The organism is Microbulbifer maximicatervae (SeqCode) (genome assembly GCF_052467305.1).
Genome location: NZ_CP174306.1, coordinates 5,351,520 through 5,406,342, shown reverse-complemented (window position 1 = coordinate 5,406,342; position 54,823 = coordinate 5,351,520). Strand labels below are relative to the sequence as shown.

46 protein-coding genes (1 of these 46 running past the window's edge) are annotated in these 54,823 nt (G+C 50.6%); 14 read left to right on the top strand and 32 right to left on the bottom strand.

From position 1 onward, the window contains the following. Nucleotides 1-285: 285 nt before the first annotated feature. The 4 genes from pssA to ACJJI4_RS23620 all read right to left on the bottom strand — a co-directional run bounded on the left by pssA (nucleotide 286) and on the right by ACJJI4_RS23620 (nucleotide 4,561). Complete coding sequence (gene pssA, locus ACJJI4_RS23635) at nucleotides 286-1,161, bottom strand: CDP-diacylglycerol--serine O-phosphatidyltransferase (RefSeq protein WP_282934338.1); 876 nt, start codon at nucleotides 1,159-1,161, stop codon at nucleotides 286-288. Nucleotides 1,162-1,273: 112 nt separating this feature from the next. Further along, nucleotides 1,274-2,299 carry a ketol-acid reductoisomerase gene (gene ilvC, locus ACJJI4_RS23630; RefSeq protein ID WP_282934339.1) on the bottom strand — a complete coding sequence of 342 codons (1,026 nt, stop codon included), beginning with the start codon at nucleotides 2,297-2,299 and terminating at the stop codon, nucleotides 1,274-1,276. Nucleotides 2,300-2,321: 22 nt separating this feature from the next. Next, a complete protein-coding gene (ilvN, locus tag ACJJI4_RS23625; RefSeq protein ID WP_282934340.1) occupies nucleotides 2,322-2,813 on the bottom strand; it encodes an acetolactate synthase small subunit in 492 nt (163 codons plus the stop codon). An 11-nt stretch (nucleotides 2,814-2,824) separates the two neighbouring features. Then, entirely contained in the window at nucleotides 2,825-4,561 is a 1,737-nt protein-coding gene (locus tag ACJJI4_RS23620) for an acetolactate synthase 3 large subunit (RefSeq protein ID WP_444926627.1), read from the bottom strand. A 451-nt stretch (nucleotides 4,562-5,012) separates the two neighbouring features. On the opposite strand from ACJJI4_RS23620, the gene ACJJI4_RS23615 reads away from it, so the two are divergent. After that, nucleotides 5,013-5,486 (top strand): DUF4124 domain-containing protein, encoded by a 474-nt coding sequence (locus tag ACJJI4_RS23615; RefSeq protein ID WP_444926626.1) that lies wholly within the window; start codon nucleotides 5,013-5,015, stop codon nucleotides 5,484-5,486. Nucleotides 5,487-5,510: 24 nt separating this feature from the next. On the opposite strand, the gene ACJJI4_RS23610 is transcribed toward ACJJI4_RS23615, so the two are convergent. Continuing rightward, nucleotides 5,511-6,590 carry a DUF4785 family immunoglobulin-like domain-containing protein gene (locus ACJJI4_RS23610; protein WP_444926625.1) on the bottom strand — a complete coding sequence of 360 codons (1,080 nt, stop codon included), beginning with the start codon at nucleotides 6,588-6,590 and terminating at the stop codon, nucleotides 5,511-5,513. A gap of 30 nt (nucleotides 6,591-6,620) precedes the next feature. Continuing rightward, nucleotides 6,621-7,838, bottom strand: a complete 1,218-nt coding sequence (locus tag ACJJI4_RS23605; RefSeq protein WP_444926624.1) for a hypothetical protein — start codon at nucleotides 7,836-7,838, stop codon at nucleotides 6,621-6,623. A gap of 255 nt (nucleotides 7,839-8,093) precedes the next feature. On the opposite strand from ACJJI4_RS23605, the gene ACJJI4_RS23600 reads away from it, so the two are divergent. After that, nucleotides 8,094-9,158 carry a helix-turn-helix domain-containing protein gene (locus tag ACJJI4_RS23600; protein ID WP_444895245.1) on the top strand — a complete coding sequence of 355 codons (1,065 nt, stop codon included), beginning with the start codon at nucleotides 8,094-8,096 and terminating at the stop codon, nucleotides 9,156-9,158. A 16-nt stretch (nucleotides 9,159-9,174) separates the two neighbouring features. Here the strand turns inward: ACJJI4_RS23600 and ACJJI4_RS23595 are convergent, their stop codons facing one another. From ACJJI4_RS23595 to rluD, 5 genes are all read right to left on the bottom strand, one after another. Further along, entirely contained in the window at nucleotides 9,175-12,240 is a 3,066-nt protein-coding gene (locus tag ACJJI4_RS23595; protein ID WP_444926623.1) for an efflux RND transporter permease subunit, read from the bottom strand. A gap of 18 nt (nucleotides 12,241-12,258) precedes the next feature. Further along, nucleotides 12,259-13,365, bottom strand: a complete 1,107-nt coding sequence (locus tag ACJJI4_RS23590) for an efflux RND transporter periplasmic adaptor subunit (protein ID WP_444926622.1) — start codon at nucleotides 13,363-13,365, stop codon at nucleotides 12,259-12,261. 207 nt (nucleotides 13,366-13,572) lie between these two features. Further along, nucleotides 13,573-16,176 (bottom strand): ATP-dependent chaperone ClpB, encoded by a 2,604-nt coding sequence (gene clpB / locus ACJJI4_RS23585; RefSeq protein WP_444926621.1) that lies wholly within the window; start codon nucleotides 16,174-16,176, stop codon nucleotides 13,573-13,575. A gap of 282 nt (nucleotides 16,177-16,458) precedes the next feature. After that, complete coding sequence (gene pgeF, locus ACJJI4_RS23580) at nucleotides 16,459-17,226, bottom strand: peptidoglycan editing factor PgeF (protein WP_444926620.1); 768 nt, start codon at nucleotides 17,224-17,226, stop codon at nucleotides 16,459-16,461. 75 nt (nucleotides 17,227-17,301) lie between these two features. After that, a complete protein-coding gene (rluD, locus tag ACJJI4_RS23575; protein WP_413664317.1) occupies nucleotides 17,302-18,255 on the bottom strand; it encodes a 23S rRNA pseudouridine(1911/1915/1917) synthase RluD in 954 nt (317 codons plus the stop codon). Nucleotides 18,256-18,355: 100 nt separating this feature from the next. Here rluD and ACJJI4_RS23570 point away from each other — a divergent pair, with 100 nt between their 5' ends. Continuing rightward, the gene (locus ACJJI4_RS23570) at nucleotides 18,356-19,306 is read left to right on the top strand and encodes an outer membrane protein assembly factor BamD (RefSeq protein WP_444906458.1); all 951 of its coding nucleotides are present in this window, start codon (nucleotides 18,356-18,358) and stop codon (nucleotides 19,304-19,306) included. A gap of 57 nt (nucleotides 19,307-19,363) precedes the next feature. Here the strand turns inward: ACJJI4_RS23570 and ACJJI4_RS23565 are convergent, their stop codons facing one another. After that, nucleotides 19,364-20,992, bottom strand: a complete 1,629-nt coding sequence (locus tag ACJJI4_RS23565) for an NAD+ synthase (protein WP_444914802.1) — start codon at nucleotides 20,990-20,992, stop codon at nucleotides 19,364-19,366. Between the two features lie 92 nt (nucleotides 20,993-21,084). Between ACJJI4_RS23565 and ACJJI4_RS23560 the strand changes: the two genes are divergently transcribed. Together ACJJI4_RS23560 and ACJJI4_RS23555 are read left to right on the top strand one after the other, a co-directional pair. Beyond that, entirely contained in the window at nucleotides 21,085-22,665 is a 1,581-nt protein-coding gene (locus tag ACJJI4_RS23560) for a sensor histidine kinase (protein WP_444926619.1), read from the top strand. Between the two features lie 114 nt (nucleotides 22,666-22,779). Beyond that, nucleotides 22,780-24,171 (top strand): sigma-54-dependent transcriptional regulator, encoded by a 1,392-nt coding sequence (locus ACJJI4_RS23555; protein WP_444926618.1) that lies wholly within the window; start codon nucleotides 22,780-22,782, stop codon nucleotides 24,169-24,171. Nucleotides 24,172-24,259: 88 nt separating this feature from the next. Here ACJJI4_RS23555 and ACJJI4_RS23550 read toward each other — a convergent pair whose 3' ends face one another. From ACJJI4_RS23550 to ACJJI4_RS23525, 6 genes are read right to left on the bottom strand one after another with little or no spacing between them, the layout of a single operon-like run. Continuing rightward, the gene (locus tag ACJJI4_RS23550; protein WP_444926617.1) at nucleotides 24,260-24,691 is read right to left on the bottom strand and encodes a type IV pilin protein; all 432 of its coding nucleotides are present in this window, start codon (nucleotides 24,689-24,691) and stop codon (nucleotides 24,260-24,262) included. A 5-nt stretch (nucleotides 24,692-24,696) separates the two neighbouring features. Continuing rightward, nucleotides 24,697-28,182, bottom strand: a complete 3,486-nt coding sequence (locus ACJJI4_RS23545) for a pilus assembly protein (RefSeq protein ID WP_444926616.1) — start codon at nucleotides 28,180-28,182, stop codon at nucleotides 24,697-24,699. Nucleotides 28,183-28,206: 24 nt separating this feature from the next. Then, the gene (locus ACJJI4_RS23540; protein WP_444926615.1) at nucleotides 28,207-28,764 is read right to left on the bottom strand and encodes a pilus assembly PilX family protein; all 558 of its coding nucleotides are present in this window, start codon (nucleotides 28,762-28,764) and stop codon (nucleotides 28,207-28,209) included. A gap of 14 nt (nucleotides 28,765-28,778) precedes the next feature. After that, on the bottom strand, nucleotides 28,779-29,849 hold the full coding sequence (locus tag ACJJI4_RS23535; protein WP_444926614.1) for a PilW family protein: 1,071 nt from the start codon (nucleotides 29,847-29,849) through the stop codon (nucleotides 28,779-28,781). 11 nt (nucleotides 29,850-29,860) lie between these two features. Then, nucleotides 29,861-30,298: a type IV pilus modification protein PilV gene (gene pilV / locus ACJJI4_RS23530; RefSeq protein ID WP_444926613.1), complete on the bottom strand. Its 438-nt coding sequence runs from the start codon at nucleotides 30,296-30,298 to the stop codon at nucleotides 29,861-29,863. Nucleotides 30,299-30,308: 10 nt separating this feature from the next. Continuing rightward, on the bottom strand, nucleotides 30,309-30,869 hold the full coding sequence (locus ACJJI4_RS23525) for a GspH/FimT family pseudopilin (RefSeq protein ID WP_444926612.1): 561 nt from the start codon (nucleotides 30,867-30,869) through the stop codon (nucleotides 30,309-30,311). A gap of 198 nt (nucleotides 30,870-31,067) precedes the next feature. On the opposite strand from ACJJI4_RS23525, the gene ACJJI4_RS23520 reads away from it, so the two are divergent. After that, nucleotides 31,068-31,580, top strand: a complete 513-nt coding sequence (locus ACJJI4_RS23520) for a GspH/FimT family pseudopilin (RefSeq protein WP_444926611.1) — start codon at nucleotides 31,068-31,070, stop codon at nucleotides 31,578-31,580. A 27-nt stretch (nucleotides 31,581-31,607) separates the two neighbouring features. On the opposite strand, the gene ispH is transcribed toward ACJJI4_RS23520, so the two are convergent. From ispH to murJ, 6 genes are all read right to left on the bottom strand, one after another. Next, entirely contained in the window at nucleotides 31,608-32,540 is a 933-nt protein-coding gene (gene ispH / locus ACJJI4_RS23515) for a 4-hydroxy-3-methylbut-2-enyl diphosphate reductase (protein ID WP_444926610.1), read from the bottom strand. A 43-nt stretch (nucleotides 32,541-32,583) separates the two neighbouring features. Continuing rightward, the gene (locus tag ACJJI4_RS23510) at nucleotides 32,584-33,024 is read right to left on the bottom strand and encodes an FKBP-type peptidyl-prolyl cis-trans isomerase (RefSeq protein WP_282934364.1); all 441 of its coding nucleotides are present in this window, start codon (nucleotides 33,022-33,024) and stop codon (nucleotides 32,584-32,586) included. Nucleotides 33,025-33,030: 6 nt separating this feature from the next. Further along, nucleotides 33,031-33,558, bottom strand: coding sequence for a signal peptidase II (lspA, locus tag ACJJI4_RS23505; protein WP_444892732.1), 528 nt, complete (start codon nucleotides 33,556-33,558; stop codon nucleotides 33,031-33,033). Then, nucleotides 33,551-36,355, bottom strand: a complete 2,805-nt coding sequence (gene ileS, locus ACJJI4_RS23500; RefSeq protein WP_444926609.1) for an isoleucine--tRNA ligase — start codon at nucleotides 36,353-36,355, stop codon at nucleotides 33,551-33,553. The genes lspA and ileS overlap by 8 nt, the downstream gene beginning before the upstream one ends. A 51-nt stretch (nucleotides 36,356-36,406) precedes the next feature. Beyond that, nucleotides 36,407-37,387 carry a bifunctional riboflavin kinase/FAD synthetase gene (gene ribF / locus ACJJI4_RS23495; protein WP_413664303.1) on the bottom strand — a complete coding sequence of 327 codons (981 nt, stop codon included), beginning with the start codon at nucleotides 37,385-37,387 and terminating at the stop codon, nucleotides 36,407-36,409. A 99-nt stretch (nucleotides 37,388-37,486) separates the two neighbouring features. Then, the gene (gene murJ, locus ACJJI4_RS23490) at nucleotides 37,487-39,097 is read right to left on the bottom strand and encodes a murein biosynthesis integral membrane protein MurJ (protein WP_108731696.1); all 1,611 of its coding nucleotides are present in this window, start codon (nucleotides 39,095-39,097) and stop codon (nucleotides 37,487-37,489) included. Between the two features lie 468 nt (nucleotides 39,098-39,565). Here murJ and ACJJI4_RS23485 point away from each other — a divergent pair, with 468 nt between their 5' ends. From ACJJI4_RS23485 to rpsT, 4 genes are all read left to right on the top strand, one after another. After that, nucleotides 39,566-40,252: an OmpA family protein gene (locus tag ACJJI4_RS23485; RefSeq protein WP_108731695.1), complete on the top strand. Its 687-nt coding sequence runs from the start codon at nucleotides 39,566-39,568 to the stop codon at nucleotides 40,250-40,252. A 211-nt stretch (nucleotides 40,253-40,463) separates the two neighbouring features. Further along, a complete protein-coding gene (pdsR, locus tag ACJJI4_RS23480; protein ID WP_108735148.1) occupies nucleotides 40,464-41,153 on the top strand; it encodes a proteobacterial dedicated sortase system response regulator in 690 nt (229 codons plus the stop codon). Between the two features lie 35 nt (nucleotides 41,154-41,188). Then, nucleotides 41,189-43,213 carry an ATP-binding protein gene (locus ACJJI4_RS23475; RefSeq protein WP_444926608.1) on the top strand — a complete coding sequence of 675 codons (2,025 nt, stop codon included), beginning with the start codon at nucleotides 41,189-41,191 and terminating at the stop codon, nucleotides 43,211-43,213. A 143-nt stretch (nucleotides 43,214-43,356) separates the two neighbouring features. Then, complete coding sequence (gene rpsT, locus ACJJI4_RS23470) at nucleotides 43,357-43,623, top strand: 30S ribosomal protein S20 (protein WP_108731693.1); 267 nt, start codon at nucleotides 43,357-43,359, stop codon at nucleotides 43,621-43,623. Between the two features lie 67 nt (nucleotides 43,624-43,690). On the opposite strand, the gene proB is transcribed toward rpsT, so the two are convergent. From proB to rplU, 4 genes are all read right to left on the bottom strand, one after another. Further along, entirely contained in the window at nucleotides 43,691-44,827 is a 1,137-nt protein-coding gene (gene proB / locus ACJJI4_RS23465) for a glutamate 5-kinase (protein WP_444926607.1), read from the bottom strand. A gap of 70 nt (nucleotides 44,828-44,897) precedes the next feature. After that, complete coding sequence (gene cgtA, locus ACJJI4_RS23460; RefSeq protein WP_444926606.1) at nucleotides 44,898-46,106, bottom strand: Obg family GTPase CgtA; 1,209 nt, start codon at nucleotides 46,104-46,106, stop codon at nucleotides 44,898-44,900. A 189-nt stretch (nucleotides 46,107-46,295) separates the two neighbouring features. Next, nucleotides 46,296-46,553, bottom strand: coding sequence for a 50S ribosomal protein L27 (gene rpmA, locus ACJJI4_RS23455; protein ID WP_073277572.1), 258 nt, complete (start codon nucleotides 46,551-46,553; stop codon nucleotides 46,296-46,298). Nucleotides 46,554-46,570: 17 nt separating this feature from the next. Then, nucleotides 46,571-46,882, bottom strand: a complete 312-nt coding sequence (gene rplU, locus ACJJI4_RS23450) for a 50S ribosomal protein L21 (protein WP_444926605.1) — start codon at nucleotides 46,880-46,882, stop codon at nucleotides 46,571-46,573. A 249-nt stretch (nucleotides 46,883-47,131) separates the two neighbouring features. Here rplU and ispB point away from each other — a divergent pair, with 249 nt between their 5' ends. Together ispB and ACJJI4_RS23440 are read left to right on the top strand one after the other, a co-directional pair. Continuing rightward, a complete protein-coding gene (gene ispB / locus ACJJI4_RS23445) occupies nucleotides 47,132-48,094 on the top strand; it encodes an octaprenyl diphosphate synthase (protein WP_444914818.1) in 963 nt (320 codons plus the stop codon). A gap of 250 nt (nucleotides 48,095-48,344) precedes the next feature. Next, nucleotides 48,345-48,974 carry a hypothetical protein gene (locus ACJJI4_RS23440; RefSeq protein WP_444895269.1) on the top strand — a complete coding sequence of 210 codons (630 nt, stop codon included), beginning with the start codon at nucleotides 48,345-48,347 and terminating at the stop codon, nucleotides 48,972-48,974. Nucleotides 48,975-49,062: 88 nt separating this feature from the next. Here the strand turns inward: ACJJI4_RS23440 and ACJJI4_RS23435 are convergent, their stop codons facing one another. Continuing rightward, complete coding sequence (locus tag ACJJI4_RS23435; protein WP_444926604.1) at nucleotides 49,063-50,409, bottom strand: phosphohexomutase domain-containing protein; 1,347 nt, start codon at nucleotides 50,407-50,409, stop codon at nucleotides 49,063-49,065. Beyond that, on the bottom strand, nucleotides 50,406-51,257 hold the full coding sequence (galU, locus tag ACJJI4_RS23430) for a UTP--glucose-1-phosphate uridylyltransferase GalU (protein WP_444926603.1): 852 nt from the start codon (nucleotides 51,255-51,257) through the stop codon (nucleotides 50,406-50,408). Before galU ends, ACJJI4_RS23435 begins: the two co-directional genes overlap by 4 nt. A 317-nt stretch (nucleotides 51,258-51,574) precedes the next feature. Between galU and fabA the strand changes: the two genes are divergently transcribed. Next, entirely contained in the window at nucleotides 51,575-52,099 is a 525-nt protein-coding gene (gene fabA, locus ACJJI4_RS23425) for a 3-hydroxyacyl-[acyl-carrier-protein] dehydratase FabA (protein ID WP_444928265.1), read from the top strand. Nucleotides 52,100-52,166: 67 nt separating this feature from the next. After that, nucleotides 52,167-53,390: a beta-ketoacyl-ACP synthase I gene (gene fabB, locus ACJJI4_RS23420; protein WP_413664294.1), complete on the top strand. Its 1,224-nt coding sequence runs from the start codon at nucleotides 52,167-52,169 to the stop codon at nucleotides 53,388-53,390. A 59-nt stretch (nucleotides 53,391-53,449) separates the two neighbouring features. Here the strand turns inward: fabB and ACJJI4_RS23415 are convergent, their stop codons facing one another. Then, nucleotides 53,450-54,298: a sugar nucleotide-binding protein gene (locus ACJJI4_RS23415; protein ID WP_444926602.1), complete on the bottom strand. Its 849-nt coding sequence runs from the start codon at nucleotides 54,296-54,298 to the stop codon at nucleotides 53,450-53,452. A gap of 15 nt (nucleotides 54,299-54,313) precedes the next feature. Continuing rightward, nucleotides 54,314-54,823: the 3' portion of a single-stranded DNA-binding protein gene (ssb, locus tag ACJJI4_RS23410; protein ID WP_282934376.1), read on the bottom strand. The gene runs 114 nt beyond the window's last position; 510 of the gene's 624 nt are visible here — the last part of the coding sequence; its start codon lies beyond the right edge, outside the window; it ends in the stop codon at nucleotides 54,314-54,316.

The following is a 54,823-nucleotide window of genomic DNA, read 5'->3' as shown; positions in this document are numbered from 1 at the left end:
CGACCTCTCCGTGCTTGGCAAGCTCTTTTTTGAAGAAATTTTCTGAGGAAAATCAATCGCTTGGAGTTGCCTCTCGCCACCGTCTCAGGCAGCGAGGGCGCGAACTATACGGATTACTGTGCTTCTGTGCAAGACTTTTTTCAGTAACTGCACAGCCCTCTTATTTTGAGGGGAGTATTGAGGCCGCATCCGACCTCCCGACGATCACTTTCCGTGTTAGTTCGCACTCCCGCTACTCAATATTAGAGTCGGCCAGCAGAATTCCAAAAGAGATATCAATAAAGACTAGTGCTGATCTTTGTAATCCGCCTTTACCTTGTCATCCTCTACCGCATCAGTTTCCGAGCTGCGGTGGAAATGATTCCAAAGCCACATAGCCGGACCCGAAAGCGTGTATAGAACAGCCAGGGTTAAGAGCACACCTGCCGGATCAATCGCTATTAAGCTAAAGACCAATATAACCGCAAGCATCATTACGAAGGGCACGCGACCTTTAAAGTCGAGCCCTTTGAAACTGGAGTAGCGGAAATTCGATACCATCAGGAGACCCGAAACCGCAGTAACCAGTGCCGCCACTATAGCCAAGCCTGGTCCTACTTCAGCATTGTGGCCTGCCCACACCATGCTCGCGACGATCGCAGCAGCTGTTGGGCTCGCTAATCCAATAAAGACCCCTTTATCAACGGTATCTACCTGTGTATTGAAGCGCGCAAGCCTCAATGCCGCACAAGCCGCATATAAAAATGCTATAGCCCAACCAAATTTACCCAGGTTTCCCAGCGCCCAGCTGAAAACGACCAAGGCAGGAGCCAGGCCGAATGAAACCATGTCTGAAAGCGAGTCATATTGAACACCAAAGGCACTTTGGGTATCTGTCAGGCGAGCGACGCGCCCATCCAATCCATCCAGTACCATCGCGACAAAAATCGCTATCGCAGCCGATTCAAAATGCCCACTCATGCCTGCGACAATGGCATAAAAGCCGCTAAACAGTGCGCCTGTTGTCACAAGATTGGGCAGCAGGTAGATACCTCGTGCGCGCACCCTTTTACCACTGGAAGAAACCTCTTCCTCAACATGCTCATCGACAGGCAAACGAATTTCCTCAGTAGCCTCACTACTTGAGTCTATGGGCTGTTTTTCGCCCCCTTGACCGCTCATATACTCTCCATTGATGCATTGTGCAGTCAGCGAGTTTAACGCCAATTTACCACCCGAGCCCAGAGCAAAAAAAAACGGCAGGGTCGCCCCTGCCGCTTTTGCCAACCTTAAGTCAGCTATTACCTTCGGTGCGATCAATAATTTTATTCGCTTTGATCCACGGCATCATGGCACGGAGTTTTGCCCCCACTTGCTCAATCTCGTGTTCGCTGCCAATGCGACGCTCAGCTTTCAGGCGCGGCTGCCCCGCCAGGGACTCGAGCATAAAGTCTTTGGCAAACTTACCGGTTTGAATATCTTTAAGAACCCGTTTCATTTCTGCCTTAGTTTCTTCCGTAACAATACGCGGGCCTGTTACGTAGTCACCATATTCTGCGGTATTGGAGATAGAGTAGCGCATATCGGCAATACCCCCCTGGTACATCAGGTCGACAATCAGCTTCAACTCATGCAGACATTCAAAATACGCCATTTCCGGAGCATAGCCGGCTTCTACCAGAGTCTCAAAACCAGCCGTTACAAGCGCGGAAACACCCCCACACAGAACAGCCTGCTCACCGAAGAGATCTGTTTCAGTCTCTTCGCGGAAATTGGTTTCAATAATACCTGAGCGGCCACCACCATTAGCTGAGGCATAAGACAGCGCCAAGTCTTTTGCTTTACCTGTCGCATCCTGATAAACCGCAATCAAGGTAGGGACACCGCCTCCCTCAAGGTAGGTCGATCGAACGGTATGGCCGGGCCCCTTGGGAGCAACCATAATGACATCGACATCCGCTGGAGGCTCAATCAATTCAAAGTGCACATTAAAACCATGCGCGAAAGCCAGTGCTGCACCAGACTTTAAATTTGGAGCAACTTGCTCTTTGTAAATATTCGCCTGGTATTCATCCGGAGCGAGAATCATAACCACGTCGGCATCTTTCACCGCATCGACAACTTCAGCTACCTTCAAGCCCGCGCCTTCAGCCTTTTTCCAGGAAGCAGACCCCTCGCGCAACCCAACAACAACATTCGCTACACCAGAGTCTTTCAGGTTATTGGCATGGGCATGACCTTGAGATCCATAACCAATAATGGCTACTGTTTTTCCCTGAATTAAAGAAAGGTCACAATCTTTGTCGTAATAAACTTGCATCGCTCAATTCCTGCTTTTTGCTCTATACACTTAATACTTTTTCACCGCGGGCAATCCCAGAAACTCCGGATCGCACCACTTCCATAATTGTGTGCTCCCCCAACGCCTGGAGGAACGCATCGAGTTTTTCGCCAGTTCCTGCCACCTGTACCGTGTACATACTGCTGGTGACATCGACGATCTGCCCGCGAAAAATATCGACACTGCGCTTCACCTCATCGCGCTGGGCACCATTGGCTCGCACTTTCACCAATAGCAGCTCCCGCTCGATATGAGAGCCTTCAGTGAGGTCCACCAATTTCACAACATCAATAAGCTTGTTTAGGTTCTTGGTAATTTGCTCAATCTTGTGATCGTCACCAATCGTCACCAAAGTGAGACGCGATAAAGTCGCATCTTCAGTAGGCGCCACGGTGAGGCTTTCAATGTTGTAGCCACGCTGGGAAAACAAGCCAACAACACGGGACAATGCCCCAGGTTCATTCTCCATCAGAACCGAAATTATTCTACGCATCGCCCTACCCTTTAAGTTCTCTCAGTTTTGCTCAGCCACATGTCACGCATGGAGCCATTTGGTAGCACTTGCATGGGATAGACATGCTCAGATGGGTCGACGTACACGTCGATAAATACAGTGCGATCCTTAATTGCAAAAGCTTCTTGCAACTTGTTGTGTAGGTCTTCACGACGCTCCACTTTCACCCCGACGTGACCGTATGCCTCGGCGAGTTTCACAAAGTCAGGCAGCGATTCCTCGTAAACACTATTGGAAAGCCTTCCTTCATATTGCATCTCCTGCCACTGCTTCACCATCCCAAGAGCCTGGTTGTTAAGGCAGAGGATTTTTACTGGCAGATGATATTGGGTAGCCGTAGAAAGCTCCTGAATACACATCTGGATACTTCCCTCGCCAGTTACGCACACAACCTCTTTATCCGGGTGGGCTATTTTCACTCCCAAGGCTGCCGGTAAGCCGAAACCCATAGTCCCCAACCCACCGGAGTTAATCCAGCGGCGCGGCTTATCAAACAGGTAATATTGCGCAGCAAACATCTGGTGTTGCCCTACATCGGATGTCACAAAAGCATCACCCTCAGTAATGTCATATACCGCCTTGATCACATCCTGCGGCATTATCAGAGCACCATTAGTCTGATAACGAGGAGCCGTGTAGAGTCCGTGACGCTCACGCCAATCATCAATTTGGCGCCACCAGTCAACTATCGCGGAATGATCCGGCTGCTCATCACTGGCTTTCAACGCTTCGAGCATCTCTCGAAGGACAGCCTGGACCGTGCCAACAATCGGGATATCGGCAACAATCGTTTTAGAGATCGAAGCCGGATCTACGTCGATATGAATAATTTTGGCACCCGGGCAGAATTTGCCTGGAGTATTAGTCACCCGGTCATCAAAGCGTGCACCTACAGCCAGGATAACGTCGGCGTGATGCATGGCTGTATTTGCCTCGAAAGTGCCGTGCATACCGAGCATTCCCAAGAAACGTCTATCACTTCCAGGAAATGCTCCGAGCCCCATCAAGGTATTAGTCACCGGATAGTTCAACTTTCTAGCCAGCTCAGTAAGAAGCTCGGCGCCGCCACCCTGCACCACTCCCCCGCCGGAATAAATCACCGGGCGGCGAGCTGACAGCAACATAGCAATCGCTTTGCGAATCTGGCCGCTATGCCCCTTACCGGCTGGGGTATAGGAGCGCATCCGCAATTTTTCAGGGTAGTGGTAGGGGAATCTCTCCGCCGGGTTGGTTACATCCTTTGGAACATCGATCACTACGGGACCGGGACGGCCAGTATTGGCGATAAAAAATGCCTTTTTGACAATCGTAGGAATATCTTCAGCATTTTTAACCAAAAAGCTGTGCTTCACGATCGGCCGCGAGCAACCGACCATGTCTGTTTCCTGAAACGCATCCTCACCGATCTTATCCCTGGGTACCTGGCCGGATATCACCACCATAGGGATAGAATCCATATAGGCCGTTGCGATGCCAGTAATCGCGTTCGTAGCGCCGGGACCAGACGTCACCAGTACCACGCCCGCCTTACCAGTAGACCGCGCATAGCCATCGGCAGCATGGGTCGCACCCTGCTCGTGGCGCACGAGAATATGCTTAATCGACTTCTGCCGAAAAATAGCATCATAGATATGTAACGCTGAGCCGCCCGGGTATCCAAAAATCAGATCCACCCCTTCATCCTGCAGCGCGCGAACCAACATATCGCCGCCGGAAAGTAATTCCACTTGAGTCTCCTCAATTTTCCTGTTTTATAGGATAGCCATCACCGAAAACGTATAAAACGCCTACTAGCAAGAATGCCAGGCAGCAATTATAGGGGAAAATGGTGACAAATATCAGCCTGTTGCGTGTTTAGCTGCCGATTTTTAGGATGAACTGATCGCGCATAAACACCCAACCCCAAGTAAATCTACATAGGTTCACTACGGGGCTAGCAGGCCTCCAGGGGTGGGGAGGGCCACTCAGTGGAATTTCGATGGAGGGTGTTCCACCAGGGTTAGACTCAAAACCACGGGTTTGCGGTGAAATCTAGTCACTGAGTAAACCCCCGATTTTGCCAATTGAGTCCTAGCTGTCAATAGGTGTCTGCGAAAGTGTTAAGACAGTTACAGGAAAACCCGCCAGTACCGGTACAATAAGGGGACGGAAGGAACATCAACACAAGGGGTAAGCACCATGCGCATCTTACTGGCGCTATTGATTGCAGTAACAGCTACGACCACTCAAGCCGACGGCATCTATAAATGGGTAGATGAGAATGGTGTTGTCCACTTCGGTGAGCAACCTCCAGGAGGCACTCAAGTGGACGTGATCAAAAAGCCCAAGTCAGAGCGCTATAAGAAATGGGAAGCTGAACAAAATGCGATAGCCGCACGTGAAGCACAGAAAAATGCACCTCAAGTGCCTCAACAGTCAAAGGAAGAACAGCTGCCCGACGCTGAGCAACAGAGACAACTGGAGGCCAGAGCTAAAGAAGAGGCAGCAAAACGAGCAGAGCTCTGTGTCGCGTACCAAAAGAACCTTAAGAGCCTGACCACACACGCGAGAGTGCGCGAAAAAGATAAAGATGGAAACTATCGCAGGCTCGGAGAAGATGAGCGGCAAGAACGCATTACCAAAGCCCGCGAGCAAATCAAGAAAAACTGCTAGTCGCCCTTCTAGCGATACCGATCCCTAAGGCTCACGGTAGGGACTATCAGTAAATTGATCCAGGCTATAGCGTTCAGTGTAATAGCCTGGTTCAAAAGCACTATCCCTGGCCATAGGTACCGTCACCCTGGCAATACTCAATTGCTTCACCAGGTAGGGGCCGTCCTGCCCGGCATCGCGAATTAAGAGCCCGTAAAACTCCAGGGGAACCCAGTGCCGCCCCGCCGTTAACTCAAGAGCATTTTGCGTTGTGCCTATCGGGGATTGCTCATCGTTATACAGGGAGCCCTGAAAATAGTAGCGCCCCTCTCTGCTGATATCGACTTCCGCCTCAATTAATAAATTGCCATCGGCGGTAACGGAATCCCGCAACGAGCCCGTATAACTTCCCGTATCCTCAGATAGGGTGAATGCTGCCGCATCTCGAAGACCATCAATATCCGTATCCACAATGACCTTAAAAATGCCCGCCTCCAGCACCTGGCTATTAAAGGAGCCCGCCTCCATCAATACTTCGTAGACTAAGTCTCCATCCGAATCACTGAAAGCCAAGGTACCCACGACTTCTTGGTCTTCGTAAACCAACAGCGCAGTCAAGTCAGCACTGACCCGATCTCCATCACTATCGGCCTGATAGGCAAAAACCCGAATAGTATCCCCACGCAAATAAAACTTTTCATCTGTCCATATAGTCAGAGAATCCCCTTCCTCACTGTGAGTGGTTCTTTCATCCACCGCGAATGTCTGAGTAATCGGGTCTTGCTCAGGAGTTTTAATTGCTCGGTTTTCTGGCGGATAGCGATGAAAGCGGGCTAGATCCGAGAGAAGGGATTCGTGTAACTCAGTCTTGTTGGGCAGGGACTGAATTCCCTTCCATAGTTTTACAGACTGATCCTCTTCCTCTTGCTCCAGTTCCGCCGGCTTAACGTTATCAGGCTTGCGGCTTCGGATAGATTGCTCTTCAGCTTTTGCTTTAGCTACAACAGAGGGCGTCGCCTCTTCACTACCAGCCAGGGCCCAGTAACCCACCAATCCAGTAACTACGGTCAGTACACCCCAGCCTGCCAGCCGGGCCTTTGAGCGATCTTTGCTTGATGTGGACATCAATACCTCCGAAGCCTTTTATTTTTTTAGTTAATTTGTGCAGGCTGAGATTCTACCCGCGCTGTTCTTTCCTGAGCCACAGTCCAGTCCATCGGGAATAGAATCATAATCAGGGGATAGAATACCACCGTTACGCTGCGCATCATGATCTGTATAGATACTGGCCAAATTGTAAGATCGAGCAGTGCCTTTACTGTCGTTATCACAAGAGAAAATCGCGCTGCCGTAAGCTACGCCAAACAGGGTTTCATATTCTTTGAGATTCGACCACAGGTTGCGCTTGGCAGATCCGGAACAGTTCATTTGCGAAGCCAAATTAATGTAACCGTCATCCTCACCATTCAGCAGCATGGAGGTAGCACTTTCCACACCAGGGAAGCCCGCATAACCCCCAATGGTGTACACCGGCGCACCGAGATTAGTCCCTACATAATTTCTCACAGTGTAAACATCATTAGTCTGCATATAGCGAACCGCCGAACACTCACGCCCAAGAAATAGTGCATTGACCAAATCGTCATACCAGCTTCCATTACATATCCGATCAACGCCTTCAGTACCGGTAATTGCACCTCCTGTGGTGAATATTGCAGCAACACCGCTGATAGCCGCATCAAAATCAACGCTCACTGCGTAGCTCTCGTTAAGCCCGGCAACTCGAACTTCTTCTTCAACCGTTTTACAGGATTTACTGCCATACCAAGTCGTGGAACATTTTTTTACTTCTTGAATTTCTGTATTGCTATCGAACTGGTTGTAGGCGCGATTGTAGTATGGGGATCCTTCAACAGCGTTACCCGCGATATACACCATTTGAGCGGCACCCTGGCTGTGGGAAATAATCCAGAAAGTGTCCTCTGCTGAGCACTGGTTTTCGTGTTCAAACCGATCTCCCTGGCCAGAGCGGATCTCTATAATTTGACGAGCAATTTCACCCGCAGTCTCATCATGCCAGTAGGGAAATTCACCTTCATCAGTTGAGTTATAACCGACAACGCCGTAATTGCCGCCATCAACTAACAATTGCTCAATAAAATCACTGCTAGAATATTCGTCGAAAACCGCCTCACTCCAATAGTCCAGTGCTGGCTGCACTAAACTCCCATCATTACTTTCACTTGTAGTGTGTCCTTCGACTCCGTGTCCATGAACCAGGATATAGCAGTTTTCCGCTACCGCTGATGAAGCTCCAATTATCGCCGAGAAAAAAATAGACAGGCTTGTACCCAGCCTTTTAGACAGTGCCATTGTTATTTTCCTTTATTGTTTTAGTAAGTGGTAACTCTCGTGACTGAAGAGTTTTAAAAAATCTGAATAACGCAATGTACAGCAGACGACTAAAACTTATCCTTAACGCTCTATTTCGGAATAGGATTAAAGGCGCCAGAGGGGGGTCGAATCCGCCACGCGAAGCGACCAATTCGTCATATTCCTCAATTTATACTCGTGCTTTGAGGCGCCTTTGCTATGATGCCGGCAACGCCACCCGGACGGCAGTAAGTCATGAGAGACCAAAATAAAAATATGTCCGGCCATGCCGGCGTGCCCAAGATATTTGCGCCTTACTTTGTGGTTGCAGCCGCCAGGCTCGGCATCCCCACCGAGACGCTAATTGAACGATTGCCATTCTCATTTAGCTGGAATCCAGGAGAGAGTGAATGGCTCAATTACAGTGAATTCAATGCTCTAATTGAAAGCATACTTGCGCTATCCCCTGTTACCTCACCAGGTCTCAGCTTTAGTCGCTTCCCAATTATGCTTTGGCTTGAAGAAACTATTATCGAAGCTCAGCCCTCCTTGAGACGGCCGAGGGAGATCTTTCGCCCTGCAGAAATTGTACTCTCACAAACTCTGGCCCCCCTCCTGCGGTTCCAGACTTACCAGGAAGCCGATGCGGAAGTACTCACACTCAACTGGCAGCAGGAACTCTTTAGCGCTCCGGTCAATCATTTTATTGCTGAAATGCTGATGAGTCGTGGAGTAGACCTATTGCGCACTCTTAACCCCAGGTTTCCCGAGGTCCGGGGATTAAAGTTACGCAGTGAAAAGCCAGAAGATGACTCTATCCACAAGAGGATTTTCCAGTGCCCGATTGAATTTTCCGCTGATGAAAATGCGATTATCCTGGGATCCCAGATACTGGACTTCCCTATACCCAGTTACCATAAAATCATTCGCAGCCAGAGCAGAAATATTTTAAAGGCAGTTTTGCACAATACTTTGACCAGCTATAACCTGGCAGCCAGTTTGCGAGCCTGGCTCGAAAAGCACTTGCTCAGTGAAGAAATTACTATCAAACAAGCCGCAGCCCACTTCCGCACCAGCGGCCGTACTTTACAGCGCAGACTGAGAGAACAGGGAGTAACATTCCAGCAGCTTAAAGACAGTGTTACGCTATCTCTGACCAAGAAACTCCTTCTCTCAACCAATGATTCCGTAGAAAGTATTGCGGTACAACTTCATTTTGCCGAACGAGCAGTATTTACTCGCTTCTTTAAAAAACATGAGGGAGTCACCCCTTCTGAGTTCCGTCGCAGCAATGTCGACAGAGATATTTTCGAAGCGTAAATAAGTGTAAAGAAACTCAGGAGGCCGCTACAGCCTCCGCCTCAAAATTCCGCCCAAGATACATATACATCGCCGGCACGACAAATAAAGTAAATAACGTTCCAATTGTCATACCGGTCGCCACTACCAAGCCCATTGCAAACCTTGCTCCTCCTCCTGGCCCCGACGCTATTAACAATGGAACCATCGCCAAAACCAGAGATGCGGTAGTCATTAAAATCGGTCGCAAACGGATTGAAGTGGCCTGCTCAATCGCTGATCGCTTATCAAGCCCTGAGAGCTGTAACTTATTGGCAAACTCCACTATCAGAATGCCGTGTTTGGAAATAACCCCAATCAGGGTAACCAGGCCCACTTGTGTGTAAACATTGAGAGTCGTCAATCCTAGACTGACAAAAATCATCGCTCCGCAAACACTCATCGGTACGGTGACCAACATAATCAAGGGATCGCGCCATGATTCAAATTGAGCAGCCAGCACCAAATAAATTACTATCAAGGCAAAGAAAAAGGTAACCACCAAATCTGATCCTTCAGTTTTGAACTGTCTGGACTGCCCCGAGTAGTCCACAGAATACTCGACCGGTAAGATTTCTTTTGCCGCATTATCCAACACCATCAGTGCTTCACCCAACGTAATTCCAGGGCGTGGCACACCCGAAATAGTGACGGCATTTAACTGTTGAAATCGCTTTAGTTGCTGTGGTTCAACAGTTTCCGTGAGCCTTATCAAAGTACTCACAGGAACCAACTTGTCGTTTACCGCCCGAATATAATATTGCTCCAACTGATCAGGGGTTAGGCGGTCAACTCTCTCGACTTGAGGGATAACTTTATAACTGCGATTATCCAGGGAAAAACGGTTAACATAAGCTCCGGATAACATCGCACCTAAGTCACGACTCAAGTCCACCATTTCCACACCCATACTGGCCGCTTTATCACGATCAATTTCTATTACAATTTTTGGCTTATCAATTTTCAGATCAGAATCTAGAAAAATAAACTTTCGACTCTCCAAAGCTCGGGTCATAATATCGCTTGCCACCGATGCCAGATTCTCCATGGGCTCTGTAGAACCGATAACAAATTCAACCGGAAGCTGCCCTCCCGCAGTTGGCAGACTTGGTGGCACCACAACGGCTATTTTTAACCCGGCTATTTGCTGTACATCACTGCTAATCAACTCCTGCATCTTTTCCGTATCGCGGTCTCTCCCTTCCCAAGGAGCCAAAACAAACCCGGCCACCGCATTATTAACACCACTACTGAAGGTGCCCGCCCCATTAAGCAGAAAAAGATTTTCAACCTCAGTAAATCTCTCAGCAATGACATTAAGTTCACCACTGTACTGTTCAACATAATCTAAAGTTGCGTAAGCATCGGCAGTAGAAATTGTAAGAACAAGCCCCCTATCCTCTGTAGGTTCAAGCTCTTGAGGGGACGTCACAAATAAGAAGTAACAACTTATCAATACAATTAAGCCGAAAACCAAAATAACTCGGCGCTCATCAAGAGAAGAATGGAGCGATTTTTCAAATCTCGTCTGAAGTCGATTAAATTGGCGTTCCAGCCAAATTTCAAACCGGGTACCTCCACCATCGCGAGGCTTTAATATTTTCGAGGCCATCATGGGAGATAAAGTAAGAGCGACCACTCCAGACAGTAATACGGCGCCAGCTAGGGAGAATGCAAACTCTATGAATAGGGTCCCGGTTAAACCACCAAGAAAACCAATAGGAATATATACTGCAATTAGCGTTGTAGTCATAGCCACTACAGGCCATGCCAACTCTCGAGCCCCTACGATCGCAGCCTCTTTTGGAGGCAAGCCCTCCTCTATATGTCGATGGACATTTTCCAGAACAATAATGGCATCATCAACAACAATCCCGATTGCCAGAACCATGCTTAGCAATGTGAGCAAGTTGATGGAAAATCCCATTAAAAACATTAAAAAGAATGCACCAACAAGAGAAAGCGGTAGTGCAATTGCTGGAATTAATACGCTTCGAACTGATCCCAGAAACAAATAAATCACCAAAATTACTATAAACACTGCTTCAACAATTGTTTTGACGACCTCTTCAATGGAGTCCTGAATATATTCAGTACTATCGTAAGGAATCTCGCCTAGCATACCCTCTGGCAACTGTGGAAAAATTTTCTGCTCCAACTCCTCGCGTACTTTTTTAATAACATCAAGGGAGTTCGCATCGGGTGCCACCTCAATAGCAATAAAAGTGGCCGATTGTCCGTTAAAAGTCACAGAGCTGTCATAGGATTCAGCTCCTAACTCTATCTCCGCCACTTCACCTAGACGAACCAACTTATCCCCATCGGCTCTAACCACTAGCTTGCGGAAATCCAATTGACGTGCAATATCTGTATCCGCACGTATTTCCAGTGCCACACGGGTTCCCTTTGTTGAACCAACTGCCGACAGAATATTATTATCCCTAAGCGCATCAGAAATATCCGCAGGTGTGACTTCCAATGCCGCCATCTCTGTCGGTTTTAACCAGACTCTCATTGCAAAGGTACTGTCCCCCAAAAGGCGAGCTCGCTGCACACCAGCTATAGTCGCCAATTTAGGTTGAACAACGCGTGTCAGATAATCCGTAATTTGATTATTAGCGAGAATATTTGAGGAAAAAGAAAGGTACATTGCAGCAGTGGTTTCTCCCTGCTGCATTTCCACGCTGGAATCCTCTGATTCATCAGGCAATTCACTGCGCAGCTTATTTACCTTGGCAACGACCTGAGTTAACACTTCATTTGGATCGTAATCAAAACGTACATAAACGTTTATCGTCGAGAGACCTTGCACGCTGGTGGAGACCATGTAATCGATACCATCTGCAGTAGCAATCTCTTGCTCAAGCGGCGTAGTAATAAACCCCTGCACTAGATCTGAGTCGGCACCAACATAAACGGTGGTTACTGTAATAACTGCATTTTCAAGTTCCGGGTACTGCCTGACATTTAATTCCGTTAGCGACCTTAAACCCAATAGAAAAATAAATAGGCTGACTACGCAGGCCAACACTGGTTTTCGAATGAAAATCTCTGTGAAATTCACAACCTATAAATTCCAGGTTTAACTATTTTCCGGTGTGGGGTCCGCGCTTTCTGGGGGTTGATTCTGATTATTGATAACCGCTTTCTCTCCATTGCGAAGTTTGAGTAATCCGCTGCTAGCCACTATATCCCCCACCAAAAGCCCTTGTGTAATTTCAACTAGATCCCCACGCTCCTCACCAGTTTTCACAAACCGTTTAACTGCGATCATATGCTCGCCATCTTTATCGGGCTCCAACACAAAAACCGCCACCCCATAGGGAGCAAAAGCCAATGCGGTTCTGGGAATAACGAGCACTTTTCGCTGTGCACTTATCTTTACGGATACCTGGGCAAACATCCCAGGACGTAAATCGTGTTGGGGATTTTCCAGAGTAGCTTGAATCAGAAAGTTTCTACTCGCACTATCCACTTGGGGGTCAACAGCGGTAATTCTTCCTTCGTAGGTATTTTTAGGGAAAGCATCTGTTGTCAACTGAATAGCAAGCCCAGCCTTAACCAAGGCATATTTTTGTTCAGGGAGGGAAAAATCAACAAAAATAGGATCAAGTTGCTGTAGAGAAACAACAGACTCCCCCGGGCTTACATTCTGCCCAAGATCGATTTTTCGAATTCCCAGTACTCCACTAAAAGGCGCCACGATAACTCGCTGATCCACCCTGGCCCGCTGCACTTCTATATTGGCAACCACCTGGTCCAAAGTACTGCGAGCGCTATCCAAATCTGCTTCGGTTGTTACACCTCGCCCCAGCAGAGTCTTGATCCGCACGTAATTACGACGGGCCAAGCGAAGCTCTGCATCCAACACCTGCAACTGCGCTTTTTCCGGTTCAGCAAAAATTTCCGCCAATAAATCGCCCTTACTAACATGCTGGCCCGACTTGAAGTGAATAGCGCTGATAACCCCCTGAGCTTCGGTAGTAACCTCTACACCATTAACAGCTCGAATGGTGCCTATTCCTTTCAGGTCTTCCTTCCAATATTGAAACTGGGCGGTTGCTGAAGTCACTGTGGCCGCAGGCAGGGCTAAGTTGTCTATGAACTGATTCACCATATGCCTGCCAATTAATTTATAAGCAAAAATTCCGCCGAAGAGCAAAAGGCATCCCAGCAGCATTAGCAACATACGCTTACTGATATCAGGCCCCCGTAAGGTGTCGTCAATAAAAACTATAAACTGATACTTGCAAGGGAAACTATGCGCTACGGAGGGGTACCCCTCTACGTAAATATCCGAACAAACGGATTAGCGCACCTGTGAGTATAGATATGGAGAGAGTGAGGAATCGGCGGGAGTTTAGGGGTGCACTATATGGCACCCCCAAGTGCTTTTTTATCGGAATACGGCTTTATCGCCTTCAACATCCGCACGGATTGTTGCTCCCGGGGAAAACTTACCGGCGAGAACATCTTGCGCCAGCGGGTTTTCCAGCCATACCTGAATAGCACGCTTTAATGGCCGTGCACCATAAACGGGATCGAACCCAACTTCTGCTAATTTATCCAGCAGGCTTTCAGATACCTCTAATTTCAGGTCTCTCTCTGTCAGTCGGCGGCAAAGTTGTTGCAGCTGAATTTCGGCAATAGAGCGTACTTCTGTCTTATCCAGTGGATGGAAGACAACTACTTCGTCAATGCGATTTATGAACTCCGGTCTGAAATGGTTCCCCACCACTTCCATCACCGCACTTTTCATCTGTCGATAACGAATTTCAGCGTCCAGGTCGTCGCCATTTTCTGCGGTGGCGTATTTTTGAATTAAATCTGAGCCAAGGTTTGAAGTCATTACGACGACGGTATTACGGAAGTCCACCGTCCGCCCCTGGCCGTCGGTCAGGCGGCCATCATCAAGGACCTGTAAAAGAATATTGAATACATCGGGGTGCGCTTTCTCCACTTCGTCTAATAGCACAACAGAATAGGGCTTTCTCCGCACCGCTTCAGTCAGGTATCCCCCTTCTTCATAACCTACATATCCGGGGGGTGCGCCAATCAGTCGGGCCACAGAGTGCTTCTCCATAAATTCCGACATATCGATACGCACCATGGCGTCTTCTGTGTCAAACAAGAACTGAGCCAATGCCTTGCATAATTCCGTCTTACCCACACCGGTTGGGCCGAGGAATAAGAATGAGCCATTGGGTCGGTTGGGGTCAGCTAGTCCCGCCCTCGAGCGGCGTACGGCATTAGCAACCGCTTCCACCGCTTCCCCCTGTCCGATGACCCGCTTGTGCAACTCATCTTCCATTCGCAGTAGCTTTTCACGCTCACCTTCAAGCATCTTAGATACAGGAATACCCGTCCAGCGAGATACCACTTCAGCCACCTCTTCATCGGTCACCCGATTGCGCAGCAGGCGGGGTTCTTCAGAAGCTTCAGCGGTAGCAGCACTTTTAAGCTGTTGTTCAAGTTGTGGTATTACACCGTACTGTAATTCAGACATTCTATTGAGATCACCTGCACGCCGTGCAGACTCCATATCGAGCTTGGCCTGCTCGAGCTTTTCCTTGAGGTCGTGGCTGCCGGCAAGCTGTGCCTTCTCCGCCTTCCAAACCTCTTCAAGGTCGGAGTATTCCCTCTCCAGTTGTAGAATCTCTTCTTCCAGTTTCGACAGGCGTTTTTTAGTCGCCTCATCATCCGTATCCTTTTTAACCGCCTCTCGTTCAATCTTTAATTGAATTAAACGGCGCTCCAATTTATCCATGGATTCCGGTTTGGAATCGATCTCCATGCGTATCCGGCTGGCGGCTTCATCAATAAGATCAATCGCTTTATCTGGTAATTGACGGTCAGTGATATAACGCTGCGATAATTTTGTCGCGGCAATAATTGCAGAGTCGGTAATATCAACACCGTGGTGTACTTCGTAGCGTTCTTTTAATCCGCGCAGAATCGCAACCGTATCCTCTTCAGTTGGTTCATCAACCAGCACTTTTTGGAAACGCCGCTCAAGCGCTGCATCTTTTTCAATATATTGCCGATACTCATCCAGAGTGGTTGCACCGACACAATGTAATTCCCCGCGGGCCAAAGCGGGCTTCAGCATATTTCCCGCATCCATGGCCCCCTCAGCTTTACCGGCACCCACCATCGTGTGGATCTCATCGATAAAGAGAATAATGCGACCTTCCTGTTTGGATAATTCGTTGAGTACCGCTTTTAATCGCTCTTCAAATTCTCCACGAAATTTTGCGCCCGCCAACAATGCCCCCAAATCCAGGGAAAGAAGACGTTTGTCCTTTAACCCTTCCGGCACTTCACCATTGACGATACGTTGAGCGAGCCCTTCAACAATGGCAGTTTTACCAACACCCGGCTCACCAATTAGTACAGGGTTATTCTTGGTACGCCGCTGTAAGACTTGAATCGTCCGCCGTATTTCATCATCGCGGCCGATCACCGGGTCAAGCTTGCCGGCCAGAGCCCTCTCGGTCAGGTCGAGAGTATATTTATCCAGCGCCTGGCGCGCTTCTTCCGCATTGGGGTCATCCACTTTTTCGTCGCCACGCACTTTTTGAATTGCCGCCTCTAATTGTTTAATGTCGCCGTTGGCATTTAGGATTTTGGAAATCTCTCCCGCCGCAGAGTCGAAAGCTGCCAGTAATACAGTTTCACTGGAAATAAAACTGTCACCATTTTGTTGGGCTCGCTTGTCCGTGAGATTCATTAAGCGCATTAATTCCTGGGACATCCCCACATCACCCGTGGGGGAAGTCACCCGCGGCAGGCTATCCAACCGCTTGGCAAGGTCATTGCGCAACCCGTTTAGGTTAAATCCCGCCTGTGACAGGAATGCGGGTACGCTTCCGTTGTTCTGGTTAAGCAGTGCCAGAATCAAGTGCTCGGGATAAATCTGGTTGTGGTCGCGCCCTACCGCCAGGGATTGCGCATCAGCAAATGCCGCCTGTAGCGGGTTTGTCATTCGGTCAATTCGCATGAACGAAACCTCTTTTACTCGATTTTTTCAAAAGCGCTGCAATAGTGGCACTAATTTGCCTTATACATTCGCTATGGTACTGACAAGTAAAATAGGGGCGCAGGAAGGGTTTTCAATGATTTAAATCAATAGCGGCATTTATTCTATGCAAAATGGTTTTGCGGCAAATCTATCTCTTATAATTTTTACAGCTCAGTCAACACCCAGCCTTGTAATTGCCCAAGCTGCCCCAATATTATCGATTGGCTTACACAGAAAAAATAAGCCATCTAGAACTTCAATTCAGTCTTTATCCCGCCATATCAAAGTTGCCATACGACCAGTTTCAGACTCTCTGCGGTAGGAAAAAAACTTCTCAGGTTCTGACATTGTGCAGAGCCCCCCGCCATACACCTCGCCAATCCCCAGCTCTGCCAACTCCGCGCGAGCCAGGGCGTAAATATCTGTTAAAAAGTGCAGTGGTTTCTTAGTGTGTGGGCGGAAACAGCTAGCGATTTTTTCTGTGTGTCGACTGCTAATTGCATTTTCAAAGAATGCCTCGAGGACATCGATTCCGGTTTCAAAGGCCTCCGGACCAATCGCTGGACCCAACCAAACCATCAACTTCTCAGGATCACACTTCATCGCCCGTACGGTGTTGCGCAATATACCACCGGCCAATCCGCGCCACCCGGCATGGGCTGCTGCTACGCGGTTACCACTCTTATCGCTTAGCAAAACAGGCAAACAGTCTGCGGTTAGCACGGCACAGACAACACCTCTTTTCATACTAAAGCAGGCATCTGCGGTTCGAACTAAGGCGTCATCACTTGCCTCGACTACTTTGTCGCTATGGATCTGCTCCAGCCACTGCGGTTCTGAGGGCAACTCAAGCTCCTCCCTCAACTGTTGGCGATTGGCAGTAACAGCTGACTCCTTGTCCCCCACGTGAGCAGCCAGATTAAAGGAGGAGAAATGGCCACAACTTTGGCCCCCAGTGCGTAGCGTCGTCGCCGCCCTCACCCCTGCGGGTGCGGGCCAATCGGGTATCAGGTAGTGGTTACTTGGCATTGAGATATCTTGCTTTGCGAAATTGTCCTTTCGAGAACCGGCGATAGGTGCCCAGGCGAATTTATAACCGGTACTTCAGGGCTCATCAGCGCGCAACTGATCGAGCAGTGCTTGCATGTCAGCAGGCATTGGCGCACACCAATGCATGTCCTGTCCACTGGTGGGATGTACTAGAGCTAGTTCAGCCGCATGCAGAGCCTGCCGAGGGAAGCTCTGGAGAGCTTCAACAAGGTCTGCCGAGGCCTCTGGAGGCAACTTTGGGCGGCCTCCGTAGAGTGGATCTCCCACGAGCGGGTGCCTGATATGGGCCATGTGTACCCGAATCTGATGAGTACGACCGGTTTCCAGCTTGCAGCGTAAGAGCGTGTAAGCGCTGTAACGCTCCTGTACACGATAATGAGTGATCGCCTCTTTGCCGCCAAAGTCCAAAACAGCCATCTTGAGACGATTTTGACGATGCCGACCGATGGGCGCATCAACACGACCCGCAGTGGTGATATATCCTTGGACCAAGGCATCATACTGTCGACTCACCGTTCTCTGCTTTAATTGATCCACGAGATGGGTCTGAGCGGCCAAAGTCTTAGCCACAACCATCAGGCCACTGGTGTCCTTATCCAGCCGGTGAACAATACCGGCTCGGGGTATCAGCTCCTGGGCTGGATTGTGATGAAGCAGGCCATTGAGCAGAGTGCCGTCGGGGTTACCGGCAGCGGGGTGGACTACGAGGCCCGCGGGCTTATTGACCACCATCAGGCAGTCATCTTCGTACATAATATTGAGGTCGAGGTCCTGGGCAGCCCAGCTACCTTGGGGTTCCAGCTCTGCGCGAAGCTGGATAAGCTCGCCGCCAAAGAGCTTTTCCTTGGCCTTAGCTGGGGCTCCGTTTAAGGTGAGCTGGCCGCCTTTGATCCACGATTGGAGGCGCGCGCGCGAAAAATCGGGAATTAATTCGGCTGCGGCCTGGTCTAAGCGTCGACCAGCCATATTGGCAGGAACTTGGATATCTAGTTTTAGGTGTTCAATCATCAATCAATTGCAAATACTTTGGGCAGCTCCGCGACTGTGGTTAAATGTCCGACGCGCCAGGTTAATACTGGTGGGTAGTTTAATAAGGTAGAGTGTAAGAATGATAGAGCGAGGGGCTATGCAGACCTGGAAAATGCTGTGGCTGGCCTTGGTGTCCGCAATATTGGTTGCCTGCGCCAACACAGATGATTCGGAAGTGGGCCTACCCACAGGTTCACGTACAGAGCAGGCATACTACGAGATGGCCCAGCGACAGCTGCGAACCAGCCAGTGGGATCTTGCCATCAGAAACCTGCGAGCCCTGGAAGACAACTTCCCATTCGGCAACTACGCGGAACAGGCTCAGCTTGAGCTGATCTATGCCTACTACCGCAACTATGAAAACGATGCTGCTATCGCCGCTGCAGACCGCTTTATCCGCCTACACCCCCAGCACCGCAATGTCGACTACGCCTACTATATGAAGGGCCTGTCCTCCTTTACTGAGGGCACAGGCCTGTTCGAGCGCTTTATGCCTACCGACTTGACCAGTCGCGACCCAGGATCGGCTCGAGAGTCATTCGCTTATTTCTCCCAGTTAATGGCCCGCTACCCTGAGAGCCGCTACGCTCCAGACGCGCAAAAGCGCATGATCCACTTGCGTAACCTGCTGGCTCGCTATGAAGTTCACGTGGCTAACTACTACTTTAAGCGCGGCGCCTACCTCGCAGCAGCCAATCGCGGCCGCTACATTGTGGAAAACTTCCAGCAAACACCCGCAATCCCCGATGCCCTGGCAGTTATGGTTCAAGGTTATCATTTGATGGAAATGCAAGATCTCGAGGCTAATGCCCTGGATGTACTGCGCAATAACTATCCAAAGCACCCCGCTTTTAACGAAGACGGTACTTTCAACTACGACTTTTACAAAGGTCCGAGCGGCCGCAGTCTGGTGCATAGGGTCACCCTGGGCCTGTTTGAAAAATCTGACCCGCGGGGCTTTGACAGCCGGGAGCTCTATAATCCCGAATACAACCGGGACGAGACTCCCCTGCCTCCAGAGCTTCTGTAACTTATCACTTGAAAATAGAAACGGCGCCGAATGGCGCCGTTTCTATTTTCAGGATGGCTAGTCACCCAGCTTCCAGCCATTGGTGATGGGATAACGACGATCCCTTCCAAATCCGCGTTCAGAAATACGCACCCCGATGGCTGCCTGGCGCCTTTTGTACTCATTGCGTCCCACTAATCTGACCACACGCTCTACATCCTCTCTCTGGAAGCCACGCTGAATGATTTCCTCAGCGCTGTGGTCTTGATCAACATAGAGGTTGAGAATTTGATCCAGGATCTCGTAAGGCGGAAGGCTGTCAGAATCCACTTGGTCTGGGGCCAGCTCAGCACTGGGAGGGCGAGTAATGACCGTTTCAGGAATCACTTCAGAAATTGTGTTGCGGTAACGGGCCAGCTCGAATACCAATACTTTGGGAACATCCTTCAGGGCATTGAATCCGCCTACCATATCCCCGTATAGGGTCGCGTAACCAACGGCCATCTCACTCTTGTTACCGGTGGTCAGGACCATCGCGCCCTTCTTATTGGAGATAGCCATCAAAAGAACACCACGAGAGCGGGCCTGCAGGTTCTCCTCGGTGGTATCCCTCTCACTGCCAGCAAATTCTTCAGCGAGAGCTCCCATAAACGAATCAAAGATGGGCTCGATACTAATTTCCCGATAGTGAACCCCCATTCTTTCCGCCTGATCGGCCGCGTCGCCTTTACTCAGATCTGAGGTATAGCGAAACGGCATCATTACTGCCTCAACACGCTCTTTACCCAGCGCATCGACCGCAACTGCCAATGTCAGAGCAGAGTCGATTCCACCCGACAACCCCAGCACAACGCCATTGAAACCATTCTTATTAACGTAGTCGCGCACCCCGAGTACCAGGGCTTGGTACACAGAAGCCAAATCGCCGCGAGGAGAAGCAATTTCCCCAGGGAGTACCGTCAAATCCTGTCCCTGCAGAGATATGGAAGCTGGCAGCAACTGCTCTGTAAACTCCTCAGCCCTGGCACATACCTCTCCCTCAGCATCAACAACGATTGAGCCGCCGTCAAAAACCAGCTCGTCCTGACCACCGCACCAGTTTACATAGGCAATGGGGACCCCGGCATTCTTTGCCTGCTTGGAAACCAACTCCAGCCTCTGTTGAGCCTTGCCCCGGTGGAAAGGTGATGCATTGATGTTGAGAATCAACTTGGCTCCAGCATCGACTGACTGCTTGATGGGCTCTGGAAACCAAATATCCTCACAAACACTCAGCCCTACAGGAACTCCCTTGATATGCACTACACAGGAAGATTTACCCGGTTTGAAGTAACGCTTTTCATCAAAGACCTGATAGTTAGGCAGCTTCTGTTTGGCATATTCTGCGATTAACTCTCCCTCAACTATTACCCCCGCCATATTGAACATAACGCCATCGAGCAACTTGGGGTAACCCACAACAATGGCACAGGGCAGTTCTGCAGCTTTGAGCTGATCCAATGCCGCATCAATACGAATCTGCATACTGGGTCGTAACAACAGGTCTTCAGGAGAGTAGCCGCACAGGGTCAGCTCCGGAAAAAGTACCAAGTCAGCACCCAGCTCCTGGTGCGCTCGGCGCGCAATTTCTATCACCTGCTTGGTATTCCCTGGAATATCTCCCACCAGGGAATTGATTTGTGCCAGCACTAACTGCAAAGTAGACATCGTTGAACCTCGGACAAGACAGGCCGCTATTGTAACCCCATCGGGATAACAACAGCAGCGGCTCACCACTACAAGAATACCGGGCATCTACAGTGAGCAGTTCCCAGACATCCCCCCAACAACACCATGAGCTTTTACGCATAAGCGCAATTTACCGAGTAGCAATAGCCCTAGTTCTGCTGGGAGTATTCTACTCCGATATAGGTGGAGGCTCGCTTGGCACGTACTTGCCAACACTATTTATATATACAACGTCTTCCTATGCCCTTCTGAATGTGGCGTGGTTACTATTTTTGCGCCAGAAGGCTTACCAGACAAATAGCAGCCAAGTCGGGATCATTTTGGGTTGTGACATTCTGGTTTTCTTGTTGTTGATCGAGGCTAGTGGAGGACTAAACTCTGGCCTCGGTTATTTACTGCTTATCAGTTGTTCAATCGGTGCCATCCTACTTGATAAGCGCCTCAGTGCATTTTTTGCGGCCATTGCTAGCTTGGGTGTTATCGCGCTCCAGCTTTACCATTTACTAACTGAATCGGGTTCTAGCCAGGAGATTGTGTCTGCTGGCGGACTAGGTTTACTACTATTTGTAACCGTAAGTGCCATCCAGTACCTATCGGAACGTATTCGTAAAGCTAATATTCGCGCAGACAAACAAAGCCGCCAGGCTGCACACCTTCAACGCCTGGCTCAAGAAATCATTGAAAGAATGAATACCGGTGTATTAGTTTTAGGCCCTACTTACAAGCCAGAACTGATCAATAAATCAGCAAGAAGATTACTAGAAAACCAAGTCGATGCAGCACATGACTACCATGAAGAGCTGAGACAAAAGGTTAAGGAATGGCGCAGTCATAAGAGTCAAAATAATGTCCTTATCCCCGCAAAAAATGGAGACGAGCTTCATGCAAACTTTTCAGAATTACAGCATGATACTGGCCATAGCACATTAGTTTTTGTGGAGGACAACCGGAAGCTGGCGGAGGCAGCCCAAAAGCTTAAACTCGCCTCCCTGGGCCAACTGACAGCTTCAATTGCTCATGAAATACGCAACCCTTTAGCGGCAATCCAACACGCGGCACAGCTACTATCAGAGTCTCCAGAATTAAAAGAAGAGGACCGCCAATTAACGGACATAATCTGTCGCCAAAGCCAGCGAATTAATGAGATTGTAGAAAATGTGATGCAGCTTTCACGGAAGCGCGCCCGTTCAGCCCAAGAATATGAACTTGGGGCTTGGCTCAAGCAATTCTTAGCAGACTTCAGTGCAGGGAAAGCGGATAACGCCGTCGAATTAGACTCTACAGGGCAAGCACTACCTGTGTATTTTGACTCCGCACAATTGTCACAAGTAGTCACCAATTTAACAGAGAACGCCTTGGAACACTCAAAACTAGCTACAGGAGTGGGCCATGCCTATATTAGTGCTTACTATAATAAGGAGCGCAGGAATACGATTTTAGAGATCAAAGATCTTGGCACAGGTGTACCCGAAGAGCTACTCAATAAAATATTTGAACCATTCTTTACAACAGGAAAAAACGGCAATGGGCTGGGCTTATATATCGCACGCGAGCTATGTGAAGCCAATAACCTTAGCCTTTATCACTGCCGGAGTAGCGACAACAAAAGTTGCTTTAGGATCGAATTTGCCAACTGTGAGGAAATTGCTTGATCTGGCTCAGAGAAATTTTTTGACCTATAAGCCATTATATTAAGAAGATTTCTGACATAATTTCAGCTGATAAACCGCCAAATAATTTCACACAACAAGAAAAGACAAAAAATAATGCGACCTCTGGCACTGGTTGTTGACGACGAACCAGATATTTGTAACTTAATTAGCCTAACACTTAAGCGAATGGATGTGGATTGCCATAGTGCAGGCACACTCGCACAAGCCAAGGAGCTTCTATACAACAATAGCTACCAGTTTTGCCTTACAGATTTGCGCCTTCCCGATGGTGATGGCCTACAACTGGTTGAATATATTCAGCAGGGTATCGAATCGCATCTGCCTATAGCGGTCATCACCGCTCATGGCAATATGGATAGTGCAATTAAAGCACTGAAGCTGGGCGCATTTGACTTTGTCAGTAAACCTGTTGACTTAGAGCGCTTGAGAAACCTTGCTCAACTGGCTCTCCGTTTGAGTCATCACCAAAGCGGTGAGTTAACTCAGAGTGATACAGAGCTGTTGTTGGGTGATGCTGGCAACATGCGAGTTTTAAGGAATCAACTGGCAAAAGTTGCACGCAGTGATGCGCCTATATATATCAGCGGTGAGTCTGGGTCGGGAAAAGAACTGGCAGCTCGGTCTATTCATCAGCAAGGAGCCAGAGCTGATAAGCCTTTTGTCCCTATTAATTGCGGAGCAATTCCAAAAGAGTTAGTAGAAAGTGAATTTTTCGGGCACCGAAAAGGTAGCTTTACTGGCGCTTATAAAGACAAGATCGGCTTACTTCAAAGTGCAGAGGGGGGAACTCTGTTTCTCGATGAAATCGCTGACCTTCCCCTGGATATGCAGGTCAAACTGCTTAGGGCTATACAAGAAAAATCTGTTCGTCCCATAGGCGCAAATCAAGAAATCCCTATTGATATTCGCATTCTCAGCGCGACTCATAAGAATTTGGCTGCTGAAGTGGCAGAAGGGCGCTTTCGTAGCGACCTCTACTATCGAATCAATGTTATAGAGATCTCCATACCACCACTTCGCGAACGTATTGAAGATATTCCTGTTCTTGCACAAGCTATTATGCAAAGAATTGCACGGAAGCCCGGTCTACCCCGACCTAAAATACATCCTCAAGCAATGTTAGCTCTTCAGAAATTTCATTTTCCAGGAAATGTTAGACAACTGGAAAATATTCTCGAGAGAGCTTTCACTTTATGTGAGAAGGGAGAAATTAAAGAGTCAGACCTTAAGCTTGATCAAAATACGTCACCAGCAAAAGAACTCCCTGAGTTTGCCCAACTCCCCGTGACATCAATTCCTTCACAGGGCTTATTTGACTCCTCTCAGCACACAACGATTGATGAATTTTTACAAGAGATCGAAAAAGAAGTTATAGAGAGCGCGTTAAGCAAGACAAAGTGGAATAGAACTGCGGCCGCAGAACGCCTTGGAATCAGTTTTCGCTCACTTCGTTACAGATTGAAAAAGCTAGGACTTGAAACTTAACTTATCCATTTGAGTAGCTCTAAGCTTATCGAGAGCTACTCAAATTCTGTTGGTCTCAATTCACCAGAAACGACTAACGACTTAAAGATCACCAACAATCATCTTTTCTAGCCCCTGTTGCATCCTTAGCACCCGTTTGAGTTAAAGTGAAGCTTGTGCAATCACCATCACCCACCTGATATGATCCCGACTGAGGTGCCGCTGTCAACGTATATGTTGTCGCCGTCAGAACACCTGTAATAGAGTAAAAATTATTCTCCGTTGACAGAGTGTTTCCTTTAGATATATTGCCTGCAATGGAACAGTTAGCATCATCGTAAGCACTAAAAGCCGTAAAGCAGCGCTGTAAACGCTGCGCCACATCATTCAATTCAGTTTTAGCCTCTGCGCGATTACTTTTCCGAACAGACTCCATATAAGAAGGGTAAGCGATTGCCGCGAGTATCCCAATAACCGCTACAGCAATCATTAGCTCTATCAAAGTAAATCCGTAATTTATACTAAACTTATGATTTTTCATAAATGCTATTCTTTTGGTTGCCGCCATGATAATCGAGAATAGGGACTTCCAGTTTCACCAAGTATATTTCCGTACTTGCCTGAAGTATCTGAATAAGGGATAAGCACTTTTTTTCCTGCAATGATAACATCAGAATAACCGGTAGTAGCACTATCCTGTTTCGTGTTGGGCTCTTTCAGAATACCATCATTTGCATATTTGGGGTCACCTAGCCCTCTCACTTCCATAGTCCAGCCTGCCGCACCGTAAGCGCAGGGGTCCTCTGATGGAATTAAAGTCGGGAAAATTAAGTGATCTTGAATTAATAGAGGCTTGCTAATAATTCTCTCGCCTGTTATTCCGCCAGTAGATCCAGAGGCTGTGCCAAAATCTAAATACCATCCTTTTTGAGTGCCCCACCAAGAGGTATCACTATCTTTGTTAATGGTTCTCGAGCCGGCAGACTCTGAGATAGATTTCGCAAACAATTCGGATCTATCGGTAGATGTAATATTATTTTCATTATCAACAATGCCATAGAAGGTATGAATCACCCCCCCCTTACCATCATCAGCTGTCGATAAATAGCTACCCGTACCAAAGTACACCATAATAGCATTTTCCACCTGCCAGTTTGCTCCTAGCGTGGGTGTAGCGGTGATAGGCTGAGGATTGCCATTATAATCCTTTGCAGTAAACAAGGGTTTAACGTCAAATGCAACCTTAAAACTGTTCAAGTCAAACTTCCACATATTACCGAAAAGATCACCAGCATATGCGGCTCTAACCACACCATAAATATCAGGCAATAGCGCGGGACCCGCCAAACCGTTACTGGTTGTGCTGCCGGTCTCTAATACAACTATATCACTGGGATCTGCCAAGTCGACAACAACCAAAGCGGCGGTATCGTCATTAGAGTTGTACCCATTACCAAAAATTAATTTCCAGCCCGCTGGTGTCGGCGCAATTGTCGGTTGCCCAATGATATTGCCAATACTGTCACTATCTGAACTATCCAGTTCAAACATAACTTTTGGAGTCGATGGGTTAGTCACATCAAGAACAAAAAGTCCTTCCGAGCCAGCCCCATAAGTGCCGACTAAAACATTCTTCCATGCGCCATTAAAATAAGCATCGCTTACATACAAGGGGCCATCCACAATATACTCATGGGGGTTAGATTCAGTACCGTAGTCAGTCTTCGTCAGATCAGCCAGCTTTTCATAGGCACCCGATGGAATATATGCAAATTCTTCAATACCAGTGGAAGTATTTAATCCGTGCAACATTCCATCGTTAGCGCTCACATAGAGAATTTCTTTTGAGCGACTTTGTTTAGCCGATAAGTAAGTCTGGTATTCGTCTCCTCCAAGAGCTCCAGGAAGGCGCGAATAATTCATATCTCTATTATCCGCTAATGCTGGACTACTATTAACAACATCACCCAACAGATGTGTACGGCTACGCATTCCAGTGATCGACTTGCCCCACAGCCATTCCAAACGTTCCTTACCAACGGATTCATCATCCACTCCAATTAAGGCCGATTTTTGTGCGGCGGTAAGATTATTCCAAGTAAAGCTAACGGTGTCGGAGCCATCAAAGGTGAGCATCGTTCGACCTGACGTGGGTATTTTCCCTGAAGTAGATGTACTCCACTTAGCAGTATCACTCATGCTTCCATCGGTATCCATTTCAATGGCTTTGACTTCGCCACTCCAATCATTTGAATCAAATAGCGCTTGGAAAACCAACGTATCAGTTCCGAGACGAGTAGAGTTGGCAGCTACCGACGATGCCGATCCAGATCGCCCGCTAATATCACTTAACACCGCTTTCAATTGATTAGCGAAAGTAGTGGAGTCGGCAGCACTATAGAAACCTCCACGGCTATTGAGTGAGGCATGCAATAGATCATCTAATTTATTCGGATCACTGGCGTCTGGGTCCCCCCAAGAAATAGTAGTACCGGTATCAATAGCATTAAACGCCGTTTCCGGGTCGATGTTGCCAGTTACTCCAAGTGCAACCCCAAAAGTCACCATATGTTGCCAGGTTGCCGTATCAATACTGCCTTCAGCTTGACTTACATTATTTGATAGATTGGTATTTAAATCGGTTTTCCAATAATCCATGGCAATATCTGCCAGTGTATTACTATACGAATCGGAGAATGGCGCGCCATAAGTTCCATCCGCATTGCCGTAGTTATCAATCTTACTACTGCCATAATCATTGCCATAACCATCTGTCATTAAAATGGTATAGCTCGATCTACAGGCAACATCAGAGCTAGTGCTATCACTCTCTCCAGGTGTTGAAGACCAAGGCCCCCTGCTATCCATGCGACTGTAGTATTTACCCGCTGCTTCCAGAGCGTTTAATAAAGGGGTCCCTTGTGAAGGAATCGTTGTTCCATACAGCCTCTCAAAGAAATTCTCTCTATCGGTATCCTTAAAAGCGCGCACCCCCTCAAGGATCACATCAGTGCTAACATTATCAATAGTTTTGCTACCAGTATTAAGTGTACCAAAACCTACGCGTAACCCCTCCCCTTGGGCCGAAAAAGCATGTCCGATCCCTGCCCGGGACATCAATACACGAGAGCGATGGTAGCTATACCAGTTAGCAAAATTCTGAATTTCCTCAGCATAGGTACAAGCACTTGAATCTGCGCAGTCCGTTCGCGCACTGCCCCCCGCATAGGTACTTCCATCATTCTTAATTTGGACACGATCATAGCTACTAGAAAAATAAACATCTGATGAAGCTGTCCCTTTATAATTAAAATAGGTGGCGGGATAGAATGTAAGGTCGCCGCTCTCACACAATTCATCGAATGAATTACTCGAATCCTTGGAAGCGGTGCCTTTTATCCAACAATTTGCACTCTGTTTATTATTTACTGTGAGGTTGCGCCAGCCTTTAGAGATATCATAAGGGTTGTGATATGCCTTCTGAGGATTTGCATTTAAAAATGCATTGCCATATTCATCCTCCTCGGCCCAAGGAAGATACAGAACGGCTGGATTATAATAAGATTTGTTATTATATGAGGAGCGGTAATAAGCAGCCCATTTATTATCGCTATCGAATTTCGCTATGGTCTGTCTATCATCGGACCCATTCCAGTAGTCACAACCAGAAGACGAAGAGCTATTATAAGGACAAGGGGTTAATCGCACAGCAGCATTATGACTATCCGCTTCAGTTTGCGGGAAAACATACTCTACTGAATAGGTTTCATACCTATACACATACTTCTTTTTTTTATTATTCCATATCTGTGTCCATACAGAAAAATACTCAGTAATTTCCGAGGGAGTAACTTCAAACTGCATTGATCCAGAATCATCCAAAATAAACATAATATTTGGATCAACCGAAGTACTTAAAAATAGTGGCTGCTGAGCAAGATCGAGAGATGCTGCGCTATGTGTTATCCCTAAGCTTAAAAATGCCGCCATAATTTTAGAGGCGCTTTTAAATTTTCTTATAAGACGAATCATAATCATTATTCCAAGCGCAAATTATTAAGGCGCAGTAGACTGGAGAATTACTATGGTGCTATCGCTACTACCGACGCCGCGACTGGTAATCCGGTAGTATTCGGGTGGCTCAGCGTTAGCTTGGTTAGTGTGATCAATAGGACCACCATCATTGCCACTCCATACCGACCCCTCAATTCTCTCGACTACATAGCGCGGTTGACTGGCAACTCCACTGAGGTTCATGTCATCTATGTCAGGTGAAATCGAGTCGTTTTCCCAGTCAAACTCCAACCAAAACTCAATTGCGGAAGAACCACTCATTTCCTGAAAATATCCCGATCCAGACTCGGGCTCATCTGCAAAAGAAATAGTTTTCCCGGATACGTCAGAAAGTTCGGCCTCGGCAAGCCGCAAAGCGGCTTCCGCTGCTTGGAATGCAAGCTGTCGATCGCGCATATTACCGGCCATTAACTCCTGCATGCCACTTCCGCGAATTGCCGCAAGTCCGATAAAAGTCATCAGCAATAAAATAATCAAGCCGACAAGTAACGTCGCTCCAACTTGATTTTTCGGTTTTTTAATATGATACCTTTTTCTCACTTTTCTATCTCCAATCACGGCATACTGCTACGGATAGATACGGTACTCATGAAGACCTGGCGCAAGCGCTTATCGCCTGGATTTAGATCCTCTTCCCCATTAAAACTGTATAGTTGGGTGTCCTGAAGTACATTATCGTCATCAGAGGAAATCAATAATTCCACCCTAATACTGACCAAGTTTTTCCAGTCGGTAACGGCAATTTCTTTAGCGGGCTTATATACATCTGGAACATAATCTCTATTAGCACTCGTATCCAAGCCATAAGTGATCTGCATTTGTTCAACTCCAGCTAGAAGTTCTTGAGATTCACCATTTACCTCTCGAAACAAGCTTGGGCGACCAGAAGTTCCATTATCGATATAATAATACGTACTGGTTGCCACAAAAACTTGCGCATCATAGGTGAAGTATTTTTTATGATTGCGTTCACTTGCACCAAAGACACCGCTCCCTTTTATATTTCCAGGTGTGAAGCCATCAGCATCTGAGTGATATAGCCCAATCTCCCTCACCGCATTATTAGTTGTACGGTCAAATCCAGTCACTTGGAAAACTTGTGCCTTTGTACAATCGGCAATTATCAAAATATCATTTAAACAGATGCCGCTAAATTTATCCTCACCCACATCACAGCCATTTTCTTCAGTTCCTGTATCATCTACCCAAACCCGATCAGGCCATGATTCTTCAGCTACCTCCACAGGCGTGCCTCTAGCGCTTCTCAGCAATAAAACATCTGAGTCACCAGAATGATTAGGATAATTTGCATTAACCTGGTCGTGATCGATACCCTCTGCGGGCTGCGAAAAATTATAAGGTGTTGTTTCGTTATCATTTAATAAATTTTCAATCTCACCACCACTCGCAATATTCATACAGCCAACATATCCGGCCATACGTATATCTTCACTTATAAATTCAATTGCAAGTCGTCCAGTTTCCTGCACCCTAGCTATAGCCTGTTGGGTTGTAAATGTGACTTTACTCGATAAAAAAAGCTGTACCACTCCAGCCATTAATACCAAGCCAACAGTTATAGACACCATAAGTTCTACAAGAGAAATTCCTCGTTGCTTAAGCATTGAAACTCCAACTAAATTCTTGTCATATATTGAAAGCTACTGGTACCTTCATCATCACCAGTACCAGTGGAATCCTCTTCCCCCCACTGGACAATCACCGTACATACATCGTTTACATCACAACTAATTCCCCCCGTACCCGCCGGGAGGAGATCTGACAACAAGTTTCGCCACTCACTTAAATCAATATCAGCGCGATTTGAACTCGCAGTTGGTGTGGGATCATCAACATCTATCTCATAGTCTGATAAATTTTCACGATTAGCTCTTATGCGCTCAAATACATCTTGAGCCAAAACATTCGCCTGTGAGCGCATATAGGCACTATGGTTATATTGCAGCGCTTTGTTTTGCAGTGCAGCCAAACCAAGCAACGAAGTGGAAAGAATTAATACAGTTACCATCACTTCGATTAGTCCAACTCCACGCTGGAAATTCAGTAATTTCACTTCACTCTCCTTAACAGTCGGTTTTCGATACGGTTATTAAACCAGCGGCTCCAACTGTCATTGTTCTTTCATTAGTGCCAGTACATTTAGAGTTTTTCACCGTTATTGACGTATCAGTAAAGCGTCCCAATGTCCCCATACTTGTGTAGCGGATGAACTTTGTAGCAGCTCCCTGTACAACTTGAATATCGGCGTCCTCATCATTGATCTCCCACACCCTTATTAACTCACTAACTACCGGCGCCAGCGCACTATCAGTAGCAGCGCCATCAGCAAATACTATCCACCCCTGGCTCCAGGTATCAGCCGCTCCACAACTTACTCCACTGGTACTCGCACAGATAGAGACCCTGTCACCACGCCGCACAGCTTCAGTGCGGGCAAAATTAATCGCTCCAGCAAGGTTCTCAGCCAACGCCACTGAGCGGCTGTTGTTGATCATGTCCTTAAAGCTCGGGACTGCAATGCCAACAAGAACAGCCAAAATCACAAGTGTGATCATCATCTCTATTAGCGTAAATCCATATTGTTTCCGGATAAGACTACCCTGATCTAAGTTCCTAAATTGCATCTATTTCAAACGCCTGTACTAATAATTCGGAGTTCACTTTACCGCCAAACACCTAGAAAGAGAAAAAGACCGTGGATATAGTCGGAAAAGTAGCATTTCAATTCGTTATCAAACCAGATCAAACCGACTAGCGGCCATTTCAGCAGATTCAATGGTCATTTAAATGAGACCTGCGTCTAAAAATCCCGGGAGGGAACCATGACTCATCGGGGGTTTACGTTACTTGAGCTACTAATCACTCTTTGTATTTTATCGATACTTCTATTTATCGGTCTGCCAAGCTTTACGCAGATTATTGAAAAAACACAGCTAAAGCTTGCAGGGGAAGAAATAATTAGTGCTATTCAGCTAACAAGAAATACGGCTGTTGTTAAGAATCAGCGCGTCACTATGCGCAACTCTGGAGGCTGGGATCTTGGATGGGAGGTTTTTATCGATACCGACAATGATGGTTTCCGCGGTGAAAGAGACACTCTAGTAATGTCTGGGCCTAAATTAGATAAAGTAAAGGTTCTATCTAATTTTCCCCTTAGAGATTACATTTCCTTTATTGGAACCGGTGAAAGTCGCAAGGCAGGTTCTCTACAAGGCGCATTACAAATGGGAAGCCTCTACGTTTGTTCCCTTGATGGATCAGAGGGCCTGGCCCTTATACTGTTCCATAGCGGTCGCTTGAGAGTCGAGCAGGCAAATCAAAGCCAATGCTCCTAGCACCCAGAAAGGAGGCACGAGAGCTTATTATTTAAGCTCTTTAGGCAGGGAGAAACGTATATTCTCAGCCCTTCCATCCATTTCTTCAGGAAGGCTTGCACCAAGTTGTTGCAGTCGCTCAATCACTCCTTGTACCAGGACTTCCGGTGCTGACGCTCCCGCTGTGATCCCTATGGCCGTCTTATCCTGAAGCCAACTGGCATCGATATCATCTGCACCATCGATCAATTTAGCAGTAGCACCACAGCGTTCAGCGAGTTCACGCAGGCGATTGGAATTAGAGCTATTCGGGCTACCGACAACAAGAACCAGGTCACTCTCCAGAGCTAACTGTTTCACTGCATCCTGGCGGTTCTGGGTTGCGTAACAGATATCATCTTTTCGAGGCCCACGGATTTCAGGGAAGCGCACTCTCAGAGCATCAATGACTCGAGCAGTATCATCCATGGATAATGTTGTCTGAGTGACATAGGCGAGATTACTCTCGTCTTTAACGGTTAACTTACTAACATCCTCTTCGTCTTCAACCAGGTAGATGGCACCACCAGCAGAGTTGTCATACTGCCCCATTGTGCCCTCCACTTCCGGGTGCCCGGCGTGGCCGATTAGTATGCACTCAGCACCGTCGGTGCTGAACTTACTCACTTCAATATGCACCTTGGTAACCAGCGGGCAAGTAGCATCGAACACACGCAGGCCGCGCTCTTCAGCTTCGCGCTGCACAGCTTTTGAAACACCGTGAGCACTGAAGATAACGATAACATCATCGGGCACTTCATCGAGTTCATCGACAAAGACCGCACCGCGCTCTTTCAGGCTCTCCACCACAAACTTATTATGCACCACTTCATGGCGGACATAGATCGGCGCACCAAATACATCCAGGGCGCGATTCACAATATCAATTGCCCGGTCAACACCGGCACAAAAGCCCCGGGGGTTAGCCATTCGGATTTGCATGTCTACTTCAGTACCCTACTTGCTACAAAGAGGGAACCCGACCCTATTGGATCGAATCCACCGCAATAATTTTCACATGGAAATTTAAGGTTTGACCGGCCAATGGATGATTAAAGTCGACGGTAACATCGTCCTCACCAATCTCACTGATTACTCCGGGGAGTTCGCCGCTGCCATTGTCAAAAGAGACTACCAATCCGCGCTCCAGCTCCATATCGGGAGAAAAGGTATCCCGGCGCACCTTTTGCAGGTTTTCCGGGTTGCGCTGACCAAATCCTATCTCCGGCGGTATCTCGATCTCGGCTTCATCCCCCGCTTTTAAACCAAAAAGCGCTTTTTCAAAGCCCGGCAGCAAACTGCCATCGCCAACACTGAAAGAGGCTGGGTCACCTTTGAAGGTTGAATCCACCTCAGTGCCATCGTCCAATTTCAGGCTAAAGTGCAGTGTCACCCGGCAGTGTTCACCGATAACGGCATTACTCATAGTTCGTTAGACTTCCACGTTATTTTTTGCTTTGCCACTTTCTTTTTCTGCAAAAAAAAGTAGCTCAATAACCAGCATTGCAGCGCCGATACTAATTCCCATATCCGCAACATTGAATACCGGGAAGTGCCAGTTGCCGTAATAGACCGAAATAAAATCCCTTACGTAACCCAGCAGCACTCGATCCCAAAGGTTGCCCAAGGCCCCCCCCAGAATTAGCGCCAGGGCACAGGGTTCCCAGCGCTTTGTTGTCGGCAGGCGCCATAGCCAAACACTGACAACAACGCTAAATACAAAGGCAATAATTCCGAAAAACCACCGCTGCCATCCCCCAGCATCAGACAGGAAGCTAAAGGCAGCACCGTAGTTTTCGGCATAAGTAAATTGCAGCAAGCCGGGAATAATTTGCATTGAAGGGCCGTGCATAAACATATCCACGGCCCAGACTTTGCTGGCGATATCGAGGACAACCACCACCAGCGCCAGCCAGTACCAGCGCCATGGATGCCCCCAAACAGGGTTGGAACTAGGCATAGTGCCTCACTTCTCCTTCACCAGAAACGTTTTCCACGCAGCGCTCACAAATGTCTGGATACTCTGCTGATACACCCACATCGGCACGGTAATGCCAACAGCGCGCACACTTGGGGTGATCCACTTTGCTTACGCTGACTTTCAATCCTTCCAGCTCTGTGGACTCTGCACCGGCAGCATCGCTGAGCGGCTGCACAGAAGTGGAGGAGCAAATCAAAACAAAGCGCAACTCGTCTTCGAGCTCCAGAAGCTTTTCGCGCAAGTCATCTTCGGCGAACAGAGTCACCGCTGCTTGCAGGGAGCCGCCAATAGCACCAGCTCCACGCTGCTCTTCAAGCACCTTGTTTACCGCAGTTTTTACTTCGGCCATGGCGGCCCAATAGTCCGCACCTTTAACCGAGTCTGCTGGCAGCTTCGGCAGCGAATACCATTCTTCAATAAAGATGCTGTCCGCTTTGGCACCGGGAATAAACTGCCACAGTTCTTCTGCGGTAAAGCTCAGGATAGGCGCAATCCAGCGAACAAATGCCTGAACAATATGATAGAGGGCAGTTTGCGCAGAGCGGCGTGCAGTACTGTCCTCTTTAGTGGTGTACTGGCGATCTTTGATGATATCCAGGTAGAAGCCACCCATTTCCACGACACAGAAGTTATGTAACTTCTGGTAGATTTGGTGGAACTGGTAGTTATCGTAAGCCACGATAATTTCATCCTGTAGACGCGCAGCCTTATCCAGCGCCCAGCGATCCAGCGCCAGAAGTTCACTCTCCGGCAACAAATCTTTTTCCGGGTCAAACCCAGCCAGGTTGGACAGGAAGAAACGAGCCGTATTGCGCAAGCGACGGTAAGAGTCCGCTGTGCGTTTCAGGATCTCATCGGAAACCGCCATTTCACCACTGAAGTCTGTGGCGGAAACCCAAAGGCGCAATACATCTGCACCCAACTTGTTGATTACATCCAGTGGTGCAACGGTATTGCCGATGGACTTGGACATTTTCCGTCCCTGTGCATCTACCGTGAAACCGTGGGTCAACACTTGCTTATAAGGGGCACAATCGTTGATGGCGATGGAGGTCTTCAGTGAAGACTGGAACCAGCCTCGATGCTGATCAGAGCCCTCAAGGTACAGATCTGCCGGGAAACGCAGGCCGTTGCGGCGCTCCAGTACGGCGTAATGAGTCACACCTGAATCGAACCAGACATCCAGGGTGTCGGTAACCTTTTGATATTGGTCTGCCTCATCTCCCAAGAGCTCCTGCGGGTCCAGGTCAAACCAAACATCCATACCCTCGGCATCGACCTTTTCAGCCACTTTGTCCATCAAAGCGGGAGTGTCCGGGTGGATTTCATGGGTCTCTTTGTGAACAAACAAAGCGATGGGCACGCCCCAGGTGCGCTGGCGGGAAATACACCAATCCGGACTGCCATCGAGCATGGCATCGATACGAGCCTTGCCCCAACCGGGGATCCACTGAACTTCATCCGCTGCCTTCTGTGCATTCTCCAGAAGGTCATTCTGCTGCATGCTCACAAACCACTGCGGAGTTGCGCGGTAAATAAGCGGCGTCTTGGTGCGCCAGCAGTGAGGGTAGCTGTGCTCCATCTTACCCTGGTGCAGAAGTACTCCGCGCTCCTGTAACAGGGCCACGATTTTGTCGTCCACCTTGTAGACGTGCTCACCGGCAAACAGCGGTACCATATCGCGGTACACGCCATTGTCATCGATATAGTTCAGGGTATCGATGCCGTAGCGCTTGCCCACCTGGAAGTCATCGGGACCATGGTCCGGCGCAGTGTGTACACAGCCTGTACCTGCATCAGTGGTGACATGGTCGCCGAGGATCATCGGCAATTGCTTCTCGTAGAAAGGATGGTTTAGCTTCAGGTGCTCCAAGGCAGCACCGCGAATACGGCCTACCACTTCACCTTCGAGCCCCGCCTTCTCCAATACGGCGTCCTTGAGTGCTTCGGCAACGAGCAATCGGCGCTCGGCCGTTTGCACCACAACATATTCCAGCTCAGCATTGACAGAAACCGCTTGGCTGGAAGGAAGCGTCCAGGGGGTTGTGGTCCAGATAACAACGGATAGGGGGCCTTCACCCGCGTGTCCACCTGCCGCATCGGCGATAGCCAGGGATGTCTCTTCCGTCGCCGGATAGCAAACGTAAATGGAGTAGGAGGTTTTATCCTGATACTCCACTTCCGCTTCCGCCAGAGCTGATCCGCCCACAACGCTCCAGTACACGGGCTTGAAACCCCGTGCCAAATGGCCATTTTTGACCACTCGCCCAAGCGCTCGGATGATATCGCCTTCAAATTGGAAATCCATGGTGCGGTAGGGGTTGTCCCACTCACCGAACACCCCCAGGCGAATAAAGTCTTTCTTCTGTCCGTCCACCTGCTTGGCTGCGTATTCGCGGCACTTCTGGCGGAAAGTTTTGTGATCCACCTTTGCGCCCGCCTTGCCAATCTTTTTCTCGACGCGGTGCTCAATCGGCAGGCCGTGGCAGTCCCAGCCAGGCACATAGGGAGCGTCAAAACCGCTCAGGGTTTTCGACTTGATAATAATATCTTTGAGAATCTTGTTGACCGAATGACCTATGTGAATATCCCCGTTGGCGTAGGGGGGGCCGTCGTGCAGGATAAACTGCTCGCGCCCCGCCCGCGCTTCGCGGATTTTTTCGTAGAGCTTGGTTTCCTGCCACTTCTTTAAAATAGCCGGCTCGCGCTGGGGCAGATTGCCGCGCATAGGAAAGTCGGTCTCAGGCAGGTTTAAGGTCACTTTATAATCAGTCATTGGATGTCTACTTCAGCTCTAGTAGAGAATAATTCATCGTCTATACACCGGTTAGTGCCCCTTGGGGTTTTGCACAAACCAGTCTTTAGCATCGTCAATATCCTGAGCGATGCGGGCTTTGAGGATTTCCAGGGAGGCAAACTTCTCTTCATTGCGAAGTTTGTGGCAAAACTCTACCGCTAGTTCTTTCCCGTAGAGGTTGCCATCAAAATCAAACAAGTTGACTTCCAGTAGTGGCCGGGCGCCCTCTCCCTCAACTGTCGGGCGAAACCCCACATTGGCCACACCGTCAATTTCCGGCCGTCCAGCTGCGAGTTCGCTTCCATTCGCGGCTTTGGTGCGAACGGTGTAAACGCCAACCAGCGGGGAGCGGTAGCGGTGCAAACGCACATTGGCTGTGGGAGCACCCAGTTGCCGGCCCAAGGCGCGGCCGGGGGCAACCCGTCCGGTAATACTGTAAGGGCGCCCGAGTAAGGCCTCGGCCAACTCAAATTCGCCCCGCTGCAAGGCTTCGCGGATGCGGGTGCTGCTCACCCGGGCTCCGCGAACCTCAAGCGTAGCCGTGTCTTCCACCGTGAATCCATTTTCGGCTCCGGCGCCCTGGAGAAGTCGATAATCGCCACTGCGATCACAGCCGAAGCGGAAATCGTCTCCCACCACCAAATGGCGGATTCCAAGGCCGTCCACAAGAATACGGCGCACAAAAGCATCGGCACTCAGGTTGCGCAGTTTCTCGTTAAACTGCAGGCACAGCACCCGGTCAGCACCAGCATCAAATAGCGCCAACACCTTCTCTTTAAAGCGCATCAGACGCGCGGGCGCCCTTTCCCCAGAGAAGAACTCATGTGGCTGGGGCTCAAAGATAATCGCCACCGAGGGCAGATCATGTTCCTGCGCGCGTTGCTTGAGCTGCGCAATAATCGCCTGGTGACCGAGGTGTACACCGTCGAACGAGCCGATTGTCGCCACGCTTCCCCGGTGGCGGGGGCGCAGGTTGTGCAACCCGCGAATTAGTTCGCGCTCCTGGGCCAAAGCGATTTTCCCATCCTCATAAAATCGAGCCGCACAGTATAGCGGATTCCCACTGGGCGGCCAGAGGCCATATTTATCCAGATATGCCCACTTAATAAACTAACTTGTGGCGCGGAAGTGGCGGGGGCGCAATCCTGAAACCAGTAAAACGGACAGATAGGTCGCTCCCCCAGCAGCTACGATTAGCCCCATACGCCAGGCGCGGTCATACCAGGCCCATTCACTCCACTGTGACCACAAGTGCAGGGCCCCGAGCAAAATCGCAACCATCGCCAAATTCGCCAGAAGCAACCTTACCAGGTAAGTGCCCCAACCAGCCTCAGGTTTATAGACATCATCTCGACGCAAGCCTTTATAGAGGAGCCAGGCGTTAATAGCGGCCTGACAAGCCGTAGCCAGCGCCAGGCCCATATGGCCGAGTTTGAAGTAGTAGTTAAGCGGTATCACAAACAGCAGGCTCAACACCATTTTGGCCGAGATAGCGATTAAACCAAAGCGCACTGGGGTATAGGTATCCTGGCGGGCAAAATAGCCCGGCGCCAGCACTTTAATCAGCATAAACGCCAACAGCCCCATGGCATAAGCGCGCAGGGACCAGGCGGCCATTTGCATATCGCGCGGCTGCATCTGCCCATACTGAAAAAGGGTTGTCAGGAGCGGCTCAGCCAGTACCACCAAAGCTACAGAAGCGGGCAGGGAAATTAGCGTGACACTGCGCAAAGCCCAGTCGAGGGTATGACGGAACCGGCGAGGGTCTCCGTCAGTGTGCTGCCGCGACAAGCTCGGCAGAATCACCGTTGCCACCGCAACCCCAAACACCCCCAAGGGCAGCTCGGTGAGCCGGTCGGAAAAATAGAGCCAGGAAACACTGCCGCTGGGCAGGAATGAAGCCAGCAGAGTGTCCATCACCAGGCTGATCTGGGTCACTGACACACCAAAAATCGCCGGCGCCATCAGGCGTAAAATTTTACGCACTCCTTTGTGCTGCCAATCCCACTTAGGGCTAGGCAACAAACCTTCACGAGCGAGAAAAGGCAGTTGAAACAGCAGCTGCACCACCCCCGCAACAAAAACGCCCCAAGCAAGCGCCATAATTTGCGGATCAAACCAGCTGGTAGCAACAGTCGCCGCAGCAATCAAAACCAGGTTGAGCATCACCGGGGTTAGCGCCGGAATCGCAAAACGATCGAAAGTATTGAGTATTGCCCCGGTAAATCCCGCCAGGGAAATCAGCATTAAATAGGGAAAGGTGATCTGCAACATATCGGTAGCGAGATCGAACTTCTCACGCTCACTGCCGTCCCACCACCAACCAAAAGCAAAAATACCCGTCACTAGTGGAGCGCAGAGAACACCAAACAGAGTAACCAACAAAAGTACGCCGCCAAGGGCGCCAGCAACCCGGTCATTTAACTCTCGCGCAGCCGCCTTACCGCCCTTTTGGCGGTATTCGGCCAGTACCGGCACAAAGGCCTGGGCAAATGCACCTTCGGCAAATAAGCGGCGGAAAAAGTTGGGAATCTTGAATGCGACAAAAAAGGCATCGGCAGCATCGCCCGCACCGGCAAAGCGGGCCAGTGCCACGTCGCGAACCAGCCCGGCCACTCGCGACAGCATAGTGGCAGCACCGACAACGGAACTGCCCCGCAGCAATCTGGAAGCACCAGATTTTTCGACTGCCTGTTCCTGAGCTGGGGATGACTGCGACAAAACTCGGACTCCTGGCGAAAGTTGAAACTTGTTGGCCGGCAAGTCTACCCCAAAACCTGGGGATATATGGGCTCCTCTACAGAGCTGAGGCCCTGCGACTGCGGGACCGCGAGCCTATACTAAGAGCGAGCTAGTCGCGCCACCCATGGAGCTGGTGGTGCGGGGAGAGAAGGGATGACCATTAGTGCTTTGATTATTGCCCTGGTTCTGGCAATTGTGCGGTACATAGCAGCTGTTGATGGCCCCAGCCCCGTCTGTCCATCCACCCCCTGCTATAACTGCGGTCGCCCAGCCCCTTCCAGCTTCCGAGCTGGGTTTCGGAGCGATCGCCATATTTCGCCACAATTGAGCCGCAGTTGGTCATAGCTGCGCCACGCCAGCGCCTCCTTGGAGCTTTTTAATAACACTCAAACGGGCCGCAACAGAACAGGCCCACACGAGTAAGAAAAGCCGCTAAGGAGCAGAACAATGAAAAAAGTAGTGATGGCCGTCGCCCTGGGTTCTCTGATTGCCACCGGAGCCCACGCTAAGGAACAAAACGAATCCAATTTGACTCCGGCCAAGCAGGCCTCAGTCTTTACCGGCTCTGCAATTGCCGGTGCAGCATTGGGTGGGCCCGTTGGCTTTATCGCCGGAGCACTCGGCGGAGCCTGGCTCGGAGAGCAGATCAAGCAAGCAGACGAGGCAGATATGCTGGCAACACAACTGACAGAGAGCCGTGCAGAGCTCAGCAACCTGGCACAGCAATTGGATGCGGCTCAACTGTCCGCGAACGACGCCAGCCAACTGGCCCTGGATTCACTGCAATTCCAAATGCTGTTTACCACTGGGGAGGACGAGCTTCAGGAGGGCCAAATGCACCAGCTGAGTGCCATGGCTGACTTCCTCAAGCGCCACCCCCACCTGCAAATCCACCTGGAGGGACACGCAGATCCTCGCGGCAGCGACGGCTACAACAATGTACTGTCCGATCAACGCGCACTGAGTGTGGAAGAGGCTTTGGTATCACTGGGAGTTGATGCCTCAAGAATCAGCCGCAGTGCACTCGGCTCCACCTACTCCCAGGCAGCCCGAGGCGATGTAGACGCCTACGCCATGGAGCGCCGCGTCGACATCCGCTTCTCCCTTCCGGAGTCCATGGCGGGAAACTTCTGAGTCAAAGGGGCACGGCGGACAACAAATCCGCATTCCCCTTCGCCTTCAAGCCGCACTACACAAGCGTGAGTGGATCGCAAATCCACTCACGCAACTCCAAGCTGATAGAAACCCTGTTGTATTTGCGGGCGCCTTGCGCCCGCCTTTTTGCCTAACCCCTGCAACTTCGTGCATGATTCTCCGCCAGAAAGGAATTAAGTCGGGATTTGTCATGAGTGCAACCATCGCCATTGTCGAAGATGAACGCGCTATCGCAGAAAACTACCGCGATGCCCTGCGCCGCCACGGTTACCGGGTCGATTTATACAGCGCCAGGATTGAGGCCATGGATGCTTTTCGCCAGCGGCTGCCGGACCTGGCCGTGATCGATGTTGGCCTGGGCAGCGAGGTGGAGGGCGGTTTTGAGCTCTGCCGGGAATTGCGCGCTATGGCGCCGAGCCTGCCAATATTATTTCTCACCGCCAGGGACTCAGAGCTGGATATTATTTCCGGACTGCGCCTGGGGGCTGATGATTACCTCACCAAGGATATCTCCCTACCCCATATGCAGGCGCGAATTAACGCCCTACTGCGCCGCGTTAGCGTGCTGCGAGATCAAAACGATGAAGGCGAGAGCTTAACTCAGGGAAAGCTATGGCTGGATATTTCCAGGCTCCATTGCCACTGGGATGAGCAACCCGTAGACCTGACCGTGACCGAATTCTGGATTGTCCACGCCCTGGCCAAAAGGCCCGGTCACGTTAAATCCCGCAGCCAACTTATGGAAGCGGCCCGCGTAGTGCTGGATGACAACACCATCACCTCTCACGTCAAAAGAATCAGGCGCAAGTTCCAGGCGCTGGATACCGAGTTTAATGCCATAGGAACCGCCTACGGCATGGGGTATCGCTGGCAGCTGTAAACCACCATCGGGCGAACAATTTCAAAAATTTAAGTATGAACCTACGCCGCCAACTCTTGCTCGTCAGCCTTGTCGCACTCACCCTGCCCTGGGCCGGCTGCCAGTACCTCCGCCAGGTGGACGCCGCCCTAGCACAAGGCCAGATCCAGGCAATTGAAGCAACTGCGGCGGCAATTGCCGCGCGCTTGGCCAGCACCCCCCAGCTTATCGCCCCAGATCCTCAGCGCCTTTCGCGCCCACCAGGGGCTCAGCTCTACCTGAATCCCCTATCTCAAGCTCCGAGAGTCGACGGCTATGGCGATGAGTGGCGAGCGCAGCAACTGGAGCCCAGAGCCCTTGAGGACGGGCAGCTGTCCCCTATGGCCCAGGTGACGCTGGGACAACTGGATAAGCAAATCTACCTGCTTCTCACTGTTTCGGACTCAACCCCCGCCTACCGGGACCCCCGCACAGGCCTAATCGCTGGAGGCGACACTGTAGAACTGTTTACCGCTGACCGGCACTACATCCTGCCCGTCGCCAGCCAGGGGGCCGCCAGCGCCTTGTGGCACAACCCTAGAGAGGGCCGCTACGAGCGCGAGCTGCGTTTCAGGGGCCGCTGGACAACTTCTGGTGCGGGTTACCAATTGGAGCTGGCTCTACCACAAGCCCTAACCGGTGGAGCCCTCGCTATCCGTGTTCACGACAGGGCAAACAGCAGTGGCTCCTCACCGACTCGCAGCGCCAGCACACTTCCGGCAGATGGCCACCCAGGACGCTTGGTGAGCCCTCTGCCAGACCTTCAGAGAGAGCTCGACCATTTTGCGCGCCCTGGACTGCGCCTCGCAGTAGTGGACAGCGAGGGGTTTCTTCTTGCCAGCAACGGACAACTACAGCTGGCAGATTCCGAGAGCAATTCGTGGCTGAGAGACTGGGCTTATCGCAAATTGCTTTCCAGAGAGGATTTGCCACAGCTGCCGGAAAATAGCTTGCCTCTTCCGACGCCTGACAGCCGTGGCACCCGGGAGCAATGGTATTCAGGACCGCTGCAATCCCGAATTGGTGCGGTGAGTGTGCCCGTTATCACCCGGGTCGACGAAGTGGTTGAGCGGCCACTTCTGGGGCAAGTCGTCGTCCTGCAATCTGGCGAAGCGATGCAATCAGTCACCGAGGGAGCAGCCCACCGGTTGTGGTTGATCAGCTGCGCCGCGGCCGCTATCGCCCTGCTCTTCCTTTTGGGCTACGCCAGCTGGCTTTCCTGGCGCGTGCGCAAGCTACACCAGGCCGCCCGCAACGCAGTAGATTCCAGCGGCAAACTGCGCGGCAACTTTCCCCATTCAAAGGCAAGCGATGAACTGGGAGACCTAAACCGGGCCTTCGCCAGCCTGCTCGCAGAACTGGACCAATATCACCAGTACCTGCGCACTCTCGCCAGTAAGTTGTCACACGAGCTACGCACACCGCTGGCAGTGGTTCGCTCATCCCTGGATAACCTCGCCGCCGGAGAACTCGACGACCACAGCCGCCGCTATGCAGGGCGGGCTATGGATGGCAGTGCAAGGCTGTCGGGGATTCTCAACAGTCTCTCCGCAGCCAGCAATCTTGAAACCAGCATCCACCAAGCGGAGCGGGAGCCTTTCGACCTGGCAGACCTGCTTGAAGTCATGACGCAGTGCTATGGCGATGCTCACAGCGAACACCAATTTACTCTAAACAAACCCACTGGGGAGCTAGCCTGCCACGGCGCACCGGAGTTATTGGCTCAACTGCTGGACAAGCTGGTGGATAACGCATGTAGCTTCGCTCCCGAAGGCAGTGAAATTTGCCTGTCAGTGGCAACAAACAGAGATATGTACCTGATCACAGTGGGCAATGACGGCCCTCTGCTCCCGGAAGGTTACGCTCACAAGCTGTTCGACTCTCTCGTTTCTGTGCGCAACCAGGGCGATAATGCCGGCCACCTGGGGCTGGGACTGCATATCGCAAAACTGATCGCAGACTTCCACGGTGGCTCCTTAAAAGCCCGAAACCGCAGCGACGGCAGCGGTGTAGAGTTCAGCCTGGAGTTGCCGACCGGGTAACCGCCGTTGTGGATTGACAACATATCTGCACCGAGACGCCCGCTATGGTTGACAAACAACCAACTGTGGGGATAATGTCGCGTCCCGATCGGGCCCCAGGGCCTGTTAGTTACAGATTTATAGATTCCAGACAGGAGCAACCGGTGGCCAACTCACCTCAAGCGAAGAAACGCGCGCGCCAGAACGACAAGCGCCGCATGCACAACGCCAGTCTGCGCTCCATGGTGCGCACCTACATCAAGAAGGTAGTTGCGGCCATCGATGCCGGCGATGCGGAAAAAGCAAAAACTGCGTACGCAGAAGCAGTTCCCGTTATTGACCGTATGGCAGACAAAGGCATTATTCACAAGAATAAAGCCGCTCGTCATAAGAGCCGTCTGAACGCTCAGATCAAAGCTCTGGCCGCCTAATCCCTTAGACAGCAGACACAAAAAAGCCCCGCATTGCGGGGCTTTTTTGTATTCGAAACTTGCCAAGTCAGAGCAGGATCAGGTTATCGCGGTGAATCAATTCATCGTCATCCCGATACCCTAAAAGGTCGGCAAACTTCTCCGATGACTGCCCCAGAATCCGACCGCTCTCACTACTGTCATAATTGACCAGGCCCCGCGCTATCTCGCGACCTTCAGCATTCCTGCAAGACACCAGATCTCCGCGCCTGAAATGCCCTTCAACAGCGGTAACCCCCACCGGCAACAAACTGCTACCACTCCCAGTCATAGCTGCCTCCGCACCGGCATCCACTAACAGGGTTCCGCGCACCTGTAACTGTCCAGCGAGCCAGCGCTTACGCGCCGCCAGGGGATCTGCCTCTGGCAGCAACAGGGTACCCAGCTGCTCGCCGGCACAGACTTTATCTATCACTGCCTCCAAGGCCCCGCCAGCGATCACTGTGCGAGCTCCTGAGCGCGCTGCCAACTGCGCTGCGCGCACCTTGGTGGTCATACCACCACGACCCAGACCGCTGCGGGAATCCCCCGCCATCTCGAGCAGCCTGGGATCAAGCGCAGATGCCTCACTAATTAATTCTGCTTCGGGGTTATCGCGGGGATCTTCAGTAAACAGCCCATCCGCATCGGTCAAAATCAGCAGCGCATCTGCCTCAACCAGATTTGCAACCAGGGCTGCCAGGGTATCGTTATCGCCGAAACGTATTTCGTCAGTCACTACCGTGTCATTTTCATTCACGATAGGCACAGCCCCCAGTGACAGGAGCGTGCGCAAGGTGCTGCGAGCATTCAGGTAGCGAGTGCGATTGGAAAGGTCATCGTGATCCAACAGGATCTGAGCGCTGCGAATATCAAAACGGCTAAAAGCCTGCTCATAGACCTGCACAAGGTGGCTCTGCCCCACAGCAGCGGCCGCCTGTAACTGGTGGATAGACTCGGGCCGGCGACACCAGCCCAACCGGTCCATTCCGGCCGCAACAGCACCGGATGAAACCAGAACAACTTCGATCCCTCGACGGCGCAAATCAGCCATCTGCGCAACCCAAGCAGAAATGGCAGCGGTATTCACACCTCGACCATTATCTGTCAGAAGGGCGCTACCAATTTTTACCACCCACCGCTGGGCCTTGGTCAACGCCTGCCGGGACACTGTTGCGGAGTCCATGCTTCCCCCTCAGGACAAGATAACTATTGAGCGAGCCAGACGAACTCAGCAACTGCTCGCTCCACACAATTTAAGAGCGATACTCAACATCCACATCGTGGTCGTCGTCATCATCCCAATCCTCGTCGTCATCCACCTGCCCCTTGGCAGCTTTGCGCTTGGCGCGATGACTCTGTCTCAACTCTTCGATTCGCTCGCGAGCTTCGCGCTGCATTTGGCGCTGCGCTTCCAGCTCCGCCACAGCCAAGTCGGGATCTCGCTCCTCAACTTCCTGGCGCTCTTCCAGGTAGTCCATCAAGCGTCCACCGAGGGCATCGGTACCCTCTTTGCGAATAGCTGCCACACGGAACACAGGCCCTTCCCAGCCCAGAGCATCCACTACCGCCTGGCAGCGCTCTTCCAGCTCCGCAGCGGGAACCAAGTCCGTCTTGTTCAATACCAACCAGCGCTCACGCCCGGCCAGGGTAGGGCTAAAGGTGGACAGCTCGTGCTCAATGGCTCGGGCATTCTCCACCGGATCAGAGCCATCAAAGGGAGCCAGGTCAACCAGGTGCAACAAAACACGACAGCGAGTTAAGTGCTTGAGGAAGCGAATCCCCAGGCCCGCCCCTTCGGCTGCACCTTCAATCAGGCCGGGAATATCTGCAATCACAAAGCTGCGATGCTTCTGAACCTGCACCACCCCCAAATTTGGCACCAGGGTAGTAAAGGGGTAGTTGGCCACTTTCGGCTTGGCCGCAGAGACGGCGCGAATAAACGTGGACTTACCCGCATTGGGCAGTCCCAACATGCCTACATCTGCCAGAACTTTTAGCTCGAGCTTGAGACTACGCATCTCTCCCTCAGTGCCGTGTGTGGTCTGACGCGGCGCACGGTTAGTACTGGACTTGAAGCGGGTATTACCCAGGCCATGGAAGCCCCCCTGGGCCACCAGCTGACGCTCACCGGCTTCGGTCATATCGCCGATAGTCTCGCCGGTATCCGCATCAATGATCGTGGTGCCCACCGGCACCTTAAGGACCAGGTCCTCACCCTTGGCGCCAGTACAGTTGCGCCCTCGACCCGGCTGACCACTCTCAGCGGCGTAGCGGGGCTGGTAGCGATAATCCACCAGGGTGTTCAGGGAATCATCAGCTTCCAGGTACACGGAGCCGCCATCGCCGCCGTCACCGCCATCCGGGCCACCCTTCTCAACAAATTTTTCCCGGCGAAAGCTCAGGCAGCCATTGCCGCCCTTACCTGCCTGCACAGAGATGGGCGCCTCATCGACAAACTTCATAATCACTCCACCGCCACAGCGGTTGTCTCATCCGGTGCGCAGATGCGCGCACTATCATCATACCAGCCGACAAGCCGCCTCCTGTGGGCAACTGCCACCCTAACTTCCCGTCGCGGTCTTTTTGCGACTTTTCCAACAAAAAAGCCCCGCAATAGCGGGGCTTTTTATGAAGCTTGGGCTAATGACCGCTTAAGCAGTTTCGATAGAAACGAACTTGCGGTTGTTGGGGCCCTTAACTTCAAACTTCACAACGCCGTCCGCAGTGGCGAACAGGGTGTGGTCTTTGCCCATACCAACGTTAACACCGGCGTGGAACTTGGTGCCACGCTGACGAACGATGATGTTGCCTGCTGCTACAGACTGGCCGCCAAAGCGCTTCACGCCCAGGCGTTTACTCTCGGAATCGCGACCATTTCGCGTACTACCGCCAGCTTTCTTATGTGCCATGAGTCGTTACTCCTCTCTTATGCCTTGATGCCAGTGATTTTAACTTCGGTGTACCACTGACGGTGGCCCTGGCGCTTCATGGAGTGCTTACGACGACGGAACTTGATGATTTTCACCTTCTCGCCGCGGCCGTGGCTTACCACTTCAGCAGTTACTTTAGCGCCATCTACAATAGGAGCGCCAATGCTGATCTTGTCGCCATCGACAATCATGAACACTTTATCAAAATCAATGGATTCGCCAGTTGCTACTTCCAGCTTCTCCAGGCGAAGTACTTCGCCTTCTTCTACACGGTGTTGCTTGCCACCGCTCTCAAAAACAGCGTACATATTTCTATGCTCCGGTAAGGACGACACGAAGCAGCGGGAGGACCAGTAAGTCACTGCTCCGCATTTCGGGAGCTTGCGCCGTGTGTTTAACATCTATTCGCCAAAAGGCCCGCAGACGACCCAATAGCCGCAAAGAGCCCGCAATTGGCGGGGCGCAGATTCTAATCAATTCGCCGGGTTGATACAATAGCGCCCCTTCGCCTTCCGGCCCCCGGGAGGCCCCTGTCTAGTCGTATAAGGAACTCTCACATGCTGCCTTTTCACCGGGTCGCCGCCGAAGACTTTGCTGCGGTTAACCAGCGCATTCTCGATCAACTGCACTCGGACGTTCCCCTGGTGGAAAATATAGGTCACTACCTGGTCGAAGCCGGGGGGAAGCGCCTGCGCCCACTACTGGTACTGCTCTGCGCCAAAGCTTGCGGCTATCAGGGTGAGAACCATATCGATCTCGCCACCATTATCGAGTTTATTCACACTGCTACCCTACTGCACGACGATGTTGTAGACACCTCTGACATGCGCCGCGGCCGCCTTACCGCCAATGCCAAGTGGGGCAATGCCCCCAGCGTACTCGTGGGAGATTTCCTCTATTCCCGCGCCTTCCAGATGATGGTTGCCCTGGAAGACATGAACATCATGGCAATTCTCTCAGAAACCACCAACACCATCGCAGAGGGTGAAGTACAGCAGCTGGTCAACGCCGGTGATCCCGCAGTAAGCGAAGAGAATTACTTCACCGTTATCCACAAAAAGACCGGCGCACTGTTTGAAGCCGCCTGTGAAACTGCGGCCGTATTAGCCAACTGCTCAAGTGAAGAACAAACTGCACTGAAACTCTACGGTCGACACCTGGGACTCGCCTTCCAGCTGGTTGATGACGCTCTCGATTATCGCGGTAATTCGGAAGAACTGGGTAAAAATGTTGGGGATGACCTGGCGGAGGGCAAACCGACCCTGCCCTTGATCTACACCATGGCCAACGGCAGCAAGGACCAGGCACTGCTGGTAAAAACTGCAATTGAACAGCGCAGTGCGGAAAAGCTCAGTGAAATAGTAGAGGCCATTGAAGCCTGCGGTGCTCTGGATTACACCATGGATCGTGCCCGGGCCGCTGTAGAAGACGCCAAAAAGCAATTGGCCTTTATGCCCGAGAGCGAACAAAAAACCGCCCTGCAGCAATTGGCGAGTTTTGCTATAGAGAGAAACGTCTAGAAGTAAATGCTGCTCGGGCTATATCGATAGCACGGGCAGCGCCGCTACCTTAAGCACAATGCGAAACAACGCAGCTCCCCCCTCGAGCAGCTACCAAACCTGACCAGCCTCCAAGCTTTATTCGTATCTATTTCCCGCTACCCCTCCAACATTGGGTACGATTGTTCCTCTTGTTATTTCAAGCGCCAACACCAATTCCTCAGGGGCAAAAATAACGAGAAGAATATAATTGGTATGGAGAGATCAGCACATGAGAAGCTCTACTGCGCTTTATCAGCTTAGAAATTACCCGGAAATGTTCTTAAAAAATAACCTGGTGAGGATTACCGGTACAAAAGATACTGGAGTCATGGATTATCAATTCGGGACCTACACCATGGGCATGGGCGCACCTGGTATCGATAGCCCCAATGAAATTTTTGCTTTCCACCGCCAAGGGGTCTTTATCGAAGATCCGCAAACAATCAAGGTCCACCATATTCGTATGATCGATTGGGATGAAGTCCTTGCCCTAGATCGCCTTGAGCCCTACCAAATGCGCAGCGGTGCCGACATTATGATTACCGGGCAACTCAGTGACTGCTGTTTCTGTATTGGCGGGCGCAATACGAATATGCCGGCCGTTGCTCATGTTCGCCCAAGGAAAAAACAGGGACTCAATGGCAAGGCCACACACAATGAAATTATCAACCGGGGAAAGTTTAGGTTTTTAGGTAACGTCACAAAATCCCTTGGGCGCTCAACTCTAAAGCCCCACCATCACATCTACACAGACTACGCTTATGTTATTGGAGTACGGGTTAAGAACCAGTGGCAAATCTTCGCTCAACACGTAAAGACCCCCAAAGGCCCCATCCAAGCTGTCACCCGACTCTTATAATTTCTTCCATAAAACCAGATAAATAACTTTTAGCACCCCCAAACCAAAAAGCCCCGCAGTTGCGGGGCTTTTTAATAAAAAAAGAGTATTAACCGATAAGCTGAAGCAGCTCCTCTGTTTTCTGCCGCATTAATTCCTCACTTCCCCGGGATTCAACATTCAAGCGAACAACCGGTTCAGTATTTGACATACGCAAATTAAAACGCCACTCGGGGTAAGCGATACTCAACCCATCCACGTGCTCAACGCTGTCAGCTTCAGGTCCATACTTTTCCTCTGCCGCCTTTAACAGTGCTGCAGCATCCTGAACCTTAGAGTTAATCTCTCCCGAACAGGGGAAAGCAGCCATGCGCTCACCAACAAGCTGTGACAGCGATTTACCACTGCGACTTACCAACTCAGCGACTAATAACCATGGAATCATACCGCTATCGCAGTAGGCAAAATCCCGGAAATAATGGTGCGCACTCATTTCACCGCCATAAATGGCATCTTCCTTGCGCATACGCTCTTTAATAAAGGCATGACCAGTTTTACTCTGCACCGGCTCTCCACCCGCAGCGCGGACAATATCCTCGGTATTCCAGAGCAGGCGTGGATCATGAACAACTTTGGCACCGTTGTTTTTTGCCAGGAAAGCTTCTGCCAGCAAGCCAACAACATAGTAACCTTCAATAAAATCACCACTTTCATCGAAGAAAAAGCAGCGATCAAAATCACCATCCCAGGCTATACCAAAATCAGCACCGCTTGCCCGCACTGCCTCGGCAGTAGAATTGCGGTTTTCTGGCAAAATTGGGTTAGGAATACCATTGGGAAAGTTGCCGTCGGGCTCGTGGTGAACTCGCACAAACTCAAACGGCAGGTGTGGAGCCAGCGCATCAACAACCGCCCCCGCACCACCATTACCCGCATTAACCACCAATTTTAATGGTTTCAATGCAGTATTATCGATATACCCCAATAAGTGCTGCACAAAATCAGCGCGGTGTTCAAAGCGCTGCAAAGTGCCTCTTTGCTCAACCGGAGCAAAGTTGTTTTCTTCTGCCAAGCGCTTGATATCCAGTAGACCGGTATCACCACTGATTGGGCTACTGCCTGCACGTACAAACTTCATGCCGTTGTAGTCCATAGGATTGTGACTAGCAGTAACACAAATACCGCCGTCAAAGTCCCCGTGGAAATTGGCAAAGTAGACCTCTTCTGTACCGCACTCGCCGATATGGAAAACATCGGCACCCGCATCTCGCAATCCATTGACCAGCGCATCAGTCAGCTCGCCACTGGTAAGCCGAATATCATGCCCAACAACTACTCGACGAGCATTCAGGAACTGGGCAAAGGCACGCCCCACTCTATATGCAACATCGGTATTAAGTTCATCGGGTACACGGCCGCGAAGGTCATAAGCCTTAAAGCAAGTCAGCTCACTCACTTAGCCTTCTCCTTAGCAGCCTGCTCCGGCAAATAGACATTTTCGTAAACGTGGTTGGTTGCATCGATAAAGCCCTCTACAGAACCACAGTCGTATCGGCGGCCCTTAAAGGCATAGGCCAATACACAGCCCTGTTGAGCCTGCGCCATCAACGCATCGGTAATTTGAACCTCACCATTTTTGCCTGGCGGAGTGTCACGGATAAGGTCAAAGATATCTGGTGTAAGGATATATCGACCAATAATCGCCATATTACTAGGCGCATCTTCAGCTGCGGGCTTCTCGACCATGTCAGTGACTTGATACAATCCAGGCTTAATTTCGTTGCCAGCAATGACACCAAACTTATGGATCTGATCTTTCGGCACTTCTTCCACAGCAACAATACTGCAGCGGAACTGCTTATACAGCTGAACCATTTGCCCTAACACCCCCATATCTTTATTCAGGCACAGGTCATCGGCCAAAACAACGGCAAACGGTTCATCACCAACCAGACGATGCCCTTGCAAAATGGCATCGCCCAAGCCTCTCATTTCACCCTGACGCGTATATGAAAAGCTCGCCCTGTCGATTACTTTGCGCACTGAGTCCAGGTAACTTTCTTTACCGGTACCGGCGATCTGATGCTCTAGTTCAAAGTTGGTATCAAAGTGATCCTCAATTGCACGCTTGCCACGCCCTGTGACGAAACCAACCTCAGTTAAACCTGCTTCTATAGCCTCCTCAACGCCGTACTGCACCAGAGGTTTGTTCACCAACGGCAGCATTTCTTTCGGCATTGCCTTAGTGGCAGGAAGAAAACGAGTGCCGTAACCGGCTACAGGAAATAGGCATTTCTTGAGCATTCTGCTCCCCCAATCAATTTAAAACAGCGCACCCCCGCGCAGAGCCGGCAACTTATCATAGCGTCGCTGTGCAAGCACTTACACTCGATAACGCTAAGCTTGGCCCAATATGTGAATTCTCCGAGGATAAACACCAAAAATATATGAGTAAGATGAGGAATTAACACGCTAAATAGGCAGTATTTGTGAAGACAATTCTCACGCCAGTCACAAAAACCACCTTGACCGACTGGACAAGCGACACAGACCCCTTAGAATGCCCGCTCTTGCAAAAGTGTCCAATCTCAATTGCATAACCACCCACTAACGGGGAAATGATGAGTAATTTTGTACAAAAAAGTGAGTATACCAGAGAGGAGCTCCTGACTTGCTCCCGTGGCGAGATGTTCGGCCCAGGCAACGCCCAGTTGCCGGCTCCCAATATGTTGATGCTCGATCGCATCACCCATATATCCAAGGAAGGTGGTGCTTTCGGCAAGGGAGAGCTGATCGCTGAGCTCGACATTCACCCCGATCTATGGTTCTTCGGCTGCCATTTTCCCGGCGATCCCGTAATGCCCGGCTGCCTCGGCCTGGATGCCATGTGGCAATTATTGGGTTATTTCCTGGCCTGGAAAGGCAACCCCGGCCGCGGTCGCGCACTGGGCTGTGGTGAAGTTAAATTTACTGGCCAGATCCTCCCCACCAGCAAGAAGGTGACTTACCATATTCAGATGAGCCGGATTGTTGAGCGCAGGCTTGTTATGGGTATTGGCGACGGCAGTGTCTCTGTGGATGGAAGAGAAATTTACACAGCAAAGGATCTTCGCGTAGGCTTATTTACCCGTACAGACAATTTTTAAACTCGTTTTAGACTAATACCGGTAGAAACCATCAGTCCTCTGCCGACAAGCTATGCTGGAGATCACTATGCGTCGGGTCGTCATTACCGGAATGGGTATCACTTCCTGTATCGGTACCAACACTAAAGAAGTCACCGAGTCACTGAAAACTGGTCGAAGCGGCATCCGCTTCCAAGAAGAGTATAAGGAGCTCGGCCTGCGCAGCCATGTGGCTGGGCCTGTGGACATCGATTTCAAAGAGCATATCGATCGCAAGCAACTTCGCTTTATGGGCGACGCTGCAGCCTATGCGTACATTGCCATGCGTGAGGCAATCGAGATGTCGGGCCTGCAGGAGGAGCAGATATCTAATCCGCGCACGGGTATCGTGATGGGCTCTGGCGGCACATCCACCCAGCAGATTATTGACGCTGCACATACTCTGAAGGAAAAAGGTGTTCGCCGTGTGGGCGCCTACCGCGTGCCCCAGGTAATGAACAGCACCGTTTCCGCATGCCTAGCCACTCCCTTCAAGATCAAAGGGGTGAACTACAGTATTTCTTCCGCTTGTGCTACTAGTGCCCACTGTATAGGAAACGGAGCTGAGCTTATCCAGATGGGTAAGCAGGATGTAGTGTTTGCTGGCGGTGGTGAGGAACTTGCCTGGAGTTTGACTCACTTGTTTGACGCTATGGGCGCCCTCTCAAGCAAATATAACGATACTCCGACAAAAGCATCACGCCCCTACGATGCCGATCGCGATGGCTTTGTGATCGCCGGTGGTGGTGGCTGTCTGGTGCTCGAAGAAATGGAACACGCCGTGGCTCGCGGTGCGACCATCTATGCGGAGCTGACCGGTTACGGCGCAACTTCCGATGGTTACGATATGGTTGCCCCAAGCGGTGAAGGCGCCACCCGCTGCATGCAGCAGGCTCTGGCCGGTATGGACGGCAAAGGCCTGCAGGGTAGCGTGGACTATATCAACACCCACGGCACCTCTACACCCGTAGGCGATGTCGCCGAATTGAAAGCCATGCGCGAAGTCTTCGGGGATACAGTTCCGGCATTCGCCTCTACCAAATCTCTGACAGGCCACTCTCTGGGAGCTGCAGGGGTTCAGGAGGCCATTTACAGCCTGCTGATGATGCAGAATAACTTTATTGCTGCATCAGCTAATGTAGAGAACCTCGACCCCGCTGCGGAAGGCATGGACCTTGTCCGCCAGCTGCGTGAGACAGAAGTCAAACGGGCTATGTCCAATAGCTTTGGCTTTGGCGGAACTAATGCTTGCCTGATATTCGATAAAATCTAATCGAAATAAAAAGGGCGCCGCGAGGCGCCCTTTTTATTGACTGCACAACAGAAACCAAACTATTCCGGAGTCGCGTGCAAGCGCTCCAACCACAGCTCAACCTGGCGTGTCAGTCCCTGTCTCCAGCTCCGCTGCTGAACACCAAAGACATCCCGCAACTTGCCACATGAAAGTACTATGCTGCGATCCCGCTTCTCAGCCTCATCCCCTAATGAAGTAAATTGCGCAAAGCGCTCTTCATCGTAAAAAGCCTGGGCGCGCTCGACCACCTCCAGGGCAAACTCCATCGCTGTGCAGCTATCAGAACTACCGTAGTGGTAAACACCTCCTGCCTTAGCCCCGCTAGCGAGCTGCTGGGCAACCGCCACTGCGACACGAGCCATATCCACCACTGTTACTGGGTTGCCGCTGTTCCTTCCATCCAGGGCTAAAGGCTCCCCAGACACAAAGTTGCGTAAAATACGCCCTAACAAGGCATCCTGACCACTATCCACCATCCAGCCAAAACGCAAAATCGTCAGGTTTTGCAGCCCATCAAAGGCATCTTCGCAGGCCAGCCATTCGCGTCCACTCGGGGACTGTGGTTCTGCGGGCTCATCCTCGTCATAGCGGCGGCGCTCACCGCCAGAAAAAACTTGGTAGGATGAGAGGTGAATAATATATTCACAGGGTGCAGCACAAAGCCGCTTACTCACCAGCAGTGACTCCGGCATGCCTCGATTGTCGGCACAGGCGGAGGCATTAATCACAATTGAGCCCGGTCTCAATTGATCGATTTCCCCAGGGGTCAACTGCTGTATGCGAAAGCCAGCGCGCTGCAGTCTTTTTTGCAGCGCACCATCAATCTCATTACCAGCTGTGATAATGGCGACGGTATCCGGCATATAACCTGTATTCAATTCAGACACTGGTAAATCCAGTTCTTAGAACGGGATATCGTCATCAAAGCTATTATCGAAACCACCGGCAGGACCTTGGTTCGGCTGTTGCTGGGGCTGCTGGTTAGCTGGTGCCATCGGTGAGGGAGCGGTACGCCCCTGCCCGTATGCCTCCTGGCCGCCCTGCTGCTGGTAGCCACCCTGGAAACCGCCGCCCTGTTGGTCAAAACCGCTGGAACCACCCATCGGCTGGCCGCCACCCATTTGACCACCTGCGGCTGCGCCCATTCCAGCGCCACCCATACCCTGACCAAAGCCGCCCTGCTCACCGCGACCGTCCAGCATCTGCATTTCGCTGGCAACGATTTCAGTGGTGTAGCGGTCCTGGCCGGAATTCTTATCCTGCCACTTACGGGTGCGTAGAGAGCCCTCTACATAAACTTTGGCCCCCTTGCGCAGGTACTCACCGGCGATCTCAGCCAGGCGGTTAAAAAATACTACGCGATGCCACTCAGTGCGCTCCTGCTGCTGGCCAGTCTGCTTGTCTTTCCAGCT

Coding starts and splice junctions, on each gene's coding strand:
- pssA (WP_282934338.1), bottom strand. CDS start 1,161: ATGAGCGGTCAAGGGGGCGAAAAACAGCCCATAGACTCAAGTAGTGAG.
- ilvC (WP_282934339.1), bottom strand. CDS start 2,299: ATGCAAGTTTATTACGACAAAGATTGTGACCTTTCTTTAATTCAGGGA.
- ilvN (WP_282934340.1), bottom strand. CDS start 2,813: ATGCGTAGAATAATTTCGGTTCTGATGGAGAATGAACCTGGGGCATTG.
- ACJJI4_RS23615 (WP_444926626.1), top strand. CDS start 5,013: ATGCGCATCTTACTGGCGCTATTGATTGCAGTAACAGCTACGACCACT.
- ACJJI4_RS23610 (WP_444926625.1), bottom strand. CDS start 6,590: ATGTCCACATCAAGCAAAGATCGCTCAAAGGCCCGGCTGGCAGGCTGG.
- ACJJI4_RS23605 (WP_444926624.1), bottom strand. CDS start 7,838: ATGGCACTGTCTAAAAGGCTGGGTACAAGCCTGTCTATTTTTTTCTCG.
- ACJJI4_RS23600 (WP_444895245.1), top strand. CDS start 8,094: ATGAGAGACCAAAATAAAAATATGTCCGGCCATGCCGGCGTGCCCAAG.
- ACJJI4_RS23590 (WP_444926622.1), bottom strand. CDS start 13,365: ATGTTGCTAATGCTGCTGGGATGCCTTTTGCTCTTCGGCGGAATTTTT.
- clpB (WP_444926621.1), bottom strand. CDS start 16,176: ATGCGAATTGACCGAATGACAAACCCGCTACAGGCGGCATTTGCTGAT.
- pgeF (WP_444926620.1), bottom strand. CDS start 17,226: ATGCCAAGTAACCACTACCTGATACCCGATTGGCCCGCACCCGCAGGG.
- rluD (WP_413664317.1), bottom strand. CDS start 18,255: ATGATTGAACACCTAAAACTAGATATCCAAGTTCCTGCCAATATGGCT.
- ACJJI4_RS23570 (WP_444906458.1), top strand. CDS start 18,356: ATGATAGAGCGAGGGGCTATGCAGACCTGGAAAATGCTGTGGCTGGCC.
- ACJJI4_RS23565 (WP_444914802.1), bottom strand. CDS start 20,992: ATGTCTACTTTGCAGTTAGTGCTGGCACAAATCAATTCCCTGGTGGGA.
- ACJJI4_RS23555 (WP_444926618.1), top strand. CDS start 22,780: ATGCGACCTCTGGCACTGGTTGTTGACGACGAACCAGATATTTGTAAC.
- ACJJI4_RS23550 (WP_444926617.1), bottom strand. CDS start 24,691: ATGAAAAATCATAAGTTTAGTATAAATTACGGATTTACTTTGATAGAG.
- ACJJI4_RS23545 (WP_444926616.1), bottom strand. CDS start 28,182: ATGATTCGTCTTATAAGAAAATTTAAAAGCGCCTCTAAAATTATGGCG.
- ACJJI4_RS23535 (WP_444926614.1), bottom strand. CDS start 29,849: ATGCTTAAGCAACGAGGAATTTCTCTTGTAGAACTTATGGTGTCTATA.
- ACJJI4_RS23525 (WP_444926612.1), bottom strand. CDS start 30,869: ATGCAATTTAGGAACTTAGATCAGGGTAGTCTTATCCGGAAACAATAT.
- ACJJI4_RS23520 (WP_444926611.1), top strand. CDS start 31,068: ATGACTCATCGGGGGTTTACGTTACTTGAGCTACTAATCACTCTTTGT.
- ispH (WP_444926610.1), bottom strand. CDS start 32,540: ATGCAAATCCGAATGGCTAACCCCCGGGGCTTTTGTGCCGGTGTTGAC.
- ACJJI4_RS23510 (WP_282934364.1), bottom strand. CDS start 33,024: ATGAGTAATGCCGTTATCGGTGAACACTGCCGGGTGACACTGCACTTT.
- lspA (WP_444892732.1), bottom strand. CDS start 33,558: ATGCCTAGTTCCAACCCTGTTTGGGGGCATCCATGGCGCTGGTACTGG.
- ileS (WP_444926609.1), bottom strand. CDS start 36,355: ATGACTGATTATAAAGTGACCTTAAACCTGCCTGAGACCGACTTTCCT.
- ACJJI4_RS23485 (WP_108731695.1), top strand. CDS start 39,566: ATGAAAAAAGTAGTGATGGCCGTCGCCCTGGGTTCTCTGATTGCCACC.
- pdsR (WP_108735148.1), top strand. CDS start 40,464: ATGAGTGCAACCATCGCCATTGTCGAAGATGAACGCGCTATCGCAGAA.
- ACJJI4_RS23475 (WP_444926608.1), top strand. CDS start 41,189: ATGAACCTACGCCGCCAACTCTTGCTCGTCAGCCTTGTCGCACTCACC.
- proB (WP_444926607.1), bottom strand. CDS start 44,827: ATGGACTCCGCAACAGTGTCCCGGCAGGCGTTGACCAAGGCCCAGCGG.
- cgtA (WP_444926606.1), bottom strand. CDS start 46,106: ATGAAGTTTGTCGATGAGGCGCCCATCTCTGTGCAGGCAGGTAAGGGC.
- rpmA (WP_073277572.1), bottom strand. CDS start 46,553: ATGGCACATAAGAAAGCTGGCGGTAGTACGCGAAATGGTCGCGATTCC.
- rplU (WP_444926605.1), bottom strand. CDS start 46,882: ATGTACGCTGTTTTTGAGAGCGGTGGCAAGCAACACCGTGTAGAAGAA.
- ispB (WP_444914818.1), top strand. CDS start 47,132: ATGCTGCCTTTTCACCGGGTCGCCGCCGAAGACTTTGCTGCGGTTAAC.
- ACJJI4_RS23440 (WP_444895269.1), top strand. CDS start 48,345: ATGAGAAGCTCTACTGCGCTTTATCAGCTTAGAAATTACCCGGAAATG.
- galU (WP_444926603.1), bottom strand. CDS start 51,257: ATGCTCAAGAAATGCCTATTTCCTGTAGCCGGTTACGGCACTCGTTTT.
- fabA (WP_444928265.1), top strand. CDS start 51,575: ATGAGTAATTTTGTACAAAAAAGTGAGTATACCAGAGAGGAGCTCCTG.
- fabB (WP_413664294.1), top strand. CDS start 52,167: ATGCGTCGGGTCGTCATTACCGGAATGGGTATCACTTCCTGTATCGGT.